Here is a 54,092-nt window from a genome sequence, read left to right on the forward strand (position 1 = left end):
GACGTCGCGCCTGCCGCCAGCGGGACGCATAACGCCGCACCGCGTCGTACGAGCCGTCGAACCCCTCGCGTAGCAGCAGGTCGTGGATGCGCGTGAGGCGCAGCTTCTCGCGCCGCGGTCGTGCCTCGTCTTCCTCCAGCAACGCATCCAGTCGCGCCTGAAACGGCCCCAGCTTCGGCAGCGGCTGCACCTCCCGCCGGTAGCCCATGTCCGCCTCCGGCGCCCGGATCGCCTTGCGCACCACCTTGCGCGACAGGTGCAGGTCCCGCGCTATCGCCTTGATGGCCTTCCCCGACGCGTGCTCGCGCCGGATCCTCAACACCGTCTCCAATACCAGCATCCCGATCTCGCCGCCTGACACACCGCCAAGCGAACAGCCTAGACCACCGGGATGAGGGGTCCCTTTTCGACGCCGATCACCCCGCTACCGGGGTCCCTTTTCCACGCCGATCCACACTCCCGGGGCGCTGGATGCCTTTGCTGCCATTGTCGGACCATGGTTCGGGCAGAAAAGCCCGGGCGACGGCGAGAAGCAGGCCACCAGCGACAAATAGGATAGCCCCCGATCGCGGCGAGCCGCCCTAGCCGAGCAGGTGCTGACCGCCATCGACCGGAATGATCGTGCCGGTGATATGGCGGCCGGCATCGCTCACCAGGAAGGCGGCGAGCCCTCCGACATCCTCGATGGTCACGAGCTGGTGCTGCGGGACCGTCGCCGCGGCCCGTTCGAGCAGCTCGTCGAAGCGGTCGATGCCGCTGGCAGCGCGGGTCGCGATCGGGCCTGGCGAGATCGCATGGGCGCGAATGCCCTTGGGGCCAAGCTCAGCCGCGACATAGCGGGTCGCGCTTTCGAGGGCCGCTTTGACCGGCCCCATCAGGTTGTAGTGCTCGACCACCCGCTCCGACCCGTAGAAGGTGACGCACAGCAGGCAGCCGCCATCCGACATCAGCGGCTCGGCGAGACGCGCCATGCGCAGGAAGCTGTGGCACGAGACGTCCATCGCCAGCGCGAGGCCTTCGGCCGAGCTGTCGACGACGCGGCCGTGCAAATCCTCGTTCGGCGCGAAAGCGATCGAATGAAGCAGGAAATCGAGGCCGCCTTATTCGGACTTCACCCGCTCGAACAGGGCCTCCAGTTCGCCCGGCACCCGGACATCGCACGCGGCGAGCCATTCGACTCCCAGGGTCTCCGCGACGGGCGCCACGAGCGGCTCGGCCTTTCCGTTGAGATAGGTCGCCGCCAGTCTCGCGCCACAGTCGTGGAAGGCCTGGGCGCAGCCCGCCGCGATGCTCTGCGCGTTGGCGATGCCGATCACCAGGCCGCGCTTGCCAGTAAGATCGACGAGAGGTTTCATGGTTTCGGCTCCTCACGCAGAAGATCGGCGGTGTGGATGGCGATCATCCACTCCTCGTCGGTCGGGATGATGCGCACCGTGACACGGCTGAACGGCGCGCTGATGACCGACGCTCCGCGGAGATTCGCGTCCGTGTCGAGCGCCACGCCGAGCCAGCGGAGCCGATCGGCGACGCGGGCGCGGATTTCAGGCGCATTCTCGCCGATCCCGGCGGTAAACACGAAGCTATCGAGCCCCCCGAGCGAGGATGCGAGGGCGCCAGCCTGGCGCGCGATCTGCCAGACGAAGAGGTCGATCGCTTCCCCAGCGGCGGGCGTTTCGCTGCCGAGAAGCGCGCGCATGTCGCTCGATGTGCCGGACACGCCCAAAAGGCCGGACTCACTGTAGAGGAGATGCTCGACTTCGCGCGCCGTCATGCCCCTCTGCTGGAGAAGATAGAGCACCGCGCCCGGGTCGAGCGCTCCGCACCGCGTGCCCATCACCAATCCGTCGAGCGCGGTGAACCCCATCGTCGTGTCGATGCTGCGCCCCCCGTCCATCGCACAGAGGCTGGCCCCGTTGCCGAGATGCGCGGCGATCGTGCGGCCACCGCCTGTATCGGGATCGATCAAACGCAGCTGCCGCGCGATATATTCGTAGGAGATGCCGTGAAAGCCGTAGCGCCGCATGCCCTCTTCGCCAAGCGCGCGCGGCAGCGCGAGGCGCGTCGCAACCGGGGGCTGGCCATGATGGAAGCCGGTGTCGAAGCAGGCGACTTGCAGCAGAGCGGGGCGCAGCCTGGAGACGGCGCGGACCGCGGCGAGATTATGGGGCTGATGCAATGGCGCCAGTGGGCAAAGCGCCTCGAGTGCGGCGAGGAGTGGCGCGTCGACCCGCGCCGGCGCTGAATAGTCGGCGCCCCCATGAACGATCCGATGTCCTACCGCGATCAGATCCTCGCCGACCGAAGCTTCGATCTCCCGCAGCAAATCCTTGAGCAGCGTCTCATGCGTGATCGTGACGTCTTTCGTCCAGCGCCGGTCGGCAAGGACATCCCCCTTCGCATCGCGCGCGATCAGGTGCGGCTCAAGGCCGATATTCTCGATCTTGCCGCTCGCCAGCAAAGAGGGCTCATCAGTGCCCGGCTCGGCGTAGAGCGCGAACTTAAGGCTCGACGAACCGGCGTTGAGGCACAGGATTTCAGCCATCGCGGCGCTGTCCCGCAACGCCGGGAGACGCCTTGGTTGCAGCCCGCGCCAGCAGCACCGCGAGCGCGCAGGAGGCGAGGCGCGTGCGCACGCTGTCTGCCCGGCTGGTGAGGATGATCGGAACGCGCCCGCCGAGCACCACGCCTGCGGCATCGGCGCCGCCCAGGAAGGTCAGCTGCTTTGCGAGCATGTTGCCGGCCTCCAGATTGGGCACCAGCAGGATGTCCGCCCGGCCGGCGACCGGCGAGACGATACTTTTGTCGCGCACGGCCGCCTCGCTGATCGCATTATCGAGGGCGAGCGGTCCATCGAGCAGCGCGCCTTCGATCTGGCCCCGGTCCGCCATCTTGCAGAGCGCCGCGGCATCCAATGTGGTGCGCATCCTTGGATTGACCGTCTCGACGGCGGCGAGGATCGCGACCCTGGGTTGTTCGATCCCGATCACATGGGCAAGGTCGATCGCGTTGCGCGCGATGTCGGCCTTGTCCTCAAGCGTCGGCTCGATGTTAATCGCGGCGTCGGTGATGATGAGCGGGCGCGGATAGCCGGGCACATCCATCACATAGGCGTGGCTGATCCTGCGTTCGGTCCGAAGGCCCATGTCGGACGATACGACCGCGCCCATGAGCTCGTCGGTATGAAGCGAACCCTTCATCAGCAGCGCGGCTTCGCCGGCCCGTACGCGCGCGACGGCTTCGGCGGCGGCGGCGTGGCTGTGCGGGACCCCGATCACCCGGAAGGCGGCAATATCGACACCGGCGTCCTTCGCCGCATTCGTCATACGCGCCGCAGGTCCGATGAGAATTGGAACGACGATGCCGGCGTCGGCGGCCTCAGCCACCGCGCGCATGGCGTCGGCGCTGCACGGATGGACCACGGCCGTGACGCACGCGGATCCGTCCTTGGCGCGCTCCATCAACTGGCGGAAGCGGTCGTGGCTGGCGATCCGCACGTCGGGAAGCGGCATGCGGGGCCGGCTGACTTTCTCGGTGGGCGCCTTGACCTCGGCCTGGCCGCTGATGACGGTCTCGCCCTTTTGGTTCACGCAGGCGCAGTCGAGAACGATGACATGATGCTCGGCGCGCTTCTGCGCGACGGTGACGCAGGCCGTGATGGTGTCGCCGACGCCCACCGGGCGGGTGAAGCGAAGCGATTGGCCGAGATAGATCGCACCGGGCCCTGGCAGCTCGGTTCCCAGGATCGCCGAGATGAGCCCCGCGCCCCACATGCCATGAGCGATGACCCTGTGGAACATGTCCGTTTCGGCATAGACAGGGTCGAGATGCGCCGGATTCACGTCGCCTGACACCGCCGCGAAGAGCTGGATGTCGTCGGCGGTCAGCGTGCGGGTGAGGCTGGCCGTGTCGCCGACGGCGATCTCGTCGAACGTGCGGTTCTCGATGAGGTTGGCGGTGGCCATGGCTCAGCGCTCCAGCACGTAGCGCCCGGGGGCATCACCGAGCGGCGGATAGTTCCGTTCGGGCGCGCCCATCGACGGTGGGGCGGCCGCCTTGCCCGAGTGCGATCCAAGCCATGAACTCCATTCCGGCCACCACGACCCTTCGCGCAGCTCGGCCCGCTCCAGCCAGGTATCGGGACCTGGCGCCGGGCCATCCTGCATCCGTGTCGCGACGCGAAAGTGGCGATGAGGATGCCCGGGCTCGGAGACGATCCCGGCATTGTGGCCACCGCTCGTCAGCACGAAGCGGATCTCCGCGCCCGTCAGCATGTGGAGCTTGTGGGTCGAGCGCCACGGCGCGACGTGGTCGGTTTCCGTGCCCACCATGAAGATCGGCATGCGCAGCCCCGAGAGCGAGACCGGGTGGCCGCCGGCCTCGTAGCGCCCTTCGGCCAAGTCATTGTCGAGGAACAAGCGCCGCAGATATTGCGCGTGCATGGCATAGGGCATGCGGGTGCCGTCGGCATTCCATGCAATGAGGTCGGTCATCGGCTCGCGCTCGCCCATGAGATAAGTCGAGAGGATGCGCGACCAGACCAGATCGTTGGATCGCAGCATCTGGAAGGCGCCGCCCATCTGACTGCTGTCGAGAAAGCCGCGCGCCCACATCATCGCATCGATCAGGTTGATTTCCGCCTCGTCGATGAACAGGCCAAGTTCGCCCGGCTCGCTAAACTCGGTCTGGGCGGCGAACAGCGTGACGCTCGCCAGACGCTTATCTTCATCGCGCGCCATCGCGGCCGCGGTGATGGCGAGCAGCGTGCCGCCGATACAATAGCCGGCCGCGTGGATCTTCTCGGTGCCGGTAATCGCCTGGATGACATCCACGGCGGCCATCGGCCCAAGCAGGCGATAATCCTCCATGTCGAGATCGCGGTCGGCGCTGTCGGGATTGTGCCAGGAGATGCAGAACACGGTGTAGCCCTGCCCTACCAGCCAGCGGATGAGCGAATTTTCCGGGGAGAGGTCGAGGATGTAATATTTCATGATCCATGCCGGCACGATCAGTATCGGCTCCGGACGCACCGTCTCGGTTGCGGGCGCATATTGGATCAGTTCCATGACCCTGTTGCGAAACACGACCTTGCCAGCCGTGGCTGCGACCTTCTCGCCGACCCGATAGGCCTCCGTGCCCGCTGCGGGCTCCCCGCGTACCAGGCGTTCCAGGTCGTCGCAAAAAAATCGCGCACCCTCGACAAGGCATTGTCCTCCGGTTTCGAGGATGCGCTGCTGGAGCACGGGGTTGGTCGGGATGAAATTGGTCGGGGACACCATGTCGAGCATCTGGCGGGTCGCGAACTCGACGATCGCTTCGTGGTGCCCGGTGACGCCGCTCACGCCGGTCGTCGCGGCATGCCACCATTGCTGCTGGAGCAGGAAGGCCTGCTCGATCAGGTCGAACGGATGGCGCTTCCAGGCTGCGTCGGCGAAGCGCCGATCCTGGGGCAGCGGATCGATCGCCGGCTCGGGATCGCTGCCGGATGCGCTGCGCATGGCATAGTCGGCGAGCCGCATCAGCTTGCGCCCGCCCTTGGCGGCGAGCTGCAGCTGCCTGCCTGGCGAGCAGAGAATGTGCGTCCACCAGTCGGAAAAAGACTGCGCCAAAGTGGCGGGCGACTGGCCTGAAGTCAGCTGCGCGATGGCGGCGAAGCTCGACCGATCCAGCGTCGTGGCCAGACCGTCCAACGGGTCAGGGATATTGCTTCGACTCTGCACATTTTCGCTCCTGCTGCGGTGCAACAAGCCCTGAAGCGCAGGAAGCCTCTGCGCACTCCGTAGTCCTACGGAGGGATTGCCTCGCATATGCCAGCCCCAGAAGTCAGAGCTCAGCACGACATTGCTGTATGAAAAGCGGCCAAATACGATCAGGAGGCTCAGTGCGGTCGCACGGGCGAGCCAGCTATCCCGCCGAACCAGTCCCGCAATACCGGCGAAAGGGTCTGCGGGTTGCCGCCGATATGGCGAAGATCCTCCGCCAGCAGTGGCGGGCGGACTGCGAGGAAATATATCGCGAGGCCCGTCGTGAGAATGCCAAGTGCGATCAGCACCCCGGCCGCCAGAGCGGGTCTGGTCCGAGAGGCGGCCGGCGCTAACATTTTCTGTCGAGACTCAGTTCGGCGATGATGGGACAATCTGGCCGCTCGTCGCCATGACAGCGCTCGGCGAGATCGACGAGGGTCTCGCGCAGGGTCGTCAGCGCTTCGGCCTTGCGCTGCAATTCCTCCGCCCGCGCCAACGCGACCCGCTTTACATCGGCGCTGCTGCGGCCCGTGTCGGCCCACAGGCCGAGCAGGGTCCGGATCTCCTCGATCGGAAAACCGAGATCGCGGGCATTGGCGATGAACCGCAGGCGATGGAGGTCACTCTCGCCATAGTCGCGATAACCCGCTCCCCGGCGCGGCGGCGCCGGGATGAGGCCGATCTTCTCATAATGGCGGATCATCCGCTCCGAGACCCCGCTTTGCTTCGACGCCTCCCCGATGTTCACAGCGCTTTCCGGTTGAGGCGCAGCGCGTTGGTGACCACGCTGACCGAGGAGAGCGCCATGGCGGCGGCCGCGATGATCGGCGAGAGCAGGATGCCGAACAGCGGATAGAGCGCGCCCGCCGCCACCGGCACCCCGGCGACATTGTAGATGAAGGCGAAGACCAGGTTCTGGCGGATGTTGGACATGGTCGCCTGGCTCAGCCGCCGTGCCCGCACGATGCCCATGAGATCGCCCTTGAGCAGCGTCACGCCCGCGCTCTCGATCGCGACGTCGGTGCCCGAGCCCATGGCAATACCGACGTCGGCGGCAGCCAGTGCGGGGGCGTCGTTGACCCCGTCGCCGGCCATCGCCACCACGCGCCCCTCGCTTTTCAACCGCGCGACGACGGCACTCTTCTGGTCGGGCAGTACCTCGGCTTCGACATCGTCAATGCCGAGCCGCCTTGCCACCGCCTCTGCTGTGGTGCGGTTGTCGCCGGTCAACATCACCACGCGAATGCCTTCGGCCTTGAGTGCGGCCAGGGCCTCCGGCGTCGTCTGCTTCACGGGATCGGCGATTGCAAAGGCGCCGCCGACGGTGCCGTCGACGCCGATGAAGATCGCGGTGGCGCCATCCCGGCGCAGGGCGTCGGCCTGCTCCGCCAGCGCGTCGGTTGCTATGCCCTCTTCCGAGAGGAACCGCGCATTACCGAGCACGATCCGGCGGCCGTCGACGGTGCCGAGCGCGCCGCGTCCGGTGGGGGAATCGAAGTCGGTGACGTCGCTCGTGGGGATGCCGCGATCCTTGGCGGCCTCGACGATCGCCAGCGCGAGCGGATGCTCGGAGGCCCGCTCGACCGAGGCGGCAAGCCGCAGCAGTTCGGCTTCGTCGAAGCCGGGCGCCGGCACGATCTGGGTGACGGCAGGCCGGCCTTCGGTCAGCGTGCCGGTCTTGTCGACGACGAGCGTGTCGACTTTTTCCATATGCTCGAGCGCTTCGGCATTCTTGATGAGGACGCCGAGCCCGGCGCCGCGGCCAACCCCGACCATGATCGACATCGGCGTGGCGAGACCCAGTGCGCAGGGACAGGCGATGATCAGCACGGCGACCGCCGCAACCAGCCCGTAGGCGAAGCGCGGCTCGGGGCCCCAGATGCCCCAGGCGATGAACGCGACCACCGCGACCGCGATGACCACGGGCACGAACCAGCCCGACACCTGATCGGCCATGCGCTGGATCGGCGCGCGCGAGCGCTGCGCCTCGGCGACCATCTGGACGATGCGCGCCAGCATGGTGTCCCGGCCAACCTTGTCGGCGACGATAACGAGCGCGCCGGTCTGGTTGAGCGTGCCGCCGATCACCGTGTCGGCCTTGGCCTTGGTGACGGGCATGGACTCACCGGTGACCATCGACTCGTCGAGCGAGGAACGGCCGTCCTCGACCACGCCATCGACCGGCACCTTCTCGCCGGGACGCACACGCAGGCGGTCGCCGACCGCAACGAGATCGAGGCTGATTTCCTCTTCACTGCCATCGGAACCGATCCGGCGCGCGGTCTTTGGCGCAAGGTTAAGCAGCGCCTTGATCGCGCCCGAGGTCCGCTCGCGCGCGCGCAGTTCGAGCATCTGGCCGAGCAGCACGAGGACAGTGATCACCGCGGCCGCCTCGAAATAGACGGCAACCATGCCGTCCTCTCCGCGGAAGGCGGGCGGGAACAGCTGGGGCGCGAGCGTCGCGACGACGCTGTAGATCCAGGCGACCCCGGTCCCCATCGCGATCAGGGTGAACATGTTGAGGTTGCGGGTCTTGAGCGAGGCCCAGCCACGCTCGAAGAAGGGCCAGCCCGCCCAGAGCACGACGGGTGTCGCCAGCACGAACTGGATCCATACCGAGATCGACATCGGCACGAGGCGATGGATCGCGGGAAAGAGATGCGCGCCCATCTCGAGGATCAGCACCGGGAGGGCCAGCATCAGGCCGACCCGGAAGCGCCGTGTGAAATCGACCAGCTCATGGCTGGGGCCGCTGTCGGCAGTCACGGTCGCGGGCTCGAGCGCCATGCCGCAGATCGGACAGGATCCGGGATGGTCCTGCCGGATCTCTGGATGCATCGGGCAGGTCCAGATCGTGCCTTCGGGCGCCGCGACCGGCGGCGCTGGCGGGCCGAGATAGCGCTCGGGATCGGCGATGAATTTGGTCCGGCAGCCCGCGCTACAGAAATGATAGCGTTCACCGCCATGCTCGGCTTGATGCGCCGTGGTCGCCGGGTCGACGGTCATGCCGCAGACCGGGTCCTTGACGCCGGTCGCCGCTTTCGCGGCGCTGTGGCCGCCGCAGCAACCGCCGCCATGCGCCGCTCCATGTGTCTCGTTCATCGCCTTGCTCCTTTCGACGCCTGACGATCTAGGGTCTGACACCGTGTCAGGGTCAATACGTAATCGCCTAAGCGGACAAATCGGCGGGCCCGTTCGCCTGGCCGCCATCAGCCAAGGTCATTGGCAACCGTAAGGCCGTGGTCCTGCGCCGGTCGATGCGCCGTAAACAAGTCGATCGCGCCGGTGATGGTCAAAAGCCGAAACGTCTCGGCCACATGCCTGAAGCCGGCCGCCGCGATCAGGCCGGGGAGCACGCCGTCGGCATTGGGCCGGGTATCATCGATGCCATCGAGCCGCTGCACGGTCAGGCGGAAGGCAAGCCGCATGAAACCCTGCTGGCGGCCATAATCGGCGATCACCAGGCGCCCACCCGGGCGCAGCATGGCGAACATGGCGCGCAGGATGGCGCGCAGGGTTGCCGCCTTCTCCCTGACCGGCATCTGATGCAGCACGAGACTCGACACGACAGCGTCGGCGGTACCCGGGGCCACGTCCCTGGCAAATCCCTGACGCCAGTCGATATCGGCCCGCCGCACAGCGGCCTTGTGCCGCGCGATGTCGAGCGCCTCGGCATCGGGATCGAGACCGATCACCTGCGTCCTGGGCTCGGCTTGCTTGAGCATCAGCGCGAAGCTGCCGGTGCCACAGCCGACGTCGACGACCGTCTCACCGGCTTTGGGCGCCAGGGCGGCGAGCATGGCGGCACGCCACCGCTTCTCCCGCGTCCACAGGCGGATCGCGCGATCATAGTCTTTCGTCGATCCGGTCCCGAGCGGCGGGGTGTAGGATTGCATTGGCTTCTCCCAACGCGAGGCGTCCGAAACGATAAGCTACATCGACATGGGCGGCGATAGTGTCCCCAGCCAGGCGACGAGCCCGAGAATGACGATCGCAAGACCGCCTTCGACGACGAGGCTCGCGCGCAGCAGCGCCTGCGCCCGTGGCGCGTCCTCTTCCTCGATCGCCTGCGCAAGTGCCGGGGTCAGGCGATAACGGTTGAGCGCGGCCAGGCCCAGCATGCCGGCGAACAGCAGCAGCTTGGCGATGAGCAGCAGGCCGTAGGTCGACTGCCCGAGCGAGGCGATGTTGCCCGGACCGACGAGGAACCAGCCGTTCACCGTCCCGGTCAGGATCAGCAGGGCGACGATGATCGTGCCGACGAGGGAGAAGCCCCGCAACGCTTCCTCGGCGAGCGTGACCCGGTCCATGTCTTGAGCGGCGAGATCGTCGGTTGCGAGCCTGGGAAGTACCAGCGCGAGGAATGCGGCAAGCGCGCCGACCCAGGCGCCGGCGGCGAGCAGATGGATGAGATCGGCCCCCAGTTGCAGCCAGCCCGCCTCGCCTTCGCCAGCCGCGCCATGCCCACTCCAGGCGAGGGTCGCGAGTGCGACCGCGCCTGCCAGAGTGGAGGCGATGAAGGCAGGACGGGATTGCCGGCGATAGAAGGGGATGGAGAGCAGGAGAACGAGGAGCGCGACGAGGCGCGCCTTCAGCGCCGTTCCCATGGACGTGCCGTTGAACAGCTCTGCGACCATGGAAAGATCAGGCTGGGTGAGCGGCAGCCCGGTCATGGCCGCTGCCTGCAACGCGAACCCCAGCGCCGACAGCAGGAGGGCGAGACAGGCGAGACCGGCCACCATTGCTACCATCGGCAGATGCCGCTGTACCATCCGGCCGCCGCCGGGCGCATAGAGCGCGAACAGCGGCAGGCCGAACAACAGGCCGAGATCGACGTAGAGCGCCCAGCGGACGGCGACGAGTGCCACGTCGTTCATGGCGTCACTTGACGGTAAAGGCGAGATTGCCCTGGATGCGGTGCGTGTCGGTCGAGACGACGTGCCAGGCGACCTGATAGCTGCCCGCCATGAGCGGCTTGGCGAGCGTCAGCACGAGCGTCTTGTCGCCTTCGACGGACGTCTTGAAGCCGGTTACCGCCATGCGGTGGTTGGGCATGCCGGGCATGCCGGTCATCACGATCTCGGCGCCCGACAGCTTCGGCATCAGACCTTCACTGAAGGTGAGCGTTATACGCGACGGCGCCGGGACGCTGGCGTTGGCGGCGGGCGTCGAGGACACGAGCTTGGGATGGGCGTAGGCCGGAGCCGAAACACTCAGGCCGACGGCGGCGATGGCTGCGAGCGGCGAAAAGAAGCGCATTTGGACATTCTCCTGTCAGTGACATGAGAGAATACGCAGCCGCGACCTGCACCCCTCGCAATTTTCTTTTTGTTCCCGGACAAGGGTTGCCGGACCATCCTGCTTATTGAGAAGTGAAGACGGAGAAACATCATGGACCACCTCGACGACATGCTCAGCCGGTTGCGGGAAGCGCCGCTCGATCCCCGGCTTGCCGGGCTGGACAGCCGCGTCATGGCCGAGATCGCCCGGCTCCAGGCCATGCCCCGCCTGAGCGCCACGACATTCGGTATCGCCGCGGCAGCAGCCTTGTTCCTGGGAATTGCCGGCTCGGCCGTGCCTGTGCGGTCGACCGAAGCCGGGCCGATATCGCCCTTTGACGCGCGGCTCGCGCTCGCTCCTTCGACGCTGCTGAGTTCACAATGATGCGCGACCGCCGGCTCCTGCTCCTCGTCCTGCTGACCTTTGCCGCGGCGATCGCCGGTGTGGTCATCGGCCGCGTCTATGTGGTTCCGGTGCGCCCGGTCGAAAATGAGTTGCACGACCTGCTCCATCGCGATCTGAAGCTGGACACCGCGCAACATAGCCGTCTCGAGACGATCGAGAAGAACTATGCGATCCGGCGTCAGGCACTGGAGGCCGAACTGCGCGCCGATAACGCGCGGCTCGCCGAGGCGATCGAGGCGGAGCATGGCTATGGTCCTCGGGTTGCAGGGGCGGTGGATCGCTCGCACCAGGCGATGGGCGCGCTGCAGAAGGAAACACTCGAGCATATCTTCGCGATGCGGGCCGTGCTGCGCCCGGATCAGACGGACAAGTTCGACGACGCCGTGGTGAAAGCGCTGACGGCCAAGTCCAAATGACCGCGTGCCTCCCCGACTGCTCGGACGGGGAGCTCGCGGCTCTGGCGCTTGGAGGCCGGCAAGCGGCCTATGGCGAGCTGGTCCGCCGGCATCAGGGCTGGGTGCACCGCCTCGTGCGCAGCCATGTCGGGAACCGCGACGAAGCGCTCGACGTGACCCAGGCGAGCTTCGTCGCCGCCTTCGCCGCACTCAACCGCTATGACGCTGCGCGACCTTTTCCGGTCTGGATGTCGCGGATCGTCATCAATAAATGCCATGACTGGCGCCGCCGCCGCGCGGTCCGCAACTTCTTCTCCCACGCGCTGGCGCTGGGGGAAGCCGAACATGTCGTCGACGAGGCGCCACTACCCGACCAGGCGATCGGCGCCGAGCAGCAGCTGGCAGAGGCCATGAAAGCGATCGCCGCCCTGCCCGCATCGCTCAAGGACACGCTCGTCTTGCGGACGATCGATGAGAAATCGGAAGCCGAAACCGCCGAGATTCTCGGCATCTCCCAGAAGGCGGTCGAAACACGCCTCTACCGCGCCCGGGCGCGCCTCGCGGAAATTTTGAAGAAAGTTTGAGGGGCACGCGGGCGGGCTGCGTATTTCCAGTAGGCCCGCCCTCTTTCCGCAAGCTGAGACAAACCGAATGATTTCTGCTCTCGACCGCCGCCAGTTCCTTCGCGGCGCGGCCCTCGCCGGTGGCGGCGCCGCCTTGTCAGCCTGGCTGCCGGCCTGGGCGCAGACGATCTCGCCGGGGATGCGGCCGACGCTGCCGACCGTGTCGGGCGAAGACATCACGCTGACGATCGCCCGGCAGTCGATGAGCATCGATGGTCGCCAGTTCCGGGCAATCGGCGTCAACGGCACGGTCCCTGCGCCACTCATCCGGCTGCGCGAAGGCCAGCGCGTGCGGCTCAACGTCATCAATCAGCTGGAGGAGGACAGCTCGATCCACTGGCACGGGCTGATCCTGCCGGCCAATATGGACGGTGTGCCGGGCGTGTCTTTTCCGGGCATCAAGCCGGGCTCGAACTACCTCTACCAGTTCTCCGTCGTGCAAAGCGGCACCTAGACTGTCCTTGGCCGGTCTCCCTTGGTGATATGGAGCGGCACGCCGACAAGTGGATCGCTGTCGAGGGCGAGTGGCCAGCTATCCGGGATTTGGTCGACAGCGAGCGCGCAAAGCTCCTTGCGGCGCAGTCCCGCCCCGAGCGCCCATTGAGCGGCAAGTCGGGCGGTAGGCCTCAGATGCGCGAATAGCCGTGCCAGTTCGTCGGCGCGCAGCGGTCGCGGCAGTTTTTCCGGGCGTGAGACGATCAGTTCGTTGACCTGGCGCCGCTGCAAACCTGGGCGATAGGCGCCGTCGAGCATCAGCGTCATCTTCTCGGCCAACCGGAATGGGCAGTGGTCGATCAGCCCCTTATCGAGCGCCCAGTCATAGAAGCGACAGACTGTCGAGACGCGCGCGTTGATCGTGGTCCGGGCATAGGGCCGCCCGGTATGCGTGCTGGAATTCTCCAGCATCCGGTTGCGATAGGCGGCGATGACGCGTTCGTCGGCCTCGCGCCATTCGATCCCCGATTGTTCGAGCGAGTCGAACCAGTCGTGGAGATGCTCACCATAGGTTCGCACGGTTTCGGAAGCATGGGCGCGGCCACTGAGTTCGGCATGCTCCATGAGCCAAACGAAAGCTGGCTCGATAATCGCCATGTTGGCGTCGAACAGGATGGGAAAGCCTTCAGGGATGCTTGCTTCACCGGAAGCAGCCCGGATGATCGAAACCATGATTTAGGACTCCCCGTCTTGGGGCTCAGGCGGAATATACACCCGATGCCCCAAAACGCACATAGAGTCCGACGAGGTGACGCCTATCAGAAGGATATGATCCAGAGCAGCCTACCTATGTCTATTCGTCGCTTCTGCTCTGAGCATCTCGACCCGCCAATGCGGAAGAACATGCGGCCAACGCATCCTTACAAGCCTTATCGACAGCTTCTTTATTTAGAAGCACAAGCTGTTGCCGCTCGGGCGGTAGGTCCAGATCCAAATTCAGATGTTGTATGAGATAGAAGGCCAACGCGACCCGTGTAACGAGCCTCAGACGCCCTCTAGTCATGCCATATTCTTTGACAAGTGACCGACGTGCACCATCGCTAAGCGCCGGGTTGGGGGCAAGAAGAAGTTCTATCTCATCAAACCATTCCCGATCGAACAGAGGGTCCACTGTGCGAGGAGCGAATTCTCCTGTCCCGGTGATCCGCGACAGAACAAAATCGCGGAAGGCGTTGTTTTTCGGGCACCACGCCCTGATGTGCCATCTGATCCCGTTGTGCGCGAGAGCATGAGGCTCGACCATTCTGCGTATTGCATCGGGCCGCTTCAAAGACTGGTACTCGATCTCAACCGCCGCTCTATTCCGGATCGCCTCCAGAATCGATCGAACGACCTTCGTGGACACGCTGCGTTGGGGGACCGGTAGCACCCCTACCGGGGGAAGCTCACCGAACCATGTATCCTCTCGTTCGACCAACCCCGCGGCAATAGACGAAAGCTGAAGAAGCTGCCGATCCGACACCTCCCGGAGAAAATGCGGTACAAACGACCGCGCCGCTAAAAAGGTCTTGGCGTTTCGATCATATGCAATGTTTGTTGGGGCCGTGCTTTCGTAAAGAGCCAGGTCCGCAGACGCCTGCTGGAGTGTCACCCCGAACCGATCGGCGATATCTGAGCGATTGACCCGCCCCTCCCACACCAACCTGAACTCAATAAATTCAAGGCGTTGTGCTATATTCCATCGCAAGCCGCGACCCTGCGGGTTATTTTCTTCCATCGACTATCCTTGATCAGTCTGGTTTCCCGACCTATATATGTTTTCCGACGGGTAGAAAGGGCCTTTGGCATCGACTCATCCCTCGGGGGCCCCGGTTTGACCGGGAGAGATGTGGGATTCAACCCGCGCTCACGCATGTAACAGGGAAGCCAAGTCTAGATGTCGGAAGGCGAAAATCACAGTCAGAGACCTTATCGCGTATTGAGCTTGGATGGGGGAGGCATGCGTGGGATATACACCGCAGCCTTTCTCGATCGCCTGCTCGCCCAGCAGGCTGCGCGCAGCGGGAAAGCACCGCTGGATCTCGGCCTCGGATTCGACCTCATCGTGGGCACGAGCACAGGTGCAATCGTCGCGGCGGCGGCTGCAGTCGGTGTTCCGATGAAAGAGGTCGTCGCTCTTTACGAGGATTATGGCCCCAAGATCTTTCCGCATCGCATCAAAGGCAAGCTGAGCGCCATCTTCCGTGCGTTCACGGGAGGATATTTCGTTCGCCGCGGCGACCAGGCCTTGCGCAAGGCACTGGCGAATGTCCTTGAGGACGTCACGATGCTGGATGTTTTCGAGAAGCGCGGAATTTCCCTCGCAATCCCGGCCGTTAGAATGAGCACGCACAAGGCGTGGGTGTTCAAAAAGACGCCCAAAAGCGGTGTTCGGGATGACAATTACAAGCTCACCGACGTGTGCATGGCTTCAAGCGCGGCACCGATCTTCCGCTCCCTGGCCGCCATTGATGACCCTGGCGAGGGCGGCGGGGGCAAGCAGATATTCTGCGACGGCGGCCTTTGGGCCAATAACCCGATCATGGTCGGCTTCACCGACGCGCTGGCGAACGCTGCTCCCACGCAACCGATCGAAATATTCTCTCTCGGTACTTGCCCACGTCCTGAGGGGGAGCATATCCCCGCAGGCAAGGTTCACCGTTCAATGCTCAGCTGGGCACTTGGCGCGGATGTTGCGCCGTTGGGAATTTCCGCCCAGGAATTTGCCTACGATAATATGGCAAGACTGCTGGCAAACGCCATCAGCGATTGCGGCCGAACAATAAGGCGGGTGCGTTTTCCGAACAAGGACGTGCCCGCCAGCATGATGGCCTATCTGGCGCTCGATGACAGCCGAGAAGAAGCGATGCACCGGCTTGTTCAACAGGCCCACACCGACGCTGATATGACGCGGAGCGCCTGTGATGACCCTATGAACAGCGAGGGGCAATTGATCCGCGCGATGCTCGAAAGCCTCCCTCCCCTTGATCCGGCCAGGACGCTCCGGCGACCCGCCGAAGCTACTGCATAAAGGATCGATTTATGTACGACTGTGACAAAGACGTTTGCGCCTACCATAAGGATGAGGTCACGCTTCCCAAGACTGATCAGGATTCCATGCGCAGCCGCCGCGATGCAAATCGCAAGCGACTGCGCGACGGGTTGAGCAAGGCCAACGACCCGGCACCCAGCGAATTCGTCAAGCAGGGTTCCTATGCCATGAAGACGATGCTTCGAGACGCCGCGAATGACTATGACATCGACGATGGGGTCTACTTCTGGAAGGAAGACCTCGTCGGGGACCGGGGCGCGGAAAAGACGTCCATCCAGGCGCGGTGGATGGTACGAGATGCAATCGACGACGGAAGCTTCAAAACAGCGCCGGAAGTTCGGAGCAATTGCGTTCGAGTCTTCTACGAGAAGGGCTACCATGTCGACGTCCCGGTATACCGTAAGTCTGAAGACGACGATGGCAACATGGTCCATGAACTGGCATCGTCTAGCGGATGGAAGCGTTCGGATGCGCGTGACGTAACGCAGTGGTTCGAGGATGAGCGCAGCAACAGCACAAATGGCACCCAGTTGCGCCGGCTGGTTCGCCTGATCAAGAAATACGCCAAGAGTCGGTCGAGTTGGAAAGGCGGCATCTTGTCCGGCTTTGGTATCACTGTCATTGTTACCGAATGCCAGCGTATCGACAGCCGGGAGGATCAAGCTCTTTACGACACCATGAAAGCCATCCGGGATCGCCTGAATTGGAATCTGGTCGTGAAGCATCCGGTCACGCCGAATGACACGATCACCAGCGGCGACAACGATGCCAAGGCACGGATGCTGCGTGACAAGCTGACCCAAGCGTTAGACTGGCTGGCCCCATTGTTTGAATGGGATTGCACGCGGGAAAAGGCACTGGGATGCTGGGACAAAGTCTTCAACACGACTTATTTCAGCGAGCGTGGTGAGGAAGAAGCCCGCGCAGCAGCATCCTATGCCGCACCGATCGCAACGTCTGCCGCTCTTATCGGCCTTGAAAGCCGTACCAGCGCATCGGTGCTCACATCGGGAGGAGGCCGCCATGCCTAACCCGGCAGGCTTCGGCGAGCTTGGCTTCGAAAAGGCTGTCCTTCAGCTGGAAGCCCGGCTGCGCGAGGCCCTGCCCGCCCCCTTTCGGCGACTGTCTTCTCATGAAATAGGAGCAACATATCGTCAGCGCAGGTTCGAGCGTGGATGGCGCATCGATATGCTGTGTTCTGACGGAGAGACGCGGCAAATCGACCTGCTCGTCTCTCCCGCCTTTCCCCTTGGATATCCTCGAACGGCACTTGTTGATGGCCCAGGCCAGTTGGTCTGGCCTCATGTCGAGCACGACGGAATATTATGCCTTTTGCCCATCATGGCGGAAGTAGACGCAGAGGATCCCGGCTCAGTCGCCATCCATTTGATCGGACGATCGGCACGATTAATCGAGGACCTATTGAAGGGGGAAATTATCGAGCGGGATTTCCGGGAGGAGTTTCTCACCTACTGGTTTTACGCGCGCGACGCCAAGTTCAAAATCACAAGCCTCGTCGATCCGGGCGGCCCATCCCGCGAACTTCGCGCCTGGCGCGATAAGGATATGGTGATTGTTGGCGAAAGTCAGGAACAACTGGAATCCTGGCTTTCCAGGCGTTTCGGGAAACCTCGCGGCAATAAACGTTTCCATACCGAGCCCGCCGGTCTTCTCTGGCTTTCCAGCCCCCCGCTGCCGGCGGACTATCCCCATAACGGGGCCGATCTGCTGGCTTTAGCGAAGAAGGAAAGCGATGAGGCTTACTGCCTCCTCGTCGATCTCGCTTCGAAAGCCCAAAAGGACATCATCGTGTTGATGGGAGCCGAGGGCCGGGGCGGTTCCGGACTCCTCGCTACCATGACGACGTCTGGCCGGAAGGTCTCCTCTCGTGATGGCAAGATTCAGGAGCCGTTGAGCAAAGGGTTCGCGCCCAATCGGCTGCCGAAGGAGGTCGCCACGCTGAGGACCTATTCCGCGGCTCCGGTTGTCAAAGCCGAGGTTTCCCGCGCTGACCCGAGTTGGATCCATGGGCGAGGTAAGGATGCGCGCTCGATGCGCCTCCTTCAGAAGACGGTCACCTTTGTTGGATGCGGATCGGTTGGCTCATCGGTGGCCGCCAAGCTTGTTCGCGCTGGCGTCGGCAATTGCCACTTTGTCGATCCAGAGGATCTAGACTGGCCCAATCTTGGCCGTCACGAACTTGGTGCTGATTCTATCGGCAAGAACAAAGCATTGGAACTGGCAGCAAAATTTCAGCAGGCGTTCCCGCATCTTGCGATCGAAGGCCATGAGGTGAGCGCGCAGGCGCTTATCGACGGTTATAGGGATCTTCTGGAAAGCAGCGACTTGGTCATCTCGGCAACGGGGAGTTGGTCGGCAGAGGGTGCGCTGAACCGGTGGCATCTCGTCAACGGCCGTAAAATGCCATTCCTCTACGGCTGGACTGAAAGTTACGGCGCGGCAGGACATGCTGTGCTGATTGGAGCCTATGGTGGATGCCTTCGATGCGGTATTGGTGGTACAGGCGTTCCGCATTTCCAGGCCTGCCACTGGCCCGAAGGATCAGCGACAATTGAAGAGCCCGCATGTGGAAATCACTTCACCCCCTATGGTGCAGTTGAACTGGGATTCGTGAACGATCTGATTTCTGAGACCGCGCTGCGGGCGCTGCTTGAAGAGAGTACACTGTCTCATCACCGGATTTGGCTGGCCCCAATCCAGCGAATTAAAGACAGTGGCGGTGCGATCACCGAAGCCATGACTCAGTTAGCAGAGCGCGAGAATCTTGGCGGCCAAATCTGGGAGCGGGACTGGTGCCAAAGCGACTGCCCTTCATGTTCGTTTGCGCGCGAATATCGTTCAGTAGCATAATCTCGAGAAATTGATGTTTCAGGCCGACCACCGCCAGCTCTTTGGGTAAGCGCGGCGGGCGGCCTGAAACATCACAGCTCAGCGACTCGGTAACAAGACACTCTTTGTGGCTGGACCTAACGAGCAGCTATGTCGGCCCAGGCTGATGCTGGGAAGCGTTGCGTTGGTGAGCACATTGGCCAGGATCGAGTAGTAAGGCGGCCAGTGTTTGAAGCGTCGGGGAACGTACCCGCGCTCGGCTCGAGCACGATGTCGTCGGGCTGGACGTTGGCGAGAAGCGTCATAACCGCAGCGATGTCGACAGGTGTCGAGAATTGCTGCCATTCGATCTGATCCTCGCTGCGAACCGTCTGAGTGGGCAGGCGATCGGACAAATCGATCAGCGCGCGGACGTCGCCGAACGCCGCAATTTTTTGGGCGCTCGACTGAAGATGGATGGCAAGGGCATGCTCGAGGAGTTCAAAGCTGGCGCGTTGTGTCCAGCGACCGTCGGCATCAGAACCGCCGAAGGCCTTGGTCATCGCGTCGTTGAGGTGACGACGCTGAATGGCCTCGTCGGAGCGCAGACGGGGTAGAAGGAGGCGCACGGCCTCGCGCTCAGCCTGGGCGGCCGCTTCGAAGAGATCGGACATGGGTGTGGTCTCCGGAGTGGGCTGCACCCTCGGCAGCGACACCCTTTCGATCCCCCTCCCCTCTCCTCCGGCGCTTCGCGCCTAGACGCGGCTCTGCTGCGCTCGGGCATCGAGCGCCTTTGCCCAATCCTTGTAGATTGGCGGCGGGGGCGCGCGTTCGATGATGAGGCCCGACCGGGCGTAATGCGCTTGGGCACTTTCGGCTGCCCTGTGCCCTTCGGAATCGTTGTCCTCGGCGACCAGGAGCGTTGTGACCGTGGGCGGAATGACGAGCTGGTTGAGCCGACGTGCGCCGAGTGAAGCCCAGCACGGGAGGTTGCTCAGGCGCGCGAAAGCGTCGGCCGTCTCAAAGCCCTCGGCGATGGCAAGGGTGTTGCCCCCTGCCCCGCCCCGCCAAGCGCCGTGCCCCGGGGCGCCAAGCATGACCTTGCGCGTGTAATGGGCGGTGTCGGGGTTCAGGAATATGCGTTGAATTGCGACCAGACGGTTTCCCTCGCGCACCGCTACCAGGAGAGCGGGTTCGAAGATCGTCTTCGGCTTGGGCAGGTAAGGGCAACGCGGATGGAAGCGAAGATCGCGTGGTGGTGGGAGGAGGTTCCGGCACTGGAGGTAGCGCTCGGCAAGGGTGCCCGGAACGTCGACCGCCTCATTCCAGATTCTTTCGACGTTCATCGGCCGCGGCGAGTCCGCCAAGGCGGGTGGCGGATAATGGCGACCCGGGCGAACAAGGCGCAGTTCACGCAGGACGTCTTCGCGCGAGCATCCTGCGAAACAGGTGACGAGAATGCCGCGATCCCCTTGCCGAATCGACAAGCTTGGATCGCGATCGCTGTGTGCGGGACAGCGGCACATCGCGACATTGCCGCTCCACGTGCCGCCCAGGGCCCCGACAATGTCGACTATCTCCTGCGATGGCCGTCTGGCTGTAAGCGGCATAATTCTACCTCCTGCTTACACGCTCGGCCCCTCCTTTCCTCTTTTCGGTCGGTCTGAGACTTGGAGACAGATTCAGCCTGCGCTCGCCTCAACGCGAACGGCTCGGAGATCATCGGTTAGTCGTCGCTTCGATTCGCGCGGCGTTCAGCATAGGCGACGACGAACTTCTCCCAGATCCGCAGCCACTCTGAATCGGTGCGCGGCCGGCTAAAATCGGGGCATCCCTTGCGGAATGCAGCCGCCATGTCATCCACTGACCACGGATGGCCCTTGGTCAGCGCGATCTGGCGGAAGACGGCCTCACGCGTGCCGTATGAGAGAGACCCGGCGGGGAACGGAAGAGTCGGCGCATCGTCCTTCGCGGGCGCGGACTTCGCTGCATGGGCCGGTTTGACCGATGATCTCGGTGCCGTTTTCGGAGCCTCGCCCCCGACGAGTCGAAGGTGCGGCCCCACGAGCTTGCGCTCCAGCGGTGCCGGTGACGGATGAAGAATGACCTTCCGCCCGGAGAGATCGACATTTGCGTTGGGATAGACCGCCGACACGATCTGCATGGTTTCGCGGACGGTCTGTCGGAAGCGCTTGCTGTCGGCCTCGTTGCCAAGGTGCTTGGCGAGCTGGTCCCATGAGATAACCTGGCCCTTGTCGGATCCAATCCGCGGGAGCCGGTAGGCAAGGTAAGTGTAGAGATCGAGCGCCGTTGGCGTACCCTTGAGCTCGCGGATGGCGATCTCATTGAGTGGCACGGCATGGTCGATGAGGTGCGAGTAGAACGCCTCGGACATACGGATTTCGCGCGCGAATGAGCCGTTCTTGTCGAGCGAACCGGCATATTCGTTGGAAATCTTGACGTCCCGGACAGCGAAGGCGTTGTCTTCCGTGTCGGTGCCGTCCCAGCGGATCTGCCACTCGCACGCCAGCAGCCGATCCACCTGCTCTCGCATCAGGTTGGCCGTCCCGCGTGGTCCATAAGACACGGTCTGGTAGCCAAGGCGGCGCATCCACTCGGTGAAATTGCGGCCAAGATAAACGTCCCGCGATTGCTTCATGACCGCCTGAGAGAGGAGGTAGATCAGGGCAACGCGTGGATAGGCGCCATAAGGCACACCAAGGCTTCGCATGACGGACTTGCCGTCGACATTCTGAAGCACTGGCCTGGGATTGATGGCCAGCGCATATTTGCCGTCCTCACGGACGATGGGCTGAGTGTCGTCCTTGGGCCGCTTGGTTGGCAGCGACATCGCACAAAGCGCGGAGTGGAGGAAGGCAGGAACCGGTTCTTCGTCCTGGACGCGCAGGAATGCCTCCAAGGTGAGCTGGGTGCCGGCGGTGGTGGCGAGCTTGCGGACGCTCTCCTCGCCGCCGTTGAGCATGGCTAGTGCGTACTGATGCCCCAGCGGCCTATGCTGATCCCCATTCATGGTCTGCCCTTCCCCCCGAATCGACCGGGGGCTGTGATGGGCATGTCTCAACAGGTTTGAGGCGTGAAATCAACCCCGTTGGCAGTTTGGGAGGGGAAAAGGCCGCGAGAGTTGCAGAAACACCGATGATGTCGGTGCCGTTCTGCGCCCTCCCCCTGCCCTCCTTCACCCAAAATCGAAAAATCAAAACGATTCGCGAATCGGTTTTTTATAGGGTGATTCTAGTAATAGGTATGGGCTCTGAGATCATCGGTCGGCTCGCACCGAGATCATCGCTGATACGCACCGAGATCATCGCAAAGTACCGAGATCATCGGTGGTTATCCACAGGTAGCCGTTTGTCGCCACAATCCCAGCGCCAGGCTTTGCAGCAACACGCAAAGGCACGGAGATCATCGGTCGCAGCCGCCGCCGATTGGCCAGAAAGCGCGCACATGCGCAAGGGGCTCGGAGATCATCGGTCAACTTGTAAGTCTGGTGGCCATTTCCTTGCTCGAAACTGCCAACGTGGCTATCATGGCGCATCAAACCCACAGAAGCGGACTGAGATGGCTACCGACCCCTCCCTAGCACAGCCGGACGACCTCATCGAAGGTGGTCTGGACGTGCTCCACAGAAAGTCGTTGACGATCCTCAAGCGCATTCGTGACAGCGCGGTTGATCCCGAAACCGGTCAGAAGAAGGGTCCGACCTTCCCGATTTCGAAAGCTGCTGCACTGGTCGGGCGGACGGCATCTGCTGTCCGGGAAGCGGAGCGCGACGGCCGCCTCCCCGCTCGAGGGCGGACGGGCTCCGGGCATAGGCTGCAGTATACGCTCGAAGAGCTTGATCATATGCGCGAGGTGTTTGGAACGCGTCCCTGGCGCGAGCCAACCGATACCCCGGCGATCATCTCGGTCTGCAACTTCAAGGGGGGCGTCGGCAAGTCGACGATCGCGCTGCATCTCGCCCAGCATTTTGCCATCAAGGGCTACCGGGTCCTGTTCATCGACTGCGACAGCCAGGCGTCTTCAACCATGATGTTCGGCTATCGCCCCGACGTGGACCTCGACGAGGAAGACACGCTTTACGGGCATTTTCACAATCCGGAGCTGCTTGGCGTTCGCAAGATTATCCGCAAGACGCACTTTCACAATCTCCACCTGATCCCGTCGAACCTGCGACTTTATAATCTCGAGTATGAGATCGCCGGGCACATGGCGCGAAATCAGAACATGGAGATCATCGACCTGATCGCGCAGGCCATTGATGAGGTGGTCGATGACTATGACGTCGTGATCATGGACCCGCCGCCGGCATTGGGCATGGTGTCGATGGCTGTGCTCCAGGCCGCTAACTGCATGGTCATTCCGGTGCCGCCGAGCCTTGTCGACTTCGCCTCGACGGTATCTTTCATCGACATGACGCGAACGACGATGAAGCAGCTCGAGCAACTCGCGGGGCGGGGAAGGCCGGCCTACAACTTCATCCGGCTGGTCGGCAGCCGCGTGGACGAGAGCAAGTCGATGCACCGGGAGATACTGTCGATGATGCGGCAGGTCTTCGGTGGCTCAATGACGCAGTCGGTGATGGTCACCAGCGCCGAAATCGACAATGCCAGCTCCAGGATGAAAACCGTTTTCGAACTCGACAAGCCCGTCACGTCGCACGAGGTCTACAACCGCTGCATGAAGCATCTCAGCGACGTTTGCCAGGATATTGAGCAGGACGTTCTGCGCACCTGGGCGAGCAGGGCAGGGGGCCGAATTTAGGGAGAGTTGCCACGTGGCAACTCCGATATTTCTCACGTCGGCGAGCACGGGCAATCGGGGAGTGAGACGAAGCCGGATCACCGAGTTGCCACGTGACAACAAAGTGGAAGAACCCAATAGAAGCAATATGTTAGGTAGGAATACCATGTCAGATCGCACACGGCAGGAACGTCAGTGCAAGCGCCTGGGGGCGGCGCAGTTGCCACGTGGCAACTCTGGCCTGTTGGCACCCGTCGGCGAGGGCAAGAGAGAAGGAGAAACGGGCCGATGAGCAAGGGCAACAAGGGCTTCGGCTCGATGTTCACAGAGGGGCTCGACGACGAGGAGAACCTCGATAAGGCGACCCCTGCGGACGGCATCATGGCAAGTCGCAGCCAGACGCTCGCGCGCATCGCGACGGGGAAAACGGTCGCCGACCGGACGGAGTGGGTCGATCCGGAGCGGTGCCGCCCATGGCGGATGCACAATCGCGATCTGGATCATTTGAACGAAGATAGCTGCCGCGATCTCATCGACTCCTTCCTCTCCGCCAAGAAGCAACGGATCCCCGCTATCGTTCGGCGTCTGAAAGATGACCCGAACTTCGACTTCGAGATCATCGCCGGCGTCCGCCGTTGGTGGACGGTGAAATGGCTGCGAGCGCATCACCACCCGGAGTTCGAGTATCTGGTGACGATCCAGAGTGTCACGGACGAGGAGGCGTTCCGGGTTTCAGATGTCGAGAACCGCTCGCGTAAGGACATCTCGGATTGGGAGCGGGCCAAGGAATATACGGTGGCGCTCGCGGAGTTCTACGAGGGCTCGCAGTCGCAGATGGCCGAGCATTTAAACCTTTCCAAGTCGTGGCTGAGCCGGCTTCTCGACGTTGCGCGCTTGCCCGAACCAGTTGTCGCGGCGTTCTCCGATACGCACGACATCACGGTACGCGTCGCGCGTGACATCAAGCCGCTTACCGGAGATCCGAAGGCGCTGGCGAAGATGCGCGAAGAGGCTGAACGCATCGAGGAAGAGCGCAGCCAGAAAGGCTTGAAGCTGAGCGGGCCGGAAGTCGCGAAGCGGCTCGTGAAGGCGACTGTCGCGCCAGCCGTGAAGGCTGCCGCCGAGAAGGAGATCACCGGCAAGGGGGGCAAGGTCATCCTGCGCTATACGAAGGCGCGGGGAGGGGGGCTGACGATCAAGGTGCCGCCGAAGGCTGAGGCGTCGCCCGCCGAGCTTTTGAAGGCGATCGAGGGGCTGCTGTCGTAGGGTGATGGAGCGCGGCGTCTGGCGAGGTCGCCGCCTTATATGGCGTCCCGCTTATATTTGTCGGCGGTGCTCTGCGTCACGGAGTGGCGGCTTCGCAGGCCGAAGTTCGCGCGGATGAAGTCGCCGGCTTGACGCGTCCTCGCGCCTACGAACGCCTGGGCATGTCCCACGGTCGACCGGTTCTGCCGCGTGATCAGTTCTCGCTCGGGTAGGCTCACGATCCGATTTGCCAGCGTAGTGGACCCGGCAGCAACGAAGAGGGTCTCCGGTCCGATCGGAAGAGTGACATAGGACGAGGCACTACCAAGCCAGGCGAAGCTGACCGGCACGTCGAGCGGCCAATCGGAGACGAACAATTCCCGGCGATTGTTCGTCTTGATTATGCGCCAGTCCATGTTGATGAACGCTCGTCCGCGATCCGCGTCGTCGATGACCAAGCGCAGGACTTCCATCTGAAGCGCGCTCACGGCCTCGGGCGGCAGCGCCCCATCGTCGCCGCGCAGCACGGACTTCGCGGCCTCTGCGCTTGCGAGAGCGCCGACGGCGTCCTTCATGCCGCGCATATCCAGCGGTGTCCGGAACCACAGCGACATGACGAACCGGCCCCAATCCGAGCATTGCGCGTCGCTGAGCGAGTTGACCTTGCCGTCGAGGAGCAGCGCGTGAACCTTGGCCGCAGCGTCATCGATCACCTGCATGAACAGGGTTTCCATCTGCTGGGCATGCTCGGGCGGGAACCCGATCGTCTTGTACAGGTCCCGCTCGAAGCAGACGCTCTTGGGTGATGCAGGACTGCTCTCGATCTCCCCGATCCGATTGCGCCGATAGCGCAGCAGGGTGTCGCCATCCTTCCACTGGTCGAGGAGGAACTGCGGGATGAAGTGATGCCGGGACGGAGGGTTCTGTGGCTTGGATTGCACGGTGTCTGTGGTTCAAGAGGGATGAGCAAGTGAGGCGAGTAGCTTGCGCGCGCCTTGCGGGGTGACCTTCAACAGGCGCGCGACAGCGGCCGGCTGAAGGCCCGGATAGGCAAGCTGCAGGCGGGCAAGGAGAGGGGCCTTGCTCCGCTTCGTGACGGCCAGATCGGTCTGGATGCGCGACGCCGCACGCTCGATCGCGTCGAGGTCGCGCAAGCCAGCATGCGCCGTCCGACCGATCGCCTGGGCCAAGGTCTCTGCCAGATCGGCGGGGGAGGGGGGCAGAAACTTGGACATCAGGATGAACGAGGGGATCACGCGGGTCGTGAAGCCAGCGCGGCACAGCATCCGCGGTACGGCGGCGGCGATCAGCCAGTTTCGATCGCGTCCACGGGGAGGCAGCTCGAGAGCGCGACCATCGACGCTGACGACATCCCAGCTGCCTGGTGCCGCTGGTTCGGTCAGCGCGAACAGCTGGAAAATGCGGTTGGCGACAGAGAGGAGGTCACCGGAAGGGAAGGGGGCGTCCGCCACGGTTCGCAGCTGTCGCCACATCGGCCCGAAGTGCGCCAAGTCTTCGGCCGCATAAACCTTCGCCTCGGTGCGGTCATCGAGTACCGTACGGAGCACGTTGAGCGTGGCGCGGCCGAGCGAATCCTTGAGATCCTCGTCGCGGCTGAGCGCAAGGTGGAAGACGGCGGCAACCGAGATCGGATCGTTGAGGCCTTCGGAAGCGCGGGGAGGGGGTGTGCGGCCGGCGATCCAGTCCTGCAGGTCGCGCACCGCGATCGGCACGCCGGCGAGGCCGGCCAGGACGGTGGCGCCTTCCAGGCGCGAGAGCGCGAGAAAGATGTCGGCGCATGGACTACCGTGCAATCGGCCATCGAGGCGCCCGAGCAGGAGCAGGCTGTCGTCGGCGCGCAGGTTGTCTGTCCGCGTCATAGGATGGCGACAATGCCATGGCGGGAAACCAAAGTCAGCAGTTCGTTTCTACATCCGTGACCTCCCGAAAGTGGACATTCGATAATTGCAGTTATCACATAAGCGGATTTGACCGTTCTTTATAAGGTGGGCTACAAGCGCGGCTGAGGAGCGAGGCGCGTCGTGAGCACCGAAACCGCCCGGGAAGGGCCAGAAATCCCCGTAGCGCCGCCTGAGGCTGTCCTGCCGGCCGTCAGGGCGCCGGCCGACCTTGCGTGGACGATCGTGCAGATGCGCGCCGGCGAGCGCATCACCGTCAACGAGGGCCTGATCGCCGCCTATCAGGCCGCTTCATCGCCCCATAGCATCCGTGCGCTCAAGTCCGACGTCGAGGCGTTCGATGCGTGGTGTAGGCGCAACAACCGGATTGCACTGCCGGCGACGGCCGAGACGGTGGCCGACTATCTCGACTCGCGGGCAGGCAAGGGGAGCCGCCCAGCCTCGCTATCCCGCTACAAGGCGTCGATCGCCAAGATCCATCAGTTGCTCGAACTCAAGGACCCAACCCCCGCGCCGCTGGTGAAGCTGCGGCTGCAAGCGGTGCGCCGTGAGAAGGGCGCAGCGCAGAAGCAGGCAAGGCCGCTGCGGTTCAAGGGGCCGGTGCGCGACGTGGAACGCGACAAGGCGCGTGGTCTCAACGTCCGGGCGCTGCTCGAGAGCTGCGGAAACGATCTGCCGGGGCTGCGCGATCGCGCGCTGCTGTCTGCCGCCTATGACACCGGCCTGCGTGCGTCCGAGTTGGTAGCCGTGGCCATCGAGCATATCGAAGAGGCGATCGATCCCGAGGCGCGGCTGCTGCAGATCCTGCGCAGCAAGGGCGATCAAGACGGGGAGGGGGCAACCGCCTATCTCAGCCCGCGTACCGTGTCGGCGATCGCGGCCTGGACCGAAGCGGCCGGGATCACGGCGGGGCCGCTGTTCCGGCGGGTGCAGGTGCGGCGCTACAAGGCGCGCGCCGCCGTGCGCGGTCGGCCGATCGACAGCATCTCGGGGCGGGAGACCTGGGATCTGCGCAAGACGCTGCCCAGGCCTGCGGTGAAGGCGCGGGTCGAATATGACATCGGCACCGTCGCGCTGCACCCGGGTTCGATCGGGCCGATCTTCCGCTCGATCATCCAGCGCGCGTTCGATCGTGGCGCTCTGCCCGACCTCACAGCCGAGGATCTGGCGCGGCTGCTCAAGGGCATCAGCGCGCACTCGACGCGGATCGGGCTGAACCAGGATCTGTTTGCGAGCGGAGAGGATCTGGCTGGGATCATGGATGCATTGCGGTGGAAGTCACCGCGAATGCCACTCGCCTATAATCGCAACCTTGCTGCAGAGCAGGGCGCAGCGGGCAGGCTGATGGCGAAGATCGGCTGATGGGGTCGCTGGTCGACTCGATTGCAGGAGGGCGTCGCTCCCCAAGCAACCTCATCGGACCGGCATGAGCTTATGGAGCTGGCCGGTGGCCCTTGCCAGCAGCGGCACAATGGTCCGTGTTTCAGGGAAGGGGGCTTGAGATCGCCTTGATGGCCTTCAATCCCGTTCCAAAACGAGCGATCGCGTCCCTGTTTCTCTCCAGCTCGCCATAGGGCAGATAGGCGAAGTCGAGATCGGCAATACGGCTGAAAGCCGGGCGACGGAGTTGCGCGCGAACGTCCTGCTCGCGCGCATTCGGTGCGACCAGGAATAGCCCGGCGGCAGCGTGCAGATCGCTCCCCGACAGCGCCAGATCGAGCATGCGCACGATCCCCGAGTAGATCGAGGTCGAATGTTCAACCTCGAACGCGGCGGCGACGCCGTCGCCACCCTTCGCCAGCCACAACACGTCGATGAGGCGGATCGAGTCCGCTCCGGGAGAGGTCGCAATGGCGTCTGGAAGGCGCTCGAGGCATCCCTGTCCAAGCGGGCAGCCAGCGTGAAGTCGACCGCGGTCATTGGCGGCGATCCACACATCGTAACCGAGGGCATGGCCGAGGTCGCGCAGCCAGGCCTGGATTTCGGCGTGCGTGCGATCGGTTTCGCCCTGCGCGGCGGCTGTCTTGTCGAGCCGGCTTGCCTCCGCTCTGGCATGTTCCAATCTGCCGAGCCAGTCGTCGGCCGCCGTTGCGTCATCCTCCAGCGGTGGCGCGGGATAGCGGCCCGAGCCAATGTCGAACAACAGTCCGCCGATCGCGCCGAGATCGTTGGAGAGCAACTCGCGGTAACGGTCGTTGAGGTCGAGGATGCCGGCGCGCATGGCGAGAAAATGATCCCATGACCCGAGCTTCACCTTGGCGCCGGTGACGGCATTGTAGCCCTTGACGATCGCGGTATTGAAGGGCGGCACCAGCGTCGGGTGAAGGAAATAGAGCAGGTTGGCCGCCGCCGGCCCCAGCCCCTTGATCTTGAGCGCGTCTATGCTGCGGATGTGGCTGATGATCTCCTCGGCGGTATCGCAGCACGAGCAATTGTCGAGCAGGCGACCGAACGCCCGCTGGTTGTCCGGGCTTTCGTAGATGTCTGGAATGCGCAGCTTGGGCTTCCACAGCCAGGCATGGTCGGCGCCCTTGAAGATCTGCCGCTGTTCGGCGATCGAGTGGACAACCGTTTCCAGTGACGAGCCGCGATAGGCGACGCCGAACCGCCCACTTTCGATTTCTGCGACCACCTGCTGCAGCCCGCGACGGATGGAGCGGAAGTTTTTCAGCCGTTCGTCCCACAGAAACCAGGAGCGATAGGTGGCGCCGGGATCGTCTCGCCAACGACGGACAAGCTCGCTCACGAGATCATGATGTGTCGCGGGTAACAAGGTCATACTGGCTGGGTCATCTAAACTGGGCTCCTTGCCGTTCAGGCTATCGCGAGCAAGGGCGGCTTGCACGTTCAATGTGCGATCCGCGAAGCGTGCTCAAATTGTCGGTGATCGCGCAGGGAAACGCCGCTGGCATTGGGCGTTGCCGGTCGCAACCGTCGACCGGGCGCACAGCCAGGCAGACGGCCGGCACGGGCGTCGCCGCCCGGGAGCGGCGACGCAACCAGCTTTTTCCGGTCGAACTTAGCGGATCACTGCTTTGCGATCGCGGTGACCTCGCCATCGCTGCCCTTGAGCGAGAGGTCGAAATCGACCTTGTCGCCGACCTTGACCGCATCGGTGATCGACGGCGCGGCCTTGAACGCCATCGTCATCGCGGGCCACTTGGCCTCCGGGATCGGACCATGATCGAGCGTGATCGTGCCTGCCGCCTTGTCGATCGCGGTGACGGTGCCATGCGATCCGCGCGTCCTGCGCGCGCACGGCGGGAAGCGCATCGATCCCGGCCCGCAGCCGGATCGGATCGACATCGAGTATCGGCGGGTCGCCCGTCGCCTGCGGGTCGGGGTCGCCGGTATAGCGCGCGAGCCGGGCCCGCGCCTGCGCCACCACCGCAGCCATCTCGGCGCGGCGATCGGCGATGGCGGCGCGGAGCTGGTCGGGCTCGAGCGCCTGGCTCGGGCGCGCGCTGCCCGACGCCAGGCGTGCGGTCACGGTCTTCTGCAGGTCGTCGAGACTGGCATCGAGCAGGTCGAGCTGCCGGAGCCGGCGTTCGCCATAATAGAGATCGATCCATGCGAGCGCGGTCTCGAGCCGCACGTTGCGGCCTTCGACCAGCTCGCCCGCCTCGGCGACACCGATATCGGCCGCGGCGCGCGCGGCGCGTGCATGGCGCTTGGCGAGATTGGGGAAGGCCTGGCTGAACCCGATCGTCGCCATGGTGAAATCGTCGCGCGTGAAGCTGCCGGCATTGGGGCCGCTCACCGGGAAGTTCTGCAGGCCCAGGTCGAGCGTCGGATCGGGCAGGCGATCGGCCGCGACCGCCGAGGAGCGGGCGCCAGCTGTCGCCGCCGCGCGCGCCTTGAGGCTTGGCGCATTGGCGGCAGCGAGCCTCAGTGCCTGCTCGTAGGTGAGCGGGCCGGCCGACACCGGCACGGCCCAGGCGCTCGCAAGCGTCGCACCGAGAGAGAGCAACAGGCGTCGCATAGCGCGCCTCGGCATCATGATCATGGATATCATCCCCTCATGACAGAGGCGGCGCGCCAACATGTGACGCGCCGCTCCGGAGTGGGTTTAGCCCTTGTCCGACCTGACTGCGCCGCGCATGCAGTCGGCGGCGCTTGCCTGCATCATCGCGCAATCGCAGCTGGCGATGTCCCGGCTCTCGGGCACCCATATGCGGACACGCGCAGGGCCGGTCGCCCGCGGACCATATTGCGGCGCCGCCCGCCATTCCCAATGGCCCTGCGGCGTGCGGCTCGCGTCGGCTGCAAGCGCAGGCGCGGCGAGACCGAGGGCCGCCACAAGGGCGGCCGGAAGTATTTTGGTCATCACGAAAACCTTTGACTGAAAAGAAGGAAACCGGGCTGCGCGCATCGATCGATGCGCGCAGCCCGTGCTCGTTCAATCAGGCAAGGCTGGTGGGAGGATCCGGCTCGGGCACAACCGCCTTGCCGGTCAATATCGTATCGGTCGTCCAGAAGCTGGGCGCGTCGTAGAGACGCGCAGGCGCAATGCCGCCTGTCAGGTCAGCTGCGACCAGCGGGATCACGCACCCCATCGCGGCGATGCAATCGAGCGTCAGGCCCTTGCAAGGCTTTTCGCTGGGCGCAGGATGCTGCTTGGCCATCATCGCCATGCAGTCCGCATCCATGCCCTTGGCCAGCGGCGCGCCTGCCGCCTCAGGCACGCTGTGCGCGGCCGCCATCTGGGCTCCGAAGAGACCGGACAGCGCTCCGATGACGAGCAGAAGCGCGAGCAGGCGTTTCACGAACGACTATTCTAGCGCGCTGGCACCGAAGTTACAAATGGAGCTTTCCCCTCAGTGCCTTGCGAACACGCGCTGGCCAGACGGGCCGAATGCTACCACCTGATAGGACTGTGCCGGCTGACTGGGGATCTCCATGCCCGGTGATCCCAAAGGCATTCCCGCAACGGCAAGGCCAGCCACCCCGCGCGGGCGCACTGCCAGAACCCGCTTGATGTCATTGATGGGCACATGCCCCTCGAACACCATGCCGTCGATCACGGCGGTGTGGCAGGAGGCGAGACGCAGCGGCACACCATGCGAGCGCTGGAAGGAAGATCGCGAGCGGTCGTCGACGATCGTGACGGAACGCTTGAACTGTGCGCGGATCTGCGCGGCCCACTTTTCGCAGCAGCCACAGCCGGGATCGCGATGCACGAGGATCGGCGTCGCAGAGCTGGCCGCTGTCGCCATGAAGATGGCGGCCAGCGCCGCGATCGCCTGCTTCTTCATCTTTCGAATCTCAAGTTCCTGCTTCGGTCACTGTGTCCGCTTGCCATGCTCACGCAGCCAGGCTTGCAGTTCGTCGATTTCGCGTCGCTGTTCGGCAGAGCTCTTGGTGGCCATGTCGCGAACCTTGGCGTCGCGCGTTTCGCGGAGCACGATCTGTGACATGGCGATCGCGCCGCGGTGATGCTCGATCATCTTGCGGGCCCAGGTCTCGGTCGCATCGGTGCCAACGGCCGACATCATCTTACGATGCATCTCTATTTCGGCACGCGGGTATGGATTGGCGGGTGTCGGTTTCATCATGCCCGTGTCGGAGTGGCCCATCTTGCCATGATCCATGCCGTGCATGGCCTCCTGGGCGAGGACCGGGCCGGCGGCCAGCAGTAAGAGGGGAGCGAACGCCATTCCTGATCTTTTCAACATCGTCTCCTTTGTTGCCACTAGGTAATACGCACCGTGAAGGCGGAGCCCTCACGCTTGGGGGGAAACGGCGTAACCCACCACATCTGTCAAAGGTGCCCGGAACCAAGTGGGCGCACCCGGACAGATCAGTTGCAACCAATGCTGGACGACGCCCACCGAGGAGTCGGCAGGTGCCATCCGTTTGGCGAGGTACGGACAAATCAACGACGGTCCCAGGCGGCTCTACTCAAACCGACAGTCGCTGCGAACAATACGTATACCGAGCTTGGACCCGGGACCATACTCCTGACGGCGAAGAAACAAAGTCTCCCCCTCGAGAGATCGAGCGGCAGTGTTCAACACTTCTCAGAGGAGTCCAAGATGATCAAGAAATCCATCATGGTTGCGCTCGCCGGCATCTCGATGCTCGCAGCGGTCCCTTCATTCGCTCAGGGTATCGGACATACCTTCTTCATGCGCGGCTCGATCGTCGACACGGGCAGCAACGGCACGGTCGTCTGCATCGGAAAGGCCGATGGCGCCGAGGTCGGCCAAAAGCTCGAGGTCTATCGCGTCGTGACCCATCCGGGTCCGTCCAAAGGCGTGGCGCCGACTTATCACCGCCAGCTCATCGGCCATGTGACGATCGATCATATCTTCGATGATCACTTCGCGCACGTGTCCGTCGCCGACGGTACGCCTGCCAAGCACGACATCGTCGAGCTTCGCAAGAACTGACGAGCCGGTGGCCCGGCGGCACAAGCTGCCCGGATGCGAGACGTCGGGGCAGCGGGCTGCCGGCGGCAACGGACCGTTCGGGGTCAAAGCGAACCGCTTGACCCTGGACCATGGTCCAACCGGCATGATGATCGAGCGGATGACATGGGCAATTTCAAGATCGGCGAACTGGCCGCCGCTGCGGGCGTGGGCCGCGACACGATCCGCTATTATGAGCGGATGGGTTTGCTGCGCGAACCCGCGCGCACGGCAGCGGGCTACAGGCTCTACGACGCGACCGACCTCGAGCGCGTCAATTTCATCCGCTCGGCGCAGGAGCTTGGTTTCACACTCGAACAGGCCCGGCAGCTGCTGGCGCTCAGGGCGTCGGACACCGCGCATGCCCAGGCCGTGCTCGATATCACGCTTGCCAAGATCGCGGACGCCGAAGCCCGGCTCGAGCGCCTGTCGGATATCCGCGACATGCTGCGGATGCTCGCCGACGAATGCCCGGGCGAAGTGCCCGTCTCCGATTGCCCGATCCTCGCCTTCCTGACGGCGCGGCGGAAAGACCAACAGCATAACAAGAAACATCAGGCAGCGCAGGACGAACGATCATCACTAGCGAAAGGGCTTTGTCATGAAGAAAATGCGTTTGATCGCCGTCCTCACGCCGGCGCTGCTTCTAGGCGCCTGTGTAACCACGCGGCCGACCTCGGCGCAGGTCGAGAGTTGCCGGGCGATGGAGGGCAATATGGGTCTCCAGACGCCGCATGATCATGGCGAGATGAAGGGGCAGGGGCGCAACCCGATGAACCTCTCGCACGACCGGTGCCTTCAGATCCTGCGCAGCGCGCAATGAGCCGGTCCGGGCGCCATCCCCGGCGCCCGGGACCACAGTTTTCAAGCCAAGGAGCAAGCTATGATCGACCATGCGAAAAAAGCCCTTCCGCTTGTCGGCGGAAGCCTGTTGCTGGCGCTCGCGCTTTCGGGCTGCGACCGCCAGGCCGACCAGACGGTGCCGCCCGCGGCGAACAGCGTCGCCGCCACCCCGGTCCTGACCGACAGCGGCAACGCTGCAGACGCGGCGTCGATGGACGCGATGAGCAACCAGGCCGAGATGGAGCGGCATCACCGTCAGGCGATGGACCATGACGCGATGCGCGCCGGGGCCGGCAACCAGACCGCGCCGGCACCCGATCCCGCGCCGGGCAATTCGGCGATGCCGATGAAGGATATGTAAGCGCGCTGAAAAAGGGGATGAGGATGTCCAGGCGGATCAGCCTTCGACGCTTGAGCCTCGGCTGCGCAATCGCTCTCAGCCTGTCCGCGGGCGCGGGCGCGCAGGAGGGCGAGGATCATGCCGCGCATCATGGCGCAGGCATGCCGGCCGGCGGGGGCATGTCCGCACCGGCATCGTCGGGGTCGTCGGACATGGCGAAGATGATGAAACCCATGATGGATCGCATGATCAATGGGGAAGGGGAGAATGAGCACGGCCACGAATCGCGCCGGACCGGCTTCATCTCGCAACTGCTCGCCTTTCCCGCGCTCGACGAAGCGGCAAGGCAGCGGGTCGCTGCGCAGGCTGGCGAACGGGTAAGCACGGGCCTAGCGATGATCAACGCCGCCTCGGCCGACGGCGCGCGTGCAACCACGGTCTCGGCCCGGCTCGATGCGGCGCGCCGCCTGCGCGAGGGAACCGACCTGTTCCGGTCCGGCACCGCCGCGCAGGGCGCGATCGGCGGCTTGCAGCCGCCCCGGGAGGTCGGGCTTGCCTGGCTGCGCGATCAGCTCGACATCGACCAGGCCGCGCCCGGCCATGCCGATCACTGGTTCGGCATCTCGCCCTCGCACCTGCTTCTCATGCTCTTCCTGGGGCTGGTGAGCGCCACGCTGATCGCGCTGCAGATCTTCCGCCTCCGGCGGATCGGGGCGATCGCCGGTGGTGTCCCCACCGGCAAGACATTGACAAAGCCGGAGCCGAAGGCTGCCCAGCCCGCTACCAGGGTTGCGCCCGCGCCTGCCCCCGTTGACGACAGCGCCGGGCTCGCGCCGAGCAATGCGGCCGCGCCCGCTGGGGCTTCGCTGCGCAAGCCCAAAAGCTGGGCGGGGCAGCTGCGCGTGGTCCAGATCGTGCGAGAGACGCCGAGCGTGCTGACCTTCCGGCTCGCGGACCCGGCCGCCGACCGGCTGCCGTTCGACTTCCTGCCGGGCCAGTTCCTGCAGGTCGAGGTAGAGCCCGAAGCGGGCAAGACCGCGCGCCGTTCCTACACGATCGCCTCTTCGCCGACCCAGCGGGCCTATGTCGAACTGACGGTCAAGCGCGAGGAGCAGGGCGTGGTCTCGCGATACCTGCACGACAAGGTCGTCGCCGACGATCTGCTGAAGGTCAGCGGACCGTTCGGCGCCTTCACCTTCACGGGAACGGATGCCCAGAGCATCGTGCTGATCGCGGGCGGGGTCGGCATCACCCCGATGATGTCGGTGCTGCGCTATCTCACCGACACCGCGTGGAAGGGTGATATCTTCTTCTTCTACGGCGCACGGTCGACCGAGGAATTCGTGTTCCGCGACGAGCTCGAGCGGCTCGAACGCCGTTTTCCCAACCTCCATGTCGTCGCCGCGATGCAGCGCGCGCCCGGCACCGTCTGGATGGGCCCCGAAGGGCCGATCACCCGCGAGATGATCCTGGCCGCGGTGCCGGAGATCGCGAGCCGGCGGATCCATATGTGCGGCCCGCCGGCGATGATGGGCGCGATGCGCGGCGTGCTGGCGGAACTTGGCGTCCCCGAAGCGCAGCTGCACACCGAGGCGTTCGGTCCGGCCTCGCTGCCGGCCGACCACGAGGATCTCGAGGTCAAACCCGCGCCCGCGCCAGCGGATAAGCCGGCCCCGAGCGCCGAGGTGGCGCCGAGCACGGTGACCTTCTCCGTGTCGGGGGTGTCGGCGGCCTTGCCCGCGGACGAGACCGTGCTCGAGGCGGCCGAGGGCGCGGGCGTCGAGATCTCCTATGCCTGCCGTGCGGGCACATGCGGCGCCTGCGTGGTCAAGCTGCTGCAGGGCGAGGTAACGATGGAGGTCGAGTCCGGCCTCGCGCCCGCCGACAAGGCGCAGGGCTATGTGCTCGCGTGCCAGGCGAAGGGCACGGGCACGCCGCTCGTGGTCGAAGCCTGATGCGCGAACGCAGCGACATCGCCGTCGGCCTGCTGGTCGCATTCCTGCTGCTGTTCCCGTTCGGCTACCTCGTGCATGTGTCACCGCGCTTTCCGGGCAGCCTCGCTGGCGGGATCATCGGGATCGCAGCGCTCGTGCTGATGCTGCTGACGCTTCCCTATGTCGCGGCCAAGCACATCGCCTGGGTCGACAAAGTGCTCTCCCGGCTCGTCAGCAAGCCTACCCTGCTCGCCATCCACATCTATGCCGGCGTGCTGGCGCCGATCCTGGGTCTGGTCCACGCCGCGCACAAGCTCGAAAGCCCGGTCGGACTGCTTCTGACCGTCCTCCTGCTGATGACGGTCATCACCGGCTTCATCGGCCGCTACCTGCTTGCCCAGCTTGGTCGGGCGCTGCGCGGACGCAGGTCGGAACTGGCCTCGCTTCGCGCCGCCTTCCTTGAGGAGCCGGCGGCGCCGGCGCAGGCCGATACCGCAGCCGCGCCGCTGTCGGGCTGGAGGCGCTATCTGTTCGTCGCCGGGGATGCGCCCGCGGGCCAGCACCCCCAGAACAGGGCGGGGATCGCCGCGGCGCTGGCCGATACCGAATTCGCGATCCGCGCCGAAGAGGCGACCAACACCCTGTTCGCGCGATGGCGGTTCCTGCACATCCTGCTGGGCTGTCTCATCTTCGCGCTGCTCGCGCTCCACGTCGGCGCGGCGATCTATTACGGGCTGCGCTGGCTATGAGCTGGCAGCGTCTTTCCTATGCCGTCTTCATCGCAGCCCTGCTGGTGATGGTCGCCGCGGTCGCGATCCGGATGCGATCGGACGCGCCGAGGGATGCCGGCTTGGTGGCGCAGCTCGTCTCGCCCGGCCCGCTCTCGAGCGCGCACCAGTCCTTCGCCGGCCAATGCACGGCTTGCCACACGCCGGGCAAGGGAGTCGAAACCCGAACCTGTCTCACCTGCCATGCAGGCACGGATTTCGGGACGAAGCAGTCGACGCAGTTCCACGCGAAAGCGACGCAGTGCACCTCCTGCCACGTCGAACATGAGGGAGAGCGCGGCATCATCCGCATGGATCACGCCGCGTTGCTCGACATGGCAAAGTGGCGGCAGCCTTTGGCGGGCATGTCGACAAACACTCGAAGCCTGACCCCCGAGACCGCGCTCAATTGCGCGAGCTGCCATGCGTTCCGCGATCCGCACCAGGGCCTGTTCGGCACCGACTGCGCGAGTTGTCACAAGACCGACAGCTGGAAGATCGCCAATTATCGCCATCCATCGGTCAATTCGACGCAGTGCGCCGAGTGCCACAAGGCGCCGCCGAGTCACTTCATGGAGCATTTCAGCATGGTCTCGCAGCGCGCAGCCGGATCGAAGGCGCGCGTCGATCAATGCTATGCCTGTCATGCCACCGACAGCTTCAACAATATCCGCAAGCGAGGCTGGTATGATCACCATTGAGGCCGACTGGCTGAGCGCCTTCTTCCGGCTCGCGGTGATCGGCCTGGAACTGGCGGGCACGCTGACCATCCTGGTCGGCGCGGGGCTCGCAACCTTTCTGTTTGCGCGGCGGGCGAGGGCGGGCGACCGAACCGAGGCCTATAGCGCGTTCCGCTCGGCGCTCGGCCGCAGCATCCTGCTCGGCCTGGAATTTCTGGTCGCCGGCGACATCGTCAAGTCGCTGGTGATCAACCCAACGCTCGACGATCTCATCGTTCTGGCCGGGCTGGTGCTGGTGCGGACCTTCCTGAGCATCTCGCTCGGGGTCGAGATCAACGGCCACTGGCCCTGGGAGGAAACCCGGATGGCGCGGGAGAAGGCGCGTGCGGCGTCGGATGGGTCGCCTGCGACGGCTGAGGCCGCCGGATGCGGCACAGCGCTCAAGGGATAGCAGATGGGAGGTGCATGATGATCGAGAGACGCGAATTGCTGATGGCCGGCGCCGGCCTTGCCGCCGCCGGAACGCTGGCTGTGCCGGCGGCGGCGCAGCAGCATCGAATGGAAGGGATGGCGATGTCGATGACGGACTGCATCGACGATTGCGTGGCTTCGCACCGCATGTGCCTGGAAACCGCCGCTTGGCTGACGAAGCAAGGCGGCGCGTCAGCTACGGCGTCGCTGATCGCCATGCTGAACGACTGTGCGGAACTGTGCCAGGCGACCGCCAACTCGATGCTGCGGGAATCTGCCCTGCACCGCATCGTCTGCCGCGCCTGCGCCGACGCTTGCGAGCGCTGCGCCGAGGAATGCGGACGCCATAGCGCGGACCAGCGGATCGCGCGTTGCTCGGCCACCTGCAAGAAATGCGCGGCGAGCTGCCGAACGATGGCGGACATGTCGAGCTGAGCGGCGCGCTTCGCACGTGCCCCACATAGTCACGTTCAGGCCAGAGCCCCCGTCACAGCTTGTGTGTCCGACAACTACGCCAGGACAGCGATCATGGCACGTGGCACAAAGTCCGAGTATCCGGCAACGGCGGAAATCATCGCACCCGCCATCGCCGGAGCCTTCCGTGCCGCCACCCGATAGTCGGGTAATGCCGAGCACCATCTTTACGATTGCGTGAACGCTCCACGGTCGATCTGTATTGGAGAAGTCAGTGTCAACCGCCGAATTTGTCAACCGGCTACCCGAATTGCTCCGCCCCAATCCAGCAAGGGTAGTGATCAGACCCTATATGCCGTCGACGGAAACCTATAAATATGCGGTACCGGATCAGCCACGTGCGCAGCGCATCGCCGACCGCGTCCTGGCGCTCGACCCAGCATCGCTCCACGATGAGTTGCAACGCATTCTTGATGATTTCTCGGGAAGGCATCGTGAGGTTCCGTCCCTGTTTTTGCGGCGGTTCCACGAGGTTGATGGCATCATCGTCTGTGATTGCGAGGTCACCCATGAACAGGCGCTCTTGATCGGTGCCCATTTTTGCAACGAATATTCCTATGAGGCAGCAGCGCTTTTCAATCCGAGCATCGTCCTGCATCCTGACCAGTCTGCTGTACCTGAAAACTCTCTCCGATTCATTCTTTCCCTGCGAGGCGTGGGCGAGGGGCATATCTCCTCCGTCACCTTTCGCACCGGGTTTTGCGCCGCGGACGGAACCATAGCAATCAATCCTCCGAGCCCCATGCCGCTCGTGCTGGAGACTGAAAACATCTCCGGCGAGGACGGGCCGGACGCGGGCATTCGGATCAAGTGCGATGGCAGCCACGATCTCTCGGAGATCGTGATCTTTCCGACAACCCCCAGCCAGCGTGGTGGCATCGAAGACCTTCGCTTGGTCCGCTTCCTGGACGACGATGGCCGAGCCACCTATTTCGGTACATATACGGCATTTAGCGGCCAGTCCGTCCGGCAGGAGTTGTTGTCCACGCCGGACTTCCGGACATTTGAACTCAGACCGCTGCGTGGGGATGCCACCGGTAGCAAGGGCATGGCGCTTTTCCCCCGACGCATTGCCGGGCACTTTGCCATGCTTGGGCGCGAGGATAACGAAAATATCTGGTTCCTGACGTCCGCGGACATTCACGACTGGAGTGGCGGAGCGAAAGCCATCGAACCTCGCTGGCCTTGGGAGTTTGTCCAGATCGGTAATTGCGGATCGCCGATCGAGATCGACGAAGGCTGGCTGGTCGTAACTCATGGAGTCGGCGCCGTTCGGAACTATTGCATCGGGGCGTGCCTGCTGGACCGTGACGATCCCTCGAAGCTGCTGGCGCGGACGAAGCTACCGCTTTTGCGGTCGGACATGGATGAGCGCGAAGGTTATGTGCCAAACGTAGCCTACAGCTGCGGCGCGATGGTACATAATCGGGTGCTGGTACTGCCTTATGCCATTGCTGACAGCTTCACCACTTTTGCCACTATTCCTCTCGAGCGTCTGCTGGCCGCCATGGATTAGTCACTGTTGCCGACCTGTCCTGCTCTCGAGTCCGAACCATAGTTACACATCGGCACAACAACGATGCCAGTGCGATAATTTATGGCCATCTCAGAGACGGACTTCGCACATTACGTATACAGCAAGGCGGAAGGTGACACCATTTCACGGGCAAGCTCCGGAAGGGGCGACAATCGACCGGGCATATGCTCGATCGAACGGGAAACCCAGACTTGAAGGAATGGATACTTGCGCAAGAAGACGGCAATGATCGCTTCGCTCGCAGCTCTCGGCTTCCTCGCCGTCAGTGCCGGACCGGTGCTGGCGGACGGGATGCCGCCGGGCATGCCCGATCTTGAGGAGACCCTCAAGGCCAGGCCGGCGCCTGCCCAGCCCGATCCTGCCCACATGCAGGGCATGGCTCACGGTAAGGAGCAGATGCACGGCCAGATGATGCAGGGCCATCGAATGGCGATGCGGGATTCGCAGGACCAGGACGGCGCCTCCGGCATGTCACACAGGTCGGACGGTGGTTGCTGACCCTGCCATCATTCCATCAGACGACAAGGTTGACGGACAAGATCATGGCCGCTTTCAACCGAAGCCTTGGTCCGCCGTTCCCACGGCGGGCCAATCGCTTTTCTGGCCGGTCTCAGGACGAGAAAACCAGGCCGGGTCACATTTTTGATCGATCCCGGATCATCATTTTACGCGCCTGCTCCAGCAGGCACACGGCCGATCGAATTTCGATTCGTAACTTACGTATACAGACAGCGTCTCGCTAGCAGCATTGAAGCTTCGGAATTGCCGGGATCGGAACGTCGATCGGGCAACAGGAAGAACACTCGGAGACCCTCAATGCGACAGACGACATTTCTCGCGGCGCCCGTCAGCCTCTTCGCGACGCTAACCTTCGCCGCCGGCACCGCTCTCGCCCAGTCGACGCCCGCGCCCGCGCAGGCTGCGCCGGCCCATGCCCACCAGCAGGGCATGGATCATGGCGGGCAGCAGATGCACGATCAGATGATGAAGGATCATCAGGCCGGCGCGCAGAAGCAGCAGGGGCAACCGGCCCAGCAGGATCAACAGGGCATGTCGGGGATGGCCGGCATGTCCGGCGGCTCGCCTGCATCGAACGGCTCGGGCATGGCCGGTAAGGCGAAGAGTGGCTGCTGCAAGATGCCGATGAAGAAGGCCAAGCCGGCGGCGAAGAAGAAGACCGCCAAGCCCATGGCCGACAAGCCGATGAGCGACATGTGAGGTTTCCAGCCCCGAGAACAGACCCCAGGGGCTGAGGGCCCGCCGTTCCCCCGCGGCGGGCCAGTTCTTTGACGATGCCCAGCGTCGCCCCGTGCTCCCAGCTTTCAAAACCGGGTCCGAGCGTCTGACTTGACAGAGGAAACAGCGATGCGAAAACATCTTGGCGTCGGTGCTGCTGTTGGCTTTCTGCTCTTTGGCAGCACGCCGCTCCTCGCACAGGGTATCGGCCATAGCTTGTTCATGCGCGGCAAGATCGTCCGTATGGATGCGGGCGGCACAGTGGCCTGCCTGGGTAAGGCCGATGGCGCGCACATCGGGCAGATACTCGAAGTCTATCACGCAACGCCGCGCCACCGCCGTCTTGTCGGTCATGTCGAAGTCGACCAGATTTTCGACGACCATTATGCTCATTTCCGCGTGAGGGACGGGACGCTTCAGAAAGGCGATTGGGTGAGCCTAAAGCGCGTCCGGGCGTAACGCCAGAATTGGAATGCCAAGCGCCGCCCTCGCCAAAAGAAGACTCGGCCGAGTAACGCCTGTCTCGGCATAATTCCGATCAGGCGTGCGCGAATACGTTCAGGAGTCGATGAATAGTCATCGGCTCTGTTGGCGTGTCTGACCCTCAAGCCCGCGACCCCGATACCAGACTACCTTCTGCGGAACTTACTTATAGGCCACCCGGGCAAAGAGATTACTCCGTCAGGCCATCGATAGAGATGGAGTCAGGTTATTTTCGAGAAGGCGATCGGGACCATTAACGCGGCGGCCTCCTTCCGACACCGCTATGATAATTTCATCGGAGGCCGCTGGAGCGCTCCTGCGGGCGGCGAGTATTTCGCCGACACGAGCCCGATCAATGGCGCCCAGATCGCAGAGTTCGCGCTGTCGACGCCGGAAGATGTCGAGCGCGCGCTCGATGCGGCGCACGCCGCCAAGGATCAATGGGCAAGGATCGCGCCCGCCGAACGCGCCAGGATTCTCAATCGCGTCGCCGACCGGCTCGAAGACAATCTGGAGTTGCTGGCACTTGCCGAGACGATCGACAATGGCAAGCCGATCCGCGAGACGCGCGCTGCCGACGTGCCGCTCGCGATCGACCATTTCCGCTACTTCGCCGGCTGCATCCGGGCGGAGGAAGGCGGCATCTCGACGATCGATGCGGACACCATCGCCTATCATTTCCGCGAGCCGCTCGGCGTCGTCGGCCAGATCATCCCGTGGAACTTCCCGCTGCTGATGGCGGCGTGGAAGATCGCCCCGGCGCTGGCGGCGGGCAACTGCACCGTCATCAAACCCGCATCCCAGACGCCGCTCACCTTGCTGATGTTCGCCGAGCTCACCGCCGACATCCTGCCGCCCGGCGTGCTCAATGTCGTTACCGGCCCGGGACGGACCGTTGGCCAGGCGATCGCCGCCAATCCGCGCATCGCCAAGGTCTCGTTCACCGGCGAGACCGTCACCGGCAAGCAGATCATGCACGCCGCGGCGGACCATCTGATCCCCCAGACGATGGAGCTTGGCGGCAAGTCGCCCAACATCTTCATGGCGGACGTGCTCGACGAGGACGATGCCTTCTTCGACAAGGCGCTCGAAGGCTTTACTTTGTTCGCCTTCAACAAGGGCGAGGTCTGTACCTGCCCGTCGCGCGCCCTGATCCATGAGTCGATCTTCGACCGCTTCATCGAGCGCGCCGTGGCGCGCGTCGCCGCGATCCGCCAGGGCGATCCGCTCGACCCGTCGGTCCAGGTCGGCGCGCAGGCGTCGGAGGACCAGCTCCACAAGATCCTGGGCTATATCGATATCGGCAAGGCCGAGGGCGCGCAGTGTCTGGTCGGTGGCGCCAGGGCGCTGCCGGGCGGTGCGCTCGACCAGGGCTATTTCGTGCAGCCGACCGTGTTCGTGGGTCAGAACCACATGCGCATCTTCCAGGAGGAGATCTTCGGTCCCGTCCTGTCGGTCACCACGTTCAAGACGGTCGAGGAGGCGATCGTACTTGCCAATGACACCGCCTACGGTCTTGGCGCGGGCGTCTGGACCCGGAGCGGCAACACCGCCTACCGGCTCGGCCGCGCGATCCAGGCCGGGCGGGTCTGGACCAACTGCTATCATCAGTACCCCGCCCATGCCGCCTTCGGCGGATACAAGGCATCGGGCTTCGGGCGTGAAAACCACCGGATGATGCTCGATCATTATCAGCAGACCAAGAATCTGCTCGTCTCCTATGACGAGCACGCGCTCGGCCTATTCTGACCCCCCGCTTAAAAGGAGAAACGGACATGGCGAAAACCATGAAGGCGGCGGTCGTCCGCGAATTTGGCAAGCCCCTGGTCATCGAGGACGCGCCGATCCCGACGGTCGGCCCCGGGCAGGTCCTGGTCAAGATTGCGGCAACCGGCGTGTGCCATACCGACCTGCACGCGGCAGAAGGGGACTGGCCGGTCAAGCCCAACCCGCCCTTCATTCCTGGCCATGAGGGCGTCGGGCATGTCGCCGCCGTTGGTGCCGGCGTCACCCATGTGAAGGAAGGCGACCGGGTCGGTGTGCCCTGGCTCTACACCGCCTGCGGGCACTGCGTGCATTGCCTGGGTGGCTGGGAGACGCTTTGCCACGAACAGCAGAACACCGGCTATTCGGTCAATGGCAGCTTTGCCGAATATGTCCTCGCCGATCCCAACTATGTTGGTCACCTTCCCGACAATGTCGACTTCCTCGACATTGCGCCGATCCTCTGCGCGGGCGTCACCGTCTACAAGGGATTGAAGGCCACCGAGGCCCGACCCGGCGAGTGGGTGGTCGTCTCCGGCATTGGCGGGCTCGGCCACATGGCGGTGCAATATGCCCGAGCCATGGGTCTCAATGTGGCCGCGGTCGACATCGACGATAGCAAGCTCGACCTCGCTACACGCCTTGGCGCCACACTGACGGTCAACGCGCGCAACGAGGACCCTTCGGCAGCGCTCAAGAAAGCCATTGGCGGCGCGCACGGGGCGCTGGTGACCGCCGTTTCGCCCAAGGCGTTCCAGCAGGCGCTCGGCATGGTCCGGCGCGGCGGCACGGTCGCGCTCAACGGCCTGCCGCCGGGCGACTTCCCGTTGTCGATCTTCGACACCGTGCTGAACGGCATTACCGTGCGCGGCTCGATCGTCGGCACGCGGCTCGATCTGCTCGAGGCACTGGCGTTCGCCGGCGAGGGCAAGGTCAAGGCCACGGTCCATGCAGACAAGCTGGAGAACATCAACGACGTCTTCTCCCGCATGCATCATGGCGACATCGAGGGCCGGATCATCCTCGACCTCGCCTGAAGCCGACTTCGCGAAAGTACAGTTCATGTCTCCCTTACATATCCGGCCGATCGCGCGGCGCCGTTTCGTCCAGGGGCTGGCGATCGGCGGCGCGGTCGCCGGTTTCGCCCCGGCGCTTCTCGCGCGATCCGCCCCAGTCTCGCCCGCTGAGCTGAGCGGGACCGAGTTCGACCTCGAGATCGCCGAGCTGCCGGTCAACTTCACCGGCAAGCGCCGTATCGCGACCGCCGTGAACGGCAGCGTGCCCGCGCCGGTCCTGCGCCTGCGCGAAGGCGACACGGTCACGCTGCGCGTGCGCAACGGCCTCAAGGAGATGTCGAGCATCCATTGGCACGGCATCATCGTGCCGGCGGAGATGGACGGCGTGCCCGGCATCAGCTTTGCCGGCATCGCGCCGGGCGAGACCTTCACCTATCGCTTCGAGGTCCGCCAGAGCGGAACCTACTGGTATCACGCTCACACGCTCGCCGAGCAGACGGGACTCTATGGAGCGATCATCGTGGAGCCGAAACAGGCGCCGGCGGCGCGGGCGCCCGATCGCGATTATTGCATCGTGCTCAGCGACTGGTCGGACGAGCCGCCGCTGCAGATCTTCCTCAATCTCAAGAAGCAGAGCAACTACTATAATTTTGCGCAGCCGACCGCCGGCGACTTCCTCAAGGATGTCGGCGCCATGGGCCTTGGCAAGGCGCTCGAGCGGCGGCGGATGTGGAACAGCTCGCGGATGAACCCGACCGACTACAGCGATGTCTCTGCCGCGACCTATACCTATCTGATGAACGGCGCGCCGCCCGCCGGCAACTGGACCGGTATCGCCGCGCCCGGCGAGCGCGTGCGCCTGCGCTTCGTCGGCGCGGGGACGGCGACGTTCTTCGACGTGCGGATCCCCGGGGTCGAGCTGACGGTCGTATCGACCGACGGGCAGCCGGTCGAACCGGTCACGGTCGAGGAGTTCCGGATCGGCCCGGGCGAGACCTATGACGTCGAGTTCACCATGCCCGAGGGCGGCGCCCGCACCATCTTCGCGCAGGCGATCGATCGGAGCGGCTATGCCCGCGGCACGATCGCACCGGCTCCGGGCATGGCGGCAGCCGTGCCGCCGCTCGATGCCCGGACCTGGCTCGAGCCGGTCGACATGATGGGCGCGATGGCGACGATGGGCGCAATGGGAGGCGACGCGCATGCCGGGCACGGCATGACCGAGATGCCGGCCAGGGCACAGCACGCCCGCACCGAATATGGCGCCAATACCGACATGCGCGTCGACTATCCCCGCACCAATCTCGACGATCCGGGCGCCGGGCTGCGCGGGCGCGACTGGCGCGTGCTGACGCTGGTCGACCTGCGCACGCCGGGCGGCGATCCCGACCCGCGCGAGCCCGAGCGCGATATCGAGCTGCATCTGACGGGCAATATGGAACGGTTCATCTGGTCGCTCGACGGCATCAAGCTCAACGATTCCAGGCCGCTCCATTTTAGGCCGAACGAGCGGCTGCGCGTCACCTTCGTCAACGACACGATGATGGCGCATCCGATGCATCTGCACGGCATGTGGAGCGATGTCGAAGGCCCGGACGGCGCCTTCCAGGTCCGCAAGCATACGGTCGTGGTCCAGCCCGCCCAGCGGGTGAGCTTCCGCGTCACCGCCGATGCCTTGGGTCGATGGGCCTTTCACTGCCATCTGCTCTATCACATGGCGGCCGGCATGTTCCGGGAGGTGGTGGTCGCATGATCCGGATTTTCCCCTCGCGCGGCATTGCTCTTGGCGCTGCCCTCTTCCTGGCGCCGGCGATCACGGCTCCCGCTCTCGCGCAGGATGCCTCGCCCCCGTCGCTCGCCACCACCCCTGCCCAAACGGCCACTCCCGCTCCGCACACCCCTTCCGCGCAAGGCTCTCAGGACCATGCGGGCATGGACATGCCGGGCATGGATATGACCGACACGAAGGCGTCCGGTAACGGCGCCACGATGGAGATGGGCTCGATGCAGGGTGGCAAGGCCCCGCCCGACGCGCGCAACTCGGACGATTATGCCGACGGCTACCGCAACTCGACGCTGCCGGGCTATGAGATGGCCGACAAGCTCTCGATCCCCAGGATACTTCTGGATGAGCTCGAGTTCACCAGCGGCAACGAGGGTCAGGGCGTGGGCTGGACCGTGCTCGGGACCAAGGGTCAGGACAATGACAAGCTCTGGCTGCGCAGCCAGGGGCTCAAGAACTCCCGCGACCAACGTCTCGATCCGGAGAGCAGCGTCGAGGCGCTGTGGTGGCACAGCAAGAACCCGTTCTGGGGCACGCTGCTCGGGGTCAGGCAGGATCTCGGCAAGGGCGCGACGACGTGGCTGGCCGCCGGCGTCGAGGGACTGGCGCCTTATTGGCTCGACGTCCAGCTCACCGGCTATGTAGGAACCGATGGGCGTCTCGCGGCGCGCGCCAAGGCCTCCTATGAGGTCCTGTTCACCAATCGGTTGATCCTCACGCCGCAGGTAGAGACCAATATCTATTCGAAGCGGTCGAGAGATCGGCAGCTCGGCAGCGGTTTCAGCAATGTCGAGCTGAGCGGGCGGTTGCGCTACGAGGTGTCGCGCAAGTTCGCGCCCTATATCGGCTTTGTCTGGGAGCGCGCATTTGACGGCACGGCCGATTTCCGTCGCCTGCGCGGGGAAGGGCCTTCGGAACACAGGCTGGTGATCGGCTTGCGCGCCTGGTGGTGATCCGCGGATGGCGACTTGAGGGATCGACCGCGAACGCGCCGCGTGACAAGGCTGGATCGCAAGCCAACGGTCGCTGGCCGGCCTCCTTTTTCGTCTTGCTGCTCGCGGCGGCTGCGGCGTCGGCGGGACAGACGGCCATTCTCGCCTTCCTTCCGACACTGGTCGACCCGGCTCGTGGCGCGCTATCGTCAAGCGCTCATGATTTTCATGTCGCGAGCCTGACCGCGGTCCACCCCCTGGCTGCCTTGCTGGCGGCGCCGCTCTGGGGCTGGATCGCGGACCGGGTCGACTATCGGGCGATGTTGCGCGCAGCGCTGGTCATCCTCGCGCTGGTGACCGCGCCGATCGGTCTCGTCGGGCTGCCTGAGCTTTATGCATTGCGCCTGGTGGCGGGGACGGCGGCGGCCGCCATCATACCGCTGGGATTGCTCTGCGCGAGCTTTGCCGCAAGCGGGCGCGCGGACCAGGCGCGGCGCTTCACCTGGCTGACCGCCTTCGTGTTTCTGGGCGATCTCACCGGTCCGCTGGTGGCGGAGGTCTCGGCCGCGATCCTGCCCCGCGCTCCCCTCATGATCCTCGCTCTCGGCATCGGTGCCGTCGGGGCGGCGCTTTGCGCCGTGCGTCTGCCGCGCTGGTGTGCACCTTGCATCGATGGCGGAGACCTGCCCGCGCCGACGCTTGGTGCGACGTTGATCCTGCTTTTCGTCACGATCGTCGCGGGCGGCGGGCTGGCGGCGATGCATGTCAATCTCCTTTTGACGCGGAGCGCCATTTCGCTGAGCCGCGAGGAGATCGCCTGGATGCTCAGTCTTTGCGGATTGGGTATGCTGGCGGCACAGATCTTCCATGGGAGGCTCGATTGGCTGGTGACCATGCCGAGGCGGCTTGCGGGGCTGACGCTCGGCCTGCTGGCTGCGGCGCTCTTCCTGTTCCCTGTCGCCGCGAGCATGGCCGAGCTCAGTGGGATCATCGTTGCTGCCGGCTGGAGCTCGGCAACCCTTCGATTGGTCACCAGCTTCTGGATCAGCGGTGCGGCAGCCCCTTCGGGTCTGAAGCTCGGTTTCCAGCATTCCGCCGCCAGCACCGGGCAGGCGCTCGCGCCGCTGGCGATCGCCATCGTCGCTCCCGGGGCGCAGCCGCTCGTCCTGTGGGGGATTGGTGGTCTGTCGCTGGCACTTATTGTGTCCCTGCCGCTAGCCTGGAGGCCGCCCGCCATCGTAAAATCATCTGCGTGATGAGGGGAGGGGCGCATTGATGCGTATAGAAAAGGAGGGGCCACTGCCCCATGCTTATCGTTCTTCCGGGAGTCATTTTATGAAGACCCGCCTATCCGCCGCCTTGCTGTTCCTCGCCATGCCTGGCGTGGCGCTTGCGGCCAGTGATGTCGTTGTCCACCGGGATCCGGGATGTGGATGTTGCGAGAAGTGGGCGCAGGCCGTGCGCGCGAAGCTGGGACGCAAGGTCGTCATGCGTGACGATGCGTCGCGCAGCGAGCTTCAGCGCAGGGCCGGCATGCCCCGGAGGCTGGCATCCTGCCACAGCGCGATCGTCGATGGCTATATGATCGAGGGCCATGTCCCGATATCCGACGTCAAGCGCTTGCTGGCGACCCGTCCTGCGGGCGTCAAAGGCATTGCGGTTGCGGGGATGCCGATCGGTTCGGAGGGCATGGAAGTGGCAGGCGCTGCCCGCCAACCCTATACGGTGGTGGTCTTCGGCAGCGCCGGTCAGCGAATTTTCGCCCGCCATTGATATCGCGCGGTTTGCAGCATCCTGCAGAATTGCCCGGTGGTAGAGGACCCCGCTGTCGAGTGTAGAACCTTGTGTCAAGCGAGCTGAAGGCGTCCCTGCCTACACTGGAAAAGCAACGATTTGTCTTGTAAGTCGTGGTCGTCTCCCTGATTTGCCTGAATTTGGCGCAAAATGTGGGAACGATTGTGGGACCGTTTGCCCACCGAAAGTGTGGGAACGGCCCCAACATTCCCGATCAGGGCCCCGAACCGATGGCACTCACAGCATTGAAGGGGAAAAACGCGAAGCCCGGTCGCCATGTCGATAGCCGGGGGCTTTGCCTGATTGCACTTTGCGTTCGCTTGCATTACATCGTCATGCAGAAAGGAAATCGACATGGCCGCAAACGCTCTTGTGCAGACCCGGATCGACGGAGCGGTGAAGGAGGAAGCCGCGACCGTGCTGGCGGCTATGGGACTGACCGTCTCCGATGCCGTGCGCCTGATGCTGACCCGCGTTGCGCGCGACAAGGCCTTGCCGTTTGAACCGCTGGTCCCCAATGCCGAGACGATCGAGGCCATGAAGGAAGCGCGCGAGGGAAAGGGCAAGCGGTTCGCCACGGTGGCCGACCTGATGGCCGACCTCAATGCGGACGATTGAACGCTTCGGGCGGTTCAAGCGCGACTACAAGCGGGAAAAGAAGGGGCAGCACGCCAAGACGCTGGACGCTGACCTGATCCCGATCATCGAGGCGCTGGCATCCGACGAGCCGCTTGAACCGCGCCACCGCGACCATGCGCTGACCGGCGACTGGCGCGACCATCGCGATTGCCACATAAAGCCCGACCTCGTGCTGATCTACCGCAAGCCCGATGACGACACCTTGCAGCTTGTGCGCTTGGGATCGCACGCGGAATTGGGTTGGTGACGCCCGCGCATGGCGAGCTTATACGTTTGTCGGGTATGTCAGCCAGAGGCACGATTACGGGTTAAGTGTGATCAACGAGCATCCGATGCCAACAAGCTTTTGCAGAAGACATCAATCGCAGAGATGCATTCGGCAGGCGCTGCTTGAAACAAAAATGAGGGCCATAAATCACTTTCACCCTCAAATTCTGACAGATTTGCCGTTAGTTCACGACTGGTGAGCGAGAAATGAGCCGATCGCGTTGGGCTTGAAGAGCCGACCGCTCGCTCCACCGTCGTGACCCCTACGTTGATGACCGGCGGATGCTGGCCCGGTAGACGATGCTGCCGAGAGCGACGACGACGCCCATGATGGCAAAAGATTCCATGCTCGAATGGCTCAAAAGCCAGATCGTGAGAAGGAAGCCACATGCAGGAATGACAAGCCCCCCGGGCAGCGCGAATTGCCCTGGTTCTTTCGGCAAGCTCGTCTCGATCTTCGGCAAGGCTGCAATGCACAAGGCGTAGGTCATCAAGCGGACCGAGGTGCTCAAGAGCACGAGCCACACGAACTGCTGCCCGACGGCAAGCGCCAGACTGAGCGCTCCGCAGAACAGGATCGAGTTCGCCGGCGTGCGGGTTCTCTCGTTCACAATACCGAACCACGCGGGGAGCGTTCCATCTCGGGCCAGTGCGAAGGTGAGGCGTGGCGCGGTGAGCAAAGACGTCAGACTGCCTCCGCCAATCGAGAATATAGCGCCCAGCGAAAGGGCTATCGCCCCGGTCGCTCCTGTCAATCGCCTCGCCAGCTCGACAAGTGGTGAGGCGCTGTTCCCGAGGTCCGGGCCTACCGAGACGGCTACGAGCTGGATCAGAGCATAGCAAAGGGCGATGGCGATCACCGTACCGATCAACGCCCGGGGAACGGTTGCCTTTGCATTCCGTGTTTCGCCCGCAGCGATCAGGCTGAACTCAAAGCCGATAAAGGCGTACATCAGGACGAGCATCGATTGGCCAAGCTGCGTGGGCGCGATCAGACCGCTGTCGACGACACGTGCCCACTCGATGGCGGGGAAGCCGATGACGATCAGTAGCAGCAATGGGGCGAGTTTCAGGATGCTGATCAGGTACAGGACCGTCATACCGGCGCGCACGCCCATGGCATTCAGAAGAGTAGCGGCCGTGATATAGGCGGCTATGGCGATCGCCCGCGGAAATCCGGACTCAAGCGCGCTTGAGAGGGGCACGGCGTAGCTGACAATAAGATTGGCGCTCGCTGCGATCGCTGCAACCCGGCTGACATAGATCAGCAGCCCCGTGTGAAACCCGACGAAGCGTCCGAATGCATGGGTAGTGTATACGATCGGGCCGCCCGTGACGTCGAAGAAGCTTGCCGCGCGCGCCAGGCTCAGCGCGACCGACAGGATCAGAACGCCGCAAAGCAGGAAGAGCCAAGGGCTGAAATACCCCGCCTGGGCGATGGCGACCGCCGGTAGCGCGAAGATGCCGGAGCCGACGACGCCGTTCATCGCAATCGCGGCGACGCCGACCCGGCCAATTTCTCGGCGCAGCAACGCGTCGGACGCGGACTTGGCCGTCACCGTGCGGCTCCGTCGACGATCTGGTCCTTGTAGCCATGCGATGTGGCGATGAGGACGGCGCAGCTTTCGCGCGCAATCGCGCCGTGCTCGATCAGCGTACGCAGTCCGGTCAAGGTCGCGGCAGAAGAGAGCTCGAGGTAGAAGCCATACTGCGCGAGCAGCTCGAAGTCGCGATGAACGTCGGCATCGACGACGGTGACGGCGTCGCCATGCGATCGCCGGATCGCCTCGACTGCCTGGTAGGTGACGGTGGAACCGGCGATCGAATACAGCGAAGTCGATCCCGGATAGCTGCCGTCCAGGCTCTCCCCTGCGAGAATCCTGCTAATTCGTGGAAAAGGTTCGATTGCGAACAGGCGCGGCAGCGTGGCGATGAAACCGGCCTCGCGCAGTTGGTGGAAGCCTTGAAACAGGCCCCATAGCAGATCGCCCCGTGAGGTCGGCACGAATATGGCATCCAGCCGCTCAGCCCCAAGATCCTCGAACAATTCGAAGGCGAGCGTCTTCAGACCTTCCACGCCGAAGGCGTTGCTGCCGACTGGCGGAGCGAGATAATTGGTCGCCGGGAACCAGCCTTCCCTTGCCATACGCTCGACTGTTTTCCATCGCTCAAGGCTGTCGCCGGCTGTGATCAGCCGAGCGCCGGTCGCAGTGATCGCGCGGCGATGGAGCGGCTGTAGCGCCGGGGTCGCGACAATGCTGCATCGGAGGCCCGCTGCCGCCGCGTAGAGGGCGAGCGACGCGCCCGCGTTGCCGCTCGATGCCGCGACGATCCCCCGCGCACCGACATCGCATGCCCGAGTCACCGTCAGGCCGCTTACCCGGTCCTTGTGGGAACCGCTTGGATTCTGCCCTTCGTTTTTGATGAAAATCCCCGCCATGCCCATGTGATCTGCAAGGGGCTGGGCGGAAATGCAGGAGGTGGAACCCTCGCCGAGGGAAGTCCATTGCCGATAGGGGAGCCAGTCGGCGTAGCGGGCCATTCCGCGCTTTTGCGGATTTCCGACGACATCGGGCAAGCGGCCGTAAACGGGACGGACCGATGCCGGCGTGCCGCGGGACAGACATATCGGGCAGCCTTCCGGATAGTCGCCGACAGGTAGTTCCATCTGGCAGCGGATGCAGGAAAAGCCCGTGAGCCAAGGGTTGATGACATCGGGATCGCGCCGTTCGGACGTCCTCACTGGCGCACCCATCATGCTCTCACCATTTGTTTCGACCGTTCGTTCGCCATCACGTCATGCATCCTTTTGGTGGGAGATCGCGCGAAGGCGGCGAAAAGCATCGTCGAGATCGCCGATCAGATCGGGGCTTGCTTCCAGGCCCGCGTGGACACGGATCAGGGTGCCATCATCGACCGGCAGGCAGCTGCGTGCCGGCGGCGGCCAGGCCGGCACAAGCAGGCTCTCGAAGCCACCCCAGCTCGACCCCAGCCGAAACAGGCGCAGTCCGTTGAAGAACGCCGCGCTCTGAGATGGGGATAGCGGCTCGAGAAGGACACCAAAGAGACCGGACGCCCCCGTGAAATCCCGTAGCCAGATTCGGTGTGCCGGGTCGGACGGTAATGCGGGATAGAGAACTCGCCGGACCTCAGGCTGCTGGTCAAACCATTGGGCCAGCTCGAGAGCGTTGCGCTGGTGCCGCTCCAGCCGAACGTCAAGTGTACGCAGCCCTCGATGTACGAGATAGCAATCATCGGGGCTGGCGATATTACCCCAGCGCGCTGCCATATCCTTGATGCGGGTATAAACATCGGCGTTCGCGGCCGTCATCGCTCCCAGCATGACATCCGAGTGACCTGACAGATATTTGGTGGCGGCGGCGATCGAAATGTCGACGCCATGCTCGATCGGGCGGAAGAAAAGGGGAGTTGCCCAGGTATTGTCGAGCGCCGTGATGACGCCGTGCCGCCGCGTGACCTGCGTGATCGCCCGGACGTCTGGTATCTCGAACGTCATCGAGCCTGGCGCTTCGAGGAACACCATCCTTGTGTTGGGTCTGAGCAGCGCCTCGACGCCGGCGCCGATGCCCGGGTCGAAGTAAGAGATTTCGACGCCATAGCCGGTCAGGACCTCGTCGCAAAAACGGCGCGTCGAGCGATAGGCGGTGTCGATGACGAGCGCGTGATCGCCCTCTTTGAGGAAGGCGGCGAGGCTCAAGGCAATCGCCGCGGTCCCCGATGAGGTTATCACGGTCTGATGGCCGTGCTCGAGTTTGGCAATCGCTGCGGCGAGGGCGAAGGTCGTCTCCGTGCCGTAAAGACCGTAAACGACGCCATCGTAAAGGCGGTCGTGTCGTGACAAATAGGCTTCTAGCACTACTTTGGCACTTTAGGATCGACCGCGTCTGCTAGGAGCTTCTCACAGTGAGGGCATCGCAGTGGCGGCGGCTGAGCGAAGAGGTTGAGGATCGCCTGTCTGATGGCTGGCAGGCTCGGCT

50 protein-coding genes and 5 pseudogenes are annotated in these 54,092 nt (G+C 64.1%); 30 read left to right on the forward strand and 25 right to left on the reverse strand.

What is annotated here, in order from left to right:
* The 10 genes and pseudogenes from COA07_RS15760 to copC all read right to left on the reverse strand — a co-directional run.
* Positions 1-340, reverse strand: a pseudogene (locus tag COA07_RS15760) (IS21 family transposase); the annotation flags it as partial.
* A gap of 241 nt (positions 341-581) precedes the next feature.
* Positions 582-1,355 (reverse strand): annotated as a pseudogene (gene fabI, locus COA07_RS15765) (enoyl-ACP reductase FabI).
* Complete coding sequence (locus tag COA07_RS15770) at positions 1,352-2,542, reverse strand: acetate/propionate family kinase (protein WP_007406370.1); 1,191 nt, start codon at positions 2,540-2,542, stop codon at positions 1,352-1,354. The pseudogene fabI and the gene COA07_RS15770 overlap by 4 nt, the downstream one beginning before the upstream one ends.
* Positions 2,535-3,962, reverse strand: coding sequence for a bifunctional enoyl-CoA hydratase/phosphate acetyltransferase (locus tag COA07_RS15775; RefSeq protein WP_030541622.1), 1,428 nt, complete (start codon positions 3,960-3,962; stop codon positions 2,535-2,537). The genes COA07_RS15770 and COA07_RS15775 overlap by 8 nt, the downstream gene beginning before the upstream one ends.
* Before the next feature lie 3 nt (positions 3,963-3,965).
* Positions 3,966-5,687 carry a PHA/PHB synthase family protein gene (locus COA07_RS15780; protein ID WP_007406387.1) on the reverse strand — a complete coding sequence of 574 codons (1,722 nt, stop codon included), beginning with the start codon at positions 5,685-5,687 and terminating at the stop codon, positions 3,966-3,968.
* A 403-nt stretch (positions 5,688-6,090) separates the two neighbouring features.
* The gene (gene cueR, locus COA07_RS15785; RefSeq protein ID WP_007406402.1) at positions 6,091-6,489 is read right to left on the reverse strand and encodes a Cu(I)-responsive transcriptional regulator; all 399 of its coding nucleotides are present in this window, start codon (positions 6,487-6,489) and stop codon (positions 6,091-6,093) included.
* A complete protein-coding gene (locus COA07_RS15790; protein WP_004206948.1) occupies positions 6,486-8,843 on the reverse strand; it encodes a heavy metal translocating P-type ATPase in 2,358 nt (785 codons plus the stop codon). Before COA07_RS15790 ends, cueR begins: the two co-directional genes overlap by 4 nt.
* A gap of 107 nt (positions 8,844-8,950) precedes the next feature.
* Positions 8,951-9,637, reverse strand: coding sequence for a class I SAM-dependent methyltransferase (locus COA07_RS15795; RefSeq protein ID WP_007406390.1), 687 nt, complete (start codon positions 9,635-9,637; stop codon positions 8,951-8,953).
* 36 nt (positions 9,638-9,673) lie between these two features.
* A complete protein-coding gene (gene copD, locus COA07_RS15800) occupies positions 9,674-10,618 on the reverse strand; it encodes a copper homeostasis membrane protein CopD (protein WP_007406374.1) in 945 nt (314 codons plus the stop codon).
* Positions 10,619-10,622: 4 nt separating this feature from the next.
* Complete coding sequence (copC, locus tag COA07_RS15805; protein WP_007406420.1) at positions 10,623-11,000, reverse strand: copper homeostasis periplasmic binding protein CopC; 378 nt, start codon at positions 10,998-11,000, stop codon at positions 10,623-10,625.
* Positions 11,001-11,132: 132 nt separating this feature from the next.
* Between copC and COA07_RS15810 the strand changes: the two genes are divergently transcribed.
* From COA07_RS15810 to COA07_RS15825, 4 genes and pseudogenes are all read left to right on the forward strand, one after another.
* Positions 11,133-11,405, forward strand: coding sequence for a hypothetical protein (locus tag COA07_RS15810; RefSeq protein WP_007406394.1), 273 nt, complete (start codon positions 11,133-11,135; stop codon positions 11,403-11,405).
* On the forward strand, positions 11,405-11,842 hold the full coding sequence (locus COA07_RS15815) for a periplasmic heavy metal sensor (RefSeq protein ID WP_025550099.1): 438 nt from the start codon (positions 11,405-11,407) through the stop codon (positions 11,840-11,842). The genes COA07_RS15810 and COA07_RS15815 overlap by 1 nt, the downstream gene beginning before the upstream one ends.
* A complete protein-coding gene (locus COA07_RS15820; protein WP_030541625.1) occupies positions 11,839-12,405 on the forward strand; it encodes an RNA polymerase sigma factor in 567 nt (188 codons plus the stop codon). The genes COA07_RS15815 and COA07_RS15820 overlap by 4 nt, the downstream gene beginning before the upstream one ends.
* Before the next feature lie 67 nt (positions 12,406-12,472).
* Positions 12,473-12,895 (forward strand): annotated as a pseudogene (locus COA07_RS15825) (multicopper oxidase domain-containing protein); the annotation flags it as partial.
* Here COA07_RS15825 and COA07_RS15830 read toward each other — a convergent pair.
* Together COA07_RS15830 and COA07_RS15835 are read right to left on the reverse strand one after the other, a co-directional pair.
* Positions 12,895-13,611 (reverse strand): tyrosine-type recombinase/integrase, encoded by a 717-nt coding sequence (locus COA07_RS15830; protein WP_245842207.1) that lies wholly within the window; start codon positions 13,609-13,611, stop codon positions 12,895-12,897. The pseudogene COA07_RS15825 and the gene COA07_RS15830 overlap by 1 nt on opposite strands.
* Before the next feature lie 121 nt (positions 13,612-13,732).
* Positions 13,733-14,656, reverse strand: coding sequence for a helix-turn-helix transcriptional regulator (locus COA07_RS15835; RefSeq protein ID WP_083821340.1), 924 nt, complete (start codon positions 14,654-14,656; stop codon positions 13,733-13,735).
* A gap of 159 nt (positions 14,657-14,815) precedes the next feature.
* On the opposite strand from COA07_RS15835, the gene COA07_RS15840 reads away from it, so the two are divergent.
* From COA07_RS15840 to COA07_RS15850, 3 genes are read left to right on the forward strand one after another with little or no spacing between them, the layout of a single operon-like run.
* A complete protein-coding gene (locus COA07_RS15840; RefSeq protein WP_083821339.1) occupies positions 14,816-15,949 on the forward strand; it encodes a patatin-like phospholipase family protein in 1,134 nt (377 codons plus the stop codon).
* A gap of 11 nt (positions 15,950-15,960) precedes the next feature.
* On the forward strand, positions 15,961-17,001 hold the full coding sequence (locus tag COA07_RS15845; protein WP_066709249.1) for a cyclic GMP-AMP synthase DncV-like nucleotidyltransferase: 1,041 nt from the start codon (positions 15,961-15,963) through the stop codon (positions 16,999-17,001).
* Positions 16,994-18,841 carry a ThiF family adenylyltransferase gene (locus COA07_RS15850; RefSeq protein ID WP_007406400.1) on the forward strand — a complete coding sequence of 616 codons (1,848 nt, stop codon included), beginning with the start codon at positions 16,994-16,996 and terminating at the stop codon, positions 18,839-18,841. The genes COA07_RS15845 and COA07_RS15850 overlap by 8 nt, the downstream gene beginning before the upstream one ends.
* 116 nt (positions 18,842-18,957) lie before the next feature.
* On the opposite strand, the gene COA07_RS18455 is transcribed toward COA07_RS15850, so the two are convergent.
* The 3 genes from COA07_RS18455 to COA07_RS15865 all read right to left on the reverse strand — a co-directional run bounded on the left by COA07_RS18455 (position 18,958) and on the right by COA07_RS15865 (position 21,830).
* Entirely contained in the window at positions 18,958-19,473 is a 516-nt protein-coding gene (locus tag COA07_RS18455; protein ID WP_007406398.1) for a hypothetical protein, read from the reverse strand.
* Between the two features lie 81 nt (positions 19,474-19,554).
* Positions 19,555-20,409: a DUF7146 domain-containing protein gene (locus COA07_RS15860; protein ID WP_037569604.1), complete on the reverse strand. Its 855-nt coding sequence runs from the start codon at positions 20,407-20,409 to the stop codon at positions 19,555-19,557.
* 116 nt (positions 20,410-20,525) lie between these two features.
* Positions 20,526-21,830, reverse strand: a complete 1,305-nt coding sequence (locus COA07_RS15865; RefSeq protein ID WP_007406375.1) for a replication protein RepA — start codon at positions 21,828-21,830, stop codon at positions 20,526-20,528.
* A gap of 548 nt (positions 21,831-22,378) precedes the next feature.
* Between COA07_RS15865 and COA07_RS15870 the strand changes: the two genes are divergently transcribed.
* Positions 22,379-23,581, forward strand: coding sequence for an AAA family ATPase (locus tag COA07_RS15870; protein ID WP_037456192.1), 1,203 nt, complete (start codon positions 22,379-22,381; stop codon positions 23,579-23,581).
* A 267-nt stretch (positions 23,582-23,848) separates the two neighbouring features.
* Complete coding sequence (locus COA07_RS15875) at positions 23,849-24,826, forward strand: ParB/RepB/Spo0J family partition protein (protein ID WP_007406427.1); 978 nt, start codon at positions 23,849-23,851, stop codon at positions 24,824-24,826.
* Positions 24,827-24,861: 35 nt separating this feature from the next.
* Here COA07_RS15875 and COA07_RS15880 read toward each other — a convergent pair whose 3' ends face one another.
* The gene (locus COA07_RS15880; protein ID WP_007406419.1) at positions 24,862-25,746 is read right to left on the reverse strand and encodes a DUF4238 domain-containing protein; all 885 of its coding nucleotides are present in this window, start codon (positions 25,744-25,746) and stop codon (positions 24,862-24,864) included.
* A 12-nt stretch (positions 25,747-25,758) separates the two neighbouring features.
* Positions 25,759-26,685 carry a hypothetical protein gene (locus tag COA07_RS15885; RefSeq protein WP_066709243.1) on the reverse strand — a complete coding sequence of 309 codons (927 nt, stop codon included), beginning with the start codon at positions 26,683-26,685 and terminating at the stop codon, positions 25,759-25,761.
* Between the two features lie 162 nt (positions 26,686-26,847).
* Between COA07_RS15885 and COA07_RS15890 the strand changes: the two genes are divergently transcribed.
* Positions 26,848-28,086, forward strand: a complete 1,239-nt coding sequence (locus COA07_RS15890; RefSeq protein WP_004212862.1) for a hypothetical protein — start codon at positions 26,848-26,850, stop codon at positions 28,084-28,086.
* Positions 28,087-28,207: 121 nt separating this feature from the next.
* Here the strand turns inward: COA07_RS15890 and COA07_RS15895 are convergent, their stop codons facing one another.
* The 5 genes and pseudogenes from COA07_RS15895 to COA07_RS15925 all read right to left on the reverse strand — a co-directional run bounded on the left by COA07_RS15895 (position 28,208) and on the right by COA07_RS15925 (position 32,381).
* On the reverse strand, positions 28,208-29,470 hold the full coding sequence (locus COA07_RS15895; RefSeq protein ID WP_007683327.1) for a hypothetical protein: 1,263 nt from the start codon (positions 29,468-29,470) through the stop codon (positions 28,208-28,210).
* A 281-nt stretch (positions 29,471-29,751) separates the two neighbouring features.
* A pseudogene (locus tag COA07_RS15900) lies at positions 29,752-29,958 on the reverse strand (copper-binding protein); the annotation flags it as partial.
* 1,169 nt (positions 29,959-31,127) lie between these two features.
* Positions 31,128-31,490, reverse strand: coding sequence for a hypothetical protein (locus tag COA07_RS15915; protein ID WP_066708097.1), 363 nt, complete (start codon positions 31,488-31,490; stop codon positions 31,128-31,130).
* A gap of 51 nt (positions 31,491-31,541) precedes the next feature.
* Entirely contained in the window at positions 31,542-31,979 is a 438-nt protein-coding gene (locus COA07_RS15920; RefSeq protein WP_066708094.1) for a DUF411 domain-containing protein, read from the reverse strand.
* Positions 31,980-32,006: 27 nt separating this feature from the next.
* The gene (locus tag COA07_RS15925) at positions 32,007-32,381 is read right to left on the reverse strand and encodes a DUF305 domain-containing protein (RefSeq protein ID WP_066708090.1); all 375 of its coding nucleotides are present in this window, start codon (positions 32,379-32,381) and stop codon (positions 32,007-32,009) included.
* Between the two features lie 378 nt (positions 32,382-32,759).
* Here COA07_RS15925 and COA07_RS15930 point away from each other — a divergent pair, with 378 nt between their 5' ends.
* The 20 genes and pseudogenes from COA07_RS15930 to COA07_RS16030 all read left to right on the forward strand — a co-directional run bounded on the left by COA07_RS15930 (position 32,760) and on the right by COA07_RS16030 (position 50,074).
* A complete protein-coding gene (locus tag COA07_RS15930; RefSeq protein ID WP_174525800.1) occupies positions 32,760-33,116 on the forward strand; it encodes a hypothetical protein in 357 nt (118 codons plus the stop codon).
* Positions 33,117-33,260: 144 nt separating this feature from the next.
* Positions 33,261-33,731, forward strand: a pseudogene (locus COA07_RS15935) (heavy metal-responsive transcriptional regulator); the annotation flags it as partial.
* A 286-nt stretch (positions 33,732-34,017) separates the two neighbouring features.
* Positions 34,018-34,338, forward strand: coding sequence for a hypothetical protein (locus tag COA07_RS15945; RefSeq protein WP_009824017.1), 321 nt, complete (start codon positions 34,018-34,020; stop codon positions 34,336-34,338).
* Positions 34,339-34,361: 23 nt separating this feature from the next.
* Positions 34,362-36,272, forward strand: coding sequence for a 2Fe-2S iron-sulfur cluster-binding protein (locus COA07_RS15950; RefSeq protein ID WP_066708086.1), 1,911 nt, complete (start codon positions 34,362-34,364; stop codon positions 36,270-36,272).
* Positions 36,272-37,000 (forward strand): hypothetical protein, encoded by a 729-nt coding sequence (locus COA07_RS15955; RefSeq protein WP_009824015.1) that lies wholly within the window; start codon positions 36,272-36,274, stop codon positions 36,998-37,000. The genes COA07_RS15950 and COA07_RS15955 overlap by 1 nt, the downstream gene beginning before the upstream one ends.
* On the forward strand, positions 36,997-37,719 hold the full coding sequence (locus COA07_RS15960; protein ID WP_007406380.1) for a hypothetical protein: 723 nt from the start codon (positions 36,997-36,999) through the stop codon (positions 37,717-37,719). Before COA07_RS15955 ends, COA07_RS15960 begins: the two co-directional genes overlap by 4 nt.
* Entirely contained in the window at positions 37,706-38,149 is a 444-nt protein-coding gene (locus COA07_RS15965; RefSeq protein WP_007406411.1) for a DUF1622 domain-containing protein, read from the forward strand. Before COA07_RS15960 ends, COA07_RS15965 begins: the two co-directional genes overlap by 14 nt.
* A 14-nt stretch (positions 38,150-38,163) precedes the next feature.
* Positions 38,164-38,604: a four-helix bundle copper-binding protein gene (locus COA07_RS15970; RefSeq protein WP_015449267.1), complete on the forward strand. Its 441-nt coding sequence runs from the start codon at positions 38,164-38,166 to the stop codon at positions 38,602-38,604.
* 253 nt (positions 38,605-38,857) lie between these two features.
* Entirely contained in the window at positions 38,858-40,159 is a 1,302-nt protein-coding gene (locus tag COA07_RS15975) for a glycoside hydrolase family 130 protein (RefSeq protein WP_438830636.1), read from the forward strand.
* Positions 40,160-40,387: 228 nt separating this feature from the next.
* On the forward strand, positions 40,388-40,678 hold the full coding sequence (locus tag COA07_RS15980) for a hypothetical protein (protein WP_007406388.1): 291 nt from the start codon (positions 40,388-40,390) through the stop codon (positions 40,676-40,678).
* A gap of 318 nt (positions 40,679-40,996) precedes the next feature.
* Entirely contained in the window at positions 40,997-41,398 is a 402-nt protein-coding gene (locus COA07_RS18460) for a hypothetical protein (RefSeq protein ID WP_015449265.1), read from the forward strand.
* Between the two features lie 147 nt (positions 41,399-41,545).
* On the forward strand, positions 41,546-41,875 hold the full coding sequence (locus tag COA07_RS15990; RefSeq protein ID WP_004212674.1) for a hypothetical protein: 330 nt from the start codon (positions 41,546-41,548) through the stop codon (positions 41,873-41,875).
* Between the two features lie 252 nt (positions 41,876-42,127).
* Positions 42,128-43,648: an aldehyde dehydrogenase family protein gene (locus COA07_RS15995; protein ID WP_066708082.1), complete on the forward strand. Its 1,521-nt coding sequence runs from the start codon at positions 42,128-42,130 to the stop codon at positions 43,646-43,648.
* A 26-nt stretch (positions 43,649-43,674) separates the two neighbouring features.
* Positions 43,675-44,700 (forward strand): alcohol dehydrogenase AdhP, encoded by a 1,026-nt coding sequence (gene adhP / locus COA07_RS16000; RefSeq protein ID WP_066708079.1) that lies wholly within the window; start codon positions 43,675-43,677, stop codon positions 44,698-44,700.
* 25 nt (positions 44,701-44,725) lie between these two features.
* Entirely contained in the window at positions 44,726-46,432 is a 1,707-nt protein-coding gene (locus tag COA07_RS16005) for a copper resistance system multicopper oxidase (protein WP_066708073.1), read from the forward strand.
* Positions 46,429-47,415, forward strand: coding sequence for a copper resistance protein B (locus COA07_RS16010; protein WP_174525799.1), 987 nt, complete (start codon positions 46,429-46,431; stop codon positions 47,413-47,415). Before COA07_RS16005 ends, COA07_RS16010 begins: the two co-directional genes overlap by 4 nt.
* Positions 47,409-48,650: an MFS transporter gene (locus COA07_RS16015; protein WP_064312613.1), complete on the forward strand. Its 1,242-nt coding sequence runs from the start codon at positions 47,409-47,411 to the stop codon at positions 48,648-48,650. Before COA07_RS16010 ends, COA07_RS16015 begins: the two co-directional genes overlap by 7 nt.
* 79 nt (positions 48,651-48,729) lie before the next feature.
* Positions 48,730-49,167, forward strand: coding sequence for a DUF411 domain-containing protein (locus COA07_RS16020; RefSeq protein ID WP_064312612.1), 438 nt, complete (start codon positions 48,730-48,732; stop codon positions 49,165-49,167).
* A gap of 375 nt (positions 49,168-49,542) precedes the next feature.
* A complete protein-coding gene (locus COA07_RS16025) occupies positions 49,543-49,806 on the forward strand; it encodes a type II toxin-antitoxin system RelB/DinJ family antitoxin (RefSeq protein WP_064312611.1) in 264 nt (87 codons plus the stop codon).
* Complete coding sequence (locus COA07_RS16030) at positions 49,793-50,074, forward strand: type II toxin-antitoxin system YafQ family toxin (RefSeq protein WP_004212690.1); 282 nt, start codon at positions 49,793-49,795, stop codon at positions 50,072-50,074. Before COA07_RS16025 ends, COA07_RS16030 begins: the two co-directional genes overlap by 14 nt.
* A gap of 283 nt (positions 50,075-50,357) precedes the next feature.
* Here the strand turns inward: COA07_RS16030 and COA07_RS16035 are convergent, their stop codons facing one another.
* The 3 genes from COA07_RS16035 to metC are packed head-to-tail and all read right to left on the reverse strand — an operon-like array spanning position 50,358 to position 53,971.
* The gene (locus COA07_RS16035) at positions 50,358-51,653 is read right to left on the reverse strand and encodes an APC family permease (RefSeq protein ID WP_064312610.1); all 1,296 of its coding nucleotides are present in this window, start codon (positions 51,651-51,653) and stop codon (positions 50,358-50,360) included.
* A complete protein-coding gene (locus COA07_RS16040) occupies positions 51,650-52,837 on the reverse strand; it encodes a threonine synthase (RefSeq protein WP_169803499.1) in 1,188 nt (395 codons plus the stop codon). The genes COA07_RS16035 and COA07_RS16040 overlap by 4 nt, the downstream gene beginning before the upstream one ends.
* A gap of 54 nt (positions 52,838-52,891) precedes the next feature.
* A complete protein-coding gene (metC, locus tag COA07_RS16045) occupies positions 52,892-53,971 on the reverse strand; it encodes a cystathionine beta-lyase (protein ID WP_096641336.1) in 1,080 nt (359 codons plus the stop codon).
* Positions 53,972-54,092: the final 121 nt, after the last annotated feature.

This window comes from Sphingomonas adhaesiva, from assembly GCF_002374855.1.
In the GTDB taxonomy this organism is placed as follows: domain Bacteria; phylum Pseudomonadota; class Alphaproteobacteria; order Sphingomonadales; family Sphingomonadaceae; genus Sphingomonas; species Sphingomonas adhaesiva.

Excerpts from the sequence above, each read along its gene's own strand:
- COA07_RS15850 (WP_007406400.1), top strand. The coding sequence starts at position 16,994 with ATGCCTAACCCGGCAGGCTTCGGCGAGCTTGGCTTCGAAAAGGCTGTC.
- COA07_RS15835 (WP_083821340.1), bottom strand. The coding sequence starts at position 14,656 with ATGGAAGAAAATAACCCGCAGGGTCGCGGCTTGCGATGGAATATAGCA.
- COA07_RS15860 (WP_037569604.1), bottom strand. The coding sequence starts at position 20,409 with ATGCCGCTTACAGCCAGACGGCCATCGCAGGAGATAGTCGACATTGTC.
- COA07_RS15960 (WP_007406380.1), top strand. The coding sequence starts at position 36,997 with ATGAGCTGGCAGCGTCTTTCCTATGCCGTCTTCATCGCAGCCCTGCTG.
- COA07_RS15820 (WP_030541625.1), top strand. The coding sequence starts at position 11,839 with ATGACCGCGTGCCTCCCCGACTGCTCGGACGGGGAGCTCGCGGCTCTG.
- copD (WP_007406374.1), bottom strand. The coding sequence starts at position 10,618 with ATGAACGACGTGGCACTCGTCGCCGTCCGCTGGGCGCTCTACGTCGAT.
- COA07_RS16005 (WP_066708073.1), top strand. The coding sequence starts at position 44,726 with ATGTCTCCCTTACATATCCGGCCGATCGCGCGGCGCCGTTTCGTCCAG.
- COA07_RS16020 (WP_064312612.1), top strand. The coding sequence starts at position 48,730 with ATGAAGACCCGCCTATCCGCCGCCTTGCTGTTCCTCGCCATGCCTGGC.
- COA07_RS15795 (WP_007406390.1), bottom strand. The coding sequence starts at position 9,637 with ATGCAATCCTACACCCCGCCGCTCGGGACCGGATCGACGAAAGACTAT.
- COA07_RS15965 (WP_007406411.1), top strand. The coding sequence starts at position 37,706 with ATGATCACCATTGAGGCCGACTGGCTGAGCGCCTTCTTCCGGCTCGCG.
- COA07_RS15925 (WP_066708090.1), bottom strand. The coding sequence starts at position 32,381 with ATGGCGTTCGCTCCCCTCTTACTGCTGGCCGCCGGCCCGGTCCTCGCC.
- COA07_RS15950 (WP_066708086.1), top strand. The coding sequence starts at position 34,362 with ATGTCCAGGCGGATCAGCCTTCGACGCTTGAGCCTCGGCTGCGCAATC.
- COA07_RS15775 (WP_030541622.1), bottom strand. The coding sequence starts at position 3,962 with ATGGCCACCGCCAACCTCATCGAGAACCGCACGTTCGACGAGATCGCC.
- COA07_RS15990 (WP_004212674.1), top strand. The coding sequence starts at position 41,546 with ATGCGAAAACATCTTGGCGTCGGTGCTGCTGTTGGCTTTCTGCTCTTT.
- COA07_RS15845 (WP_066709249.1), top strand. The coding sequence starts at position 15,961 with ATGTACGACTGTGACAAAGACGTTTGCGCCTACCATAAGGATGAGGTC.
- COA07_RS16010 (WP_174525799.1), top strand. The coding sequence starts at position 46,429 with ATGATCCGGATTTTCCCCTCGCGCGGCATTGCTCTTGGCGCTGCCCTC.
- copC (WP_007406420.1), bottom strand. The coding sequence starts at position 11,000 with ATGCGCTTCTTTTCGCCGCTCGCAGCCATCGCCGCCGTCGGCCTGAGT.
- COA07_RS15810 (WP_007406394.1), top strand. The coding sequence starts at position 11,133 with ATGGACCACCTCGACGACATGCTCAGCCGGTTGCGGGAAGCGCCGCTC.
- COA07_RS15885 (WP_066709243.1), bottom strand. The coding sequence starts at position 26,685 with ATGACGCGGACAGACAACCTGCGCGCCGACGACAGCCTGCTCCTGCTC.
- COA07_RS15815 (WP_025550099.1), top strand. The coding sequence starts at position 11,405 with ATGCGCGACCGCCGGCTCCTGCTCCTCGTCCTGCTGACCTTTGCCGCG.
- COA07_RS15870 (WP_037456192.1), top strand. The coding sequence starts at position 22,379 with ATGGCTACCGACCCCTCCCTAGCACAGCCGGACGACCTCATCGAAGGT.
- COA07_RS15970 (WP_015449267.1), top strand. The coding sequence starts at position 38,164 with ATGATGATCGAGAGACGCGAATTGCTGATGGCCGGCGCCGGCCTTGCC.
- COA07_RS18455 (WP_007406398.1), bottom strand. The coding sequence starts at position 19,473 with ATGTCCGATCTCTTCGAAGCGGCCGCCCAGGCTGAGCGCGAGGCCGTG.
- COA07_RS16030 (WP_004212690.1), top strand. The coding sequence starts at position 49,793 with ATGCGGACGATTGAACGCTTCGGGCGGTTCAAGCGCGACTACAAGCGG.
- COA07_RS15790 (WP_004206948.1), bottom strand. The coding sequence starts at position 8,843 with ATGAACGAGACACATGGAGCGGCGCATGGCGGCGGTTGCTGCGGCGGC.
- COA07_RS15955 (WP_009824015.1), top strand. The coding sequence starts at position 36,272 with ATGCGCGAACGCAGCGACATCGCCGTCGGCCTGCTGGTCGCATTCCTG.
- COA07_RS15840 (WP_083821339.1), top strand. The coding sequence starts at position 14,816 with ATGTCGGAAGGCGAAAATCACAGTCAGAGACCTTATCGCGTATTGAGC.
- COA07_RS15865 (WP_007406375.1), bottom strand. The coding sequence starts at position 21,830 with ATGAATGGGGATCAGCATAGGCCGCTGGGGCATCAGTACGCACTAGCC.
- COA07_RS15830 (WP_245842207.1), bottom strand. The coding sequence starts at position 13,611 with ATGGTTTCGATCATCCGGGCTGCTTCCGGTGAAGCAAGCATCCCTGAA.
- COA07_RS18460 (WP_015449265.1), top strand. The coding sequence starts at position 40,997 with ATGCGACAGACGACATTTCTCGCGGCGCCCGTCAGCCTCTTCGCGACG.
- COA07_RS15875 (WP_007406427.1), top strand. The coding sequence starts at position 23,849 with ATGAGCAAGGGCAACAAGGGCTTCGGCTCGATGTTCACAGAGGGGCTC.
- COA07_RS16025 (WP_064312611.1), top strand. The coding sequence starts at position 49,543 with ATGGCCGCAAACGCTCTTGTGCAGACCCGGATCGACGGAGCGGTGAAG.
- adhP (WP_066708079.1), top strand. The coding sequence starts at position 43,675 with ATGGCGAAAACCATGAAGGCGGCGGTCGTCCGCGAATTTGGCAAGCCC.
- COA07_RS15930 (WP_174525800.1), top strand. The coding sequence starts at position 32,760 with ATGATCAAGAAATCCATCATGGTTGCGCTCGCCGGCATCTCGATGCTC.
- COA07_RS15770 (WP_007406370.1), bottom strand. The coding sequence starts at position 2,542 with ATGGCTGAAATCCTGTGCCTCAACGCCGGTTCGTCGAGCCTTAAGTTC.
- COA07_RS15945 (WP_009824017.1), top strand. The coding sequence starts at position 34,018 with ATGATCGACCATGCGAAAAAAGCCCTTCCGCTTGTCGGCGGAAGCCTG.
- COA07_RS15920 (WP_066708094.1), bottom strand. The coding sequence starts at position 31,979 with ATGAAGAAGCAGGCGATCGCGGCGCTGGCCGCCATCTTCATGGCGACA.